This is a genomic window from Stenotrophomonas sp. GSD10, assembly GCF_056172695.1.
Window position 1 is genome coordinate 2229090 of the sequence record NZ_JAOCMC010000002.1, and the last position, 57671, is coordinate 2286760.

At 68.3% G+C, this 57671-nt stretch carries 42 protein-coding genes and 10 pseudogenes (2 of these 52 cut by a window edge); 20 read left to right on the plus strand and 32 right to left on the minus strand.

Going from position 1 to position 57671, the window contains the following annotated elements:
• Positions 1–2883, minus strand: a pseudogene (locus tag N4G47_RS10560) (ESPR-type extended signal peptide-containing protein); it reaches 3083 nt to the left of the window's first position.
• A gap of 235 nt (positions 2884–3118) precedes the next feature.
• A complete protein-coding gene (locus N4G47_RS10565) occupies positions 3119–4099 on the minus strand; it encodes a helix-turn-helix domain-containing protein (protein WP_107230805.1) in 981 nt (326 codons plus the stop codon).
• 690 nt (positions 4100–4789) lie between these two features.
• Here N4G47_RS10565 and N4G47_RS10570 point away from each other — a divergent pair.
• The 13 genes and pseudogenes from N4G47_RS10570 (at position 4790) to N4G47_RS10630 (ending at position 17390) form a co-directional block, all read left to right on the plus strand.
• Positions 4790–4981 carry a Flp family type IVb pilin gene (locus N4G47_RS10570; protein ID WP_107230806.1) on the plus strand — a complete coding sequence of 64 codons (192 nt, stop codon included), beginning with the start codon at positions 4790–4792 and terminating at the stop codon, positions 4979–4981.
• Between the two features lie 89 nt (positions 4982–5070).
• On the plus strand, positions 5071–5616 hold the full coding sequence (locus N4G47_RS10575) for an A24 family peptidase (protein ID WP_475286985.1): 546 nt from the start codon (positions 5071–5073) through the stop codon (positions 5614–5616).
• Positions 5613–6089, plus strand: a complete 477-nt coding sequence (locus N4G47_RS10580; protein ID WP_107230808.1) for a TadE/TadG family type IV pilus assembly protein — start codon at positions 5613–5615, stop codon at positions 6087–6089. The genes N4G47_RS10575 and N4G47_RS10580 overlap by 4 nt, the downstream gene beginning before the upstream one ends.
• 23 nt (positions 6090–6112) lie before the next feature.
• Positions 6113–7153: a Flp pilus assembly protein CpaB gene (gene cpaB, locus N4G47_RS10585; RefSeq protein WP_475286987.1), complete on the plus strand. Its 1041-nt coding sequence runs from the start codon at positions 6113–6115 to the stop codon at positions 7151–7153.
• An 18-nt stretch (positions 7154–7171) separates the two neighbouring features.
• A complete protein-coding gene (locus N4G47_RS10590; RefSeq protein WP_107230810.1) occupies positions 7172–8530 on the plus strand; it encodes a type II and III secretion system protein family protein in 1359 nt (452 codons plus the stop codon).
• Between the two features lie 27 nt (positions 8531–8557).
• The gene (locus N4G47_RS10595; protein WP_107230811.1) at positions 8558–9814 is read left to right on the plus strand and encodes a CpaE/TadZ family protein; all 1257 of its coding nucleotides are present in this window, start codon (positions 8558–8560) and stop codon (positions 9812–9814) included.
• On the plus strand, positions 9799–11148 hold the full coding sequence (locus tag N4G47_RS10600; protein ID WP_475286990.1) for a CpaF family protein: 1350 nt from the start codon (positions 9799–9801) through the stop codon (positions 11146–11148). Before N4G47_RS10595 ends, N4G47_RS10600 begins: the two co-directional genes overlap by 16 nt.
• A gap of 2 nt (positions 11149–11150) precedes the next feature.
• Complete coding sequence (locus tag N4G47_RS10605) at positions 11151–12107, plus strand: type II secretion system F family protein (RefSeq protein WP_475286992.1); 957 nt, start codon at positions 11151–11153, stop codon at positions 12105–12107.
• 28 nt (positions 12108–12135) lie between these two features.
• Positions 12136–13071 (plus strand): type II secretion system F family protein, encoded by a 936-nt coding sequence (locus N4G47_RS10610; RefSeq protein WP_475286994.1) that lies wholly within the window; start codon positions 12136–12138, stop codon positions 13069–13071.
• A pseudogene (locus N4G47_RS10615) lies at positions 13071–13957 on the plus strand (tetratricopeptide repeat protein). Before N4G47_RS10610 ends, N4G47_RS10615 begins: the two are co-directional and overlap by 1 nt.
• Positions 13954–14412, plus strand: a complete 459-nt coding sequence (locus N4G47_RS10620; RefSeq protein WP_475286996.1) for a DUF3613 domain-containing protein — start codon at positions 13954–13956, stop codon at positions 14410–14412. Before N4G47_RS10615 ends, N4G47_RS10620 begins: the two are co-directional and overlap by 4 nt.
• Positions 14413–14420: 8 nt before the next feature.
• Positions 14421–16573, plus strand: a pseudogene (locus N4G47_RS10625) (TadG family pilus assembly protein).
• A gap of 100 nt (positions 16574–16673) precedes the next feature.
• On the plus strand, positions 16674–17390 hold the full coding sequence (locus N4G47_RS10630) for a DUF2968 domain-containing protein (RefSeq protein ID WP_475286998.1): 717 nt from the start codon (positions 16674–16676) through the stop codon (positions 17388–17390).
• A 73-nt stretch (positions 17391–17463) separates the two neighbouring features.
• On the opposite strand, the gene N4G47_RS10635 is transcribed toward N4G47_RS10630, so the two are convergent.
• Positions 17464–17850, minus strand: coding sequence for a hypothetical protein (locus N4G47_RS10635; protein ID WP_475287000.1), 387 nt, complete (start codon positions 17848–17850; stop codon positions 17464–17466).
• Positions 17851–18036: 186 nt separating this feature from the next.
• Between N4G47_RS10635 and N4G47_RS10640 the strand changes: the two genes are divergently transcribed.
• Positions 18037–18861, plus strand: coding sequence for an alpha/beta fold hydrolase (locus N4G47_RS10640; RefSeq protein ID WP_475287001.1), 825 nt, complete (start codon positions 18037–18039; stop codon positions 18859–18861).
• 65 nt (positions 18862–18926) lie between these two features.
• Here the strand turns inward: N4G47_RS10640 and N4G47_RS10645 are convergent.
• The 7 genes and pseudogenes from N4G47_RS10645 to N4G47_RS10675 all read right to left on the minus strand — a co-directional run.
• A pseudogene (locus N4G47_RS10645) lies at positions 18927–20571 on the minus strand (MFS transporter).
• Positions 20565–21848, minus strand: a complete 1284-nt coding sequence (locus N4G47_RS10650) for an alginate export family protein (protein ID WP_475287003.1) — start codon at positions 21846–21848, stop codon at positions 20565–20567. Before N4G47_RS10650 ends, N4G47_RS10645 begins: the two are co-directional and overlap by 7 nt.
• Positions 21827–23673, minus strand: a pseudogene (locus tag N4G47_RS10655) (amidohydrolase). The gene N4G47_RS10650 and the pseudogene N4G47_RS10655 overlap by 22 nt, the downstream one beginning before the upstream one ends.
• Positions 23674–23792: 119 nt before the next feature.
• Positions 23793–24218: a DoxX family protein gene (locus N4G47_RS10660; RefSeq protein ID WP_475287005.1), complete on the minus strand. Its 426-nt coding sequence runs from the start codon at positions 24216–24218 to the stop codon at positions 23793–23795.
• 2 nt (positions 24219–24220) lie between these two features.
• Positions 24221–24877 carry a hydrolase gene (locus N4G47_RS10665; RefSeq protein ID WP_475287006.1) on the minus strand — a complete coding sequence of 219 codons (657 nt, stop codon included), beginning with the start codon at positions 24875–24877 and terminating at the stop codon, positions 24221–24223.
• Positions 24874–25289, minus strand: a pseudogene (locus N4G47_RS10670) (helix-turn-helix transcriptional regulator). The gene N4G47_RS10665 and the pseudogene N4G47_RS10670 overlap by 4 nt, the downstream one beginning before the upstream one ends.
• 78 nt (positions 25290–25367) lie before the next feature.
• Positions 25368–25697 (minus strand): annotated as a pseudogene (locus N4G47_RS10675) (hypothetical protein); the annotation flags it as partial.
• Between the two features lie 96 nt (positions 25698–25793).
• Here N4G47_RS10675 and N4G47_RS10680 point away from each other — a divergent pair.
• Positions 25794–28822: pseudogene (locus N4G47_RS10680) on the plus strand (sensor histidine kinase).
• Positions 28815–29468, plus strand: a complete 654-nt coding sequence (locus N4G47_RS10685; RefSeq protein ID WP_107230829.1) for a response regulator — start codon at positions 28815–28817, stop codon at positions 29466–29468. Before N4G47_RS10680 ends, N4G47_RS10685 begins: the two are co-directional and overlap by 8 nt.
• Positions 29469–29662: 194 nt before the next feature.
• On the opposite strand, the pseudogene N4G47_RS10690 reads toward N4G47_RS10685, so the two are convergent.
• Positions 29663–30855 (minus strand): annotated as a pseudogene (locus N4G47_RS10690) (MFS transporter).
• Between the two features lie 93 nt (positions 30856–30948).
• On the opposite strand from N4G47_RS10690, the gene N4G47_RS10695 reads away from it, so the two are divergent.
• Positions 30949–31878, plus strand: a complete 930-nt coding sequence (locus N4G47_RS10695) for a LysR family transcriptional regulator (protein ID WP_475287009.1) — start codon at positions 30949–30951, stop codon at positions 31876–31878.
• A 7-nt stretch (positions 31879–31885) separates the two neighbouring features.
• On the opposite strand, the gene N4G47_RS10700 is transcribed toward N4G47_RS10695, so the two are convergent.
• From N4G47_RS10700 to N4G47_RS10725, 6 genes and pseudogenes are all read right to left on the minus strand, one after another.
• A complete protein-coding gene (locus N4G47_RS10700; RefSeq protein WP_475287010.1) occupies positions 31886–33208 on the minus strand; it encodes an acyl-CoA thioesterase/BAAT N-terminal domain-containing protein in 1323 nt (440 codons plus the stop codon).
• A 98-nt stretch (positions 33209–33306) separates the two neighbouring features.
• The gene (locus N4G47_RS10705; RefSeq protein WP_475287012.1) at positions 33307–33600 is read right to left on the minus strand and encodes a LytTR family DNA-binding domain-containing protein; all 294 of its coding nucleotides are present in this window, start codon (positions 33598–33600) and stop codon (positions 33307–33309) included.
• 155 nt (positions 33601–33755) lie between these two features.
• A pseudogene (locus N4G47_RS10710) lies at positions 33756–34037 on the minus strand (response regulator); the annotation flags it as partial.
• Entirely contained in the window at positions 34034–35089 is a 1056-nt protein-coding gene (locus N4G47_RS10715) for a sensor histidine kinase (protein ID WP_475287014.1), read from the minus strand. The gene N4G47_RS10715 and the pseudogene N4G47_RS10710, both read right to left, overlap by 4 nt.
• Positions 35090–35221: 132 nt before the next feature.
• The gene (locus N4G47_RS10720; RefSeq protein ID WP_475287016.1) at positions 35222–36679 is read right to left on the minus strand and encodes an amidohydrolase family protein; all 1458 of its coding nucleotides are present in this window, start codon (positions 36677–36679) and stop codon (positions 35222–35224) included.
• A gap of 52 nt (positions 36680–36731) precedes the next feature.
• On the minus strand, positions 36732–37433 hold the full coding sequence (locus N4G47_RS10725; RefSeq protein ID WP_475287018.1) for an ankyrin repeat domain-containing protein: 702 nt from the start codon (positions 37431–37433) through the stop codon (positions 36732–36734).
• Between the two features lie 112 nt (positions 37434–37545).
• Here N4G47_RS10725 and N4G47_RS10730 point away from each other — a divergent pair, with 112 nt between their 5' ends.
• Complete coding sequence (locus N4G47_RS10730; RefSeq protein ID WP_475287020.1) at positions 37546–38427, plus strand: LysR substrate-binding domain-containing protein; 882 nt, start codon at positions 37546–37548, stop codon at positions 38425–38427.
• Between the two features lie 35 nt (positions 38428–38462).
• Here the strand turns inward: N4G47_RS10730 and N4G47_RS10735 are convergent, their stop codons facing one another.
• Positions 38463–39623, minus strand: coding sequence for an amidohydrolase family protein (locus tag N4G47_RS10735; RefSeq protein ID WP_475287021.1), 1161 nt, complete (start codon positions 39621–39623; stop codon positions 38463–38465).
• A 187-nt stretch (positions 39624–39810) separates the two neighbouring features.
• On the opposite strand from N4G47_RS10735, the gene N4G47_RS10740 reads away from it, so the two are divergent.
• Entirely contained in the window at positions 39811–40455 is a 645-nt protein-coding gene (locus tag N4G47_RS10740; RefSeq protein ID WP_475287023.1) for a hypothetical protein, read from the plus strand.
• 7 nt (positions 40456–40462) lie between these two features.
• Here N4G47_RS10740 and N4G47_RS10745 read toward each other — a convergent pair whose 3' ends face one another.
• Together N4G47_RS10745 and N4G47_RS10750 are read right to left on the minus strand one after the other, a co-directional pair.
• On the minus strand, positions 40463–41101 hold the full coding sequence (locus N4G47_RS10745; protein ID WP_475287025.1) for a hypothetical protein: 639 nt from the start codon (positions 41099–41101) through the stop codon (positions 40463–40465).
• A 109-nt stretch (positions 41102–41210) separates the two neighbouring features.
• Positions 41211–43937, minus strand: coding sequence for a TonB-dependent receptor plug domain-containing protein (locus tag N4G47_RS10750; RefSeq protein ID WP_475287027.1), 2727 nt, complete (start codon positions 43935–43937; stop codon positions 41211–41213).
• A 216-nt stretch (positions 43938–44153) separates the two neighbouring features.
• Between N4G47_RS10750 and N4G47_RS10755 the strand changes: the two genes are divergently transcribed.
• Positions 44154–44753 (plus strand): GNAT family N-acetyltransferase, encoded by a 600-nt coding sequence (locus N4G47_RS10755; protein WP_475287029.1) that lies wholly within the window; start codon positions 44154–44156, stop codon positions 44751–44753.
• Here the strand turns inward: N4G47_RS10755 and N4G47_RS10760 are convergent.
• The 12 genes from N4G47_RS10760 to N4G47_RS10815 all read right to left on the minus strand — a co-directional run.
• Positions 44750–45529, minus strand: a complete 780-nt coding sequence (locus N4G47_RS10760) for a CDP-diacylglycerol diphosphatase (protein ID WP_475289927.1) — start codon at positions 45527–45529, stop codon at positions 44750–44752. The genes N4G47_RS10755 and N4G47_RS10760 overlap by 4 nt on opposite strands.
• A 56-nt stretch (positions 45530–45585) precedes the next feature.
• Positions 45586–46878 (minus strand): T6SS phospholipase effector Tle1-like catalytic domain-containing protein, encoded by a 1293-nt coding sequence (locus N4G47_RS10765; protein WP_475287031.1) that lies wholly within the window; start codon positions 46876–46878, stop codon positions 45586–45588.
• Entirely contained in the window at positions 46806–47282 is a 477-nt protein-coding gene (locus N4G47_RS10770; RefSeq protein ID WP_475287033.1) for a hypothetical protein, read from the minus strand. The genes N4G47_RS10765 and N4G47_RS10770 overlap by 73 nt, the downstream gene beginning before the upstream one ends.
• Positions 47269–47769, minus strand: a complete 501-nt coding sequence (locus N4G47_RS10775; RefSeq protein ID WP_475287035.1) for a DUF3304 domain-containing protein — start codon at positions 47767–47769, stop codon at positions 47269–47271. Before N4G47_RS10775 ends, N4G47_RS10770 begins: the two co-directional genes overlap by 14 nt.
• A 16-nt stretch (positions 47770–47785) precedes the next feature.
• Entirely contained in the window at positions 47786–48649 is an 864-nt protein-coding gene (locus N4G47_RS10780) for a DUF4123 domain-containing protein (RefSeq protein ID WP_475289928.1), read from the minus strand.
• A gap of 2 nt (positions 48650–48651) precedes the next feature.
• Positions 48652–51426 (minus strand): type VI secretion system Vgr family protein, encoded by a 2775-nt coding sequence (locus tag N4G47_RS10785; protein WP_475287037.1) that lies wholly within the window; start codon positions 51424–51426, stop codon positions 48652–48654.
• Positions 51427–51548: 122 nt separating this feature from the next.
• A complete protein-coding gene (locus N4G47_RS10790; protein ID WP_475287038.1) occupies positions 51549–52166 on the minus strand; it encodes a decarboxylase in 618 nt (205 codons plus the stop codon).
• Between the two features lie 122 nt (positions 52167–52288).
• Positions 52289–52906: a hypothetical protein gene (locus N4G47_RS10795; protein WP_475287040.1), complete on the minus strand. Its 618-nt coding sequence runs from the start codon at positions 52904–52906 to the stop codon at positions 52289–52291.
• Between the two features lie 2 nt (positions 52907–52908).
• On the minus strand, positions 52909–54741 hold the full coding sequence (locus N4G47_RS10800) for a T6SS phospholipase effector Tle1-like catalytic domain-containing protein (RefSeq protein ID WP_475287041.1): 1833 nt from the start codon (positions 54739–54741) through the stop codon (positions 52909–52911).
• Between the two features lie 72 nt (positions 54742–54813).
• A complete protein-coding gene (locus N4G47_RS10805) occupies positions 54814–55299 on the minus strand; it encodes a DUF3304 domain-containing protein (RefSeq protein ID WP_475287043.1) in 486 nt (161 codons plus the stop codon).
• Positions 55300–55303: 4 nt separating this feature from the next.
• Positions 55304–56188 carry a DUF4123 domain-containing protein gene (locus tag N4G47_RS10810; RefSeq protein WP_475287045.1) on the minus strand — a complete coding sequence of 295 codons (885 nt, stop codon included), beginning with the start codon at positions 56186–56188 and terminating at the stop codon, positions 55304–55306.
• Positions 56185–57671 carry the 3' portion of a type VI secretion system Vgr family protein gene (locus N4G47_RS10815; protein WP_475287047.1) on the minus strand. Its footprint extends 1297 nt past the window's final position, so only the last 1487 of its 2784 coding nucleotides appear in the window; the start codon falls outside the window, past its right edge; it ends in the stop codon at positions 56185–56187. The genes N4G47_RS10810 and N4G47_RS10815 overlap by 4 nt, the downstream gene beginning before the upstream one ends.

Here is a 57671-nt window from a genome sequence, read left to right on the forward strand (position 1 = left end):
CCTTCGGCAGCAGCAGGCCCAGCAGGCCACCCGGATTGCCGTTGTTGATGTTGTAGATGTAGCTGTCGGAGGTGACACCACCGATCAGCGTCAGGTGCGAGCTGCCACCGGTAACGGCGCCGCCCAGCCCATTGAGCGTGCTGCCGACCGGCGACAGGTTGACCACGGGCAGGCCCAGCACGTTGACCGTCGAGTAGGTCTGCATCACGTTGGCATTGCTGAGCTTGAGGTTGCCGTTGCTCAGATAGCCGTTGCCGCCGAACAGGCTGGTGGTGGTCGGCCCGATCAGCTGGCCGACATTGCCGACCAGGCCACCGGTGCCGATGATCAGGCCCGCGTTCGGGTCGGCCGCAGCCGGGGCTTTCGGGCTGGTGGGCGGAATCGCGGAGGGCTTGGTCAGGCCAAGACCGCTCAGCGTGCCACCGACCAGGCCACCCACGGCACTGCCGAGATTGCCGACGGTGCCGGTGAGGTTGCCGTTGAGCAGATTGCCCACGGCGCCGCCGACATTGCCGAGGGTGTTGCCTAGCAGACCGCCCAGACCGCTGGCCGTCGTGCCATTGAGCAGGCCACCGACGGTCGTGCCGACCGTACCGACCGCGTTGTTCAAGGTGCCGCCAACGGCCCCACCCACCGCACCGACCGTGTTGTTGAGCGTGCCACCCACCGCACCGCCCACGGTGCCGACGGTACCGTTCAATGCGCCGCCCACTGTGCCGCCGACTGCGCCGACGGTGCTGCCCACTGCACCCACTGTGTTATTAAGCGTGCCGCCCACGGCACCACCTACGGTGCCAACGGTGCCGTTCAAGGCGCCGCCCACTGCGCCGCCCACTGCACCGACGGTGCTGCCAACAGCACCTACCGTGTTGTTGAGCGCACCGCCCAGGCCGCCACCCACGGTGCCAACCGTGCCGTTCAAGGCGCCGCCCACTGCGCCACCCACAGCACCTACCGTGTTGTTGAGCGCACCGCCCACGGCACCACCCACGGTGCCAACGGTGCCGTTCAAGGCGCCACCCACTGCGCTGCCCACAGCACCAACCGTGTTGTTGAGCGTGCCGCCCACGGCACCCCCTACGGTGCCAACCGTGCCGTTCAAGGCGCCGCCCACTGCGCCACCTGCAGCACCGACGGTGCTGCCAACAGCACCTACTGTGGTGTTGAGGGCTCCGCCGACTGCACCGCCAAGAGTACCGACAGTGCTGCCAACAGCGCCCACCGTGTTATTGAGCGTGCCGCCCAGGGCACCACCCAGGCTACCCGCCGTGCCATTCAAGGCGCCGCCCACTGCGCCACCTGCAGCACCGACGGTGCTGCCAACAGCACCTACTGTGGTGTTGAGGGTTCCGCCGACTGCACCGCCAACAGCGCCGACAGTGCTGCCAACAGCGCCGACCGTGTTATTGAGCGTGCCGCCCAGGGCACCACCCAGGCTACCCGCCGTGCCATTCAAGGCGCCGCCCACTGCGCCCACGGTGTTGTTGAGGGTTCCCCGACTACACCGCCGACAGCACCCACAGTGCTACCAACAGCGCCGACCGTATTGTTGAGCGCACCGCCCACGGCACCACCCACGGTGCCGACGGTGCCATTCAAGGTGCTGCCCACTGCGCCCACGGTGTTGTTGAGCGTGCCGCCCACGGCACCCCCTACGGTGCCAACGGTGCCGTTCAAGGCGCCACCCACTGCACCGCCGACGCTGCCGACTGCACCGTTCAGGGCACCGCCCACCGCGCCCACTGTGTTGTTGAGCGTGCCGCCCACGGCACCCCCTACGGTGCCAACGGTGCCGTTCAAGGCACCGCCCACTGCACCGCCGACCGTGCCGACTGCACCGTTCAAGGTGCCACCCAGCGCACCACCGACCGTGCCGACAGTGCCATTCAAGGCACCGCCCACTGCGCCGACTGCGTGGCCGACGGCCGCTACGCCGCCGTTGACCAACCCACCCACGCCCAGCGCGCTGTTCTGCGCGGCAACGGTGGCCTGCCCGGCCAGCTTGAGATTGCGATCGGCCACCACTTCCTGCCCGTCCGGCGCCTGCACACGCACCTTCCCGGCAACGCCGGTATCGAAGGCGGCGCGGATCGCGCGATCGTGCGTTTCACCCGGCAGTTCTTCCTTGGCCGGCAGCGCAGCGGCCACCACCGCCTTGGCCTGGCCCTGTCCGCTGATCGTGTGCCCGGCCAATGCCAGGCGCGCATCGGCGTCGCCGCCGACCGCCGCCTTCAGCCCTGACAGCGAACCGTCGGCAGGCCGGCCGACATCGGCCCGAAGCTGGGCCCCAGTGTCGATCGCGGCGATGGGATTGCCGGCAATCTTCACCTTGCCGCCAGCACGTGCGGCCGCGCCCGCCTTCGCGCTCAGCGAGGCGTCGATGCCGGCCGACGCAGCCACCGTGCGTCCCACGCCGACAGTGGCCCGCACGTCGGCGGCCAGGCCCGGTACGGGCACCTGGCGCGGTGCCGGGTTCGCCGACAGCTTCACTTCCACGCTGGCCGGCAGGACGTCGCGCACCACCGGCAACGAAGCGGTGTTCAGCTGCAGGCCGACACGGGCATCGGCGCTGATCGCCGGGCTGCGCTGCGCCTGCCGGGCTGCGGCAGCCAAGGCCACCTCCGCGTCGATCTTGACCGGCATCGGCTGTGCGTACTTGGCGGCCAGCGCCTGTAGATCGCGCAACGATTGATTGGTTTCCGATGCGCCTGCGTGCCCACTGGCCAGCGCGCACAGCAGTGCCAGCGCCAGGGTGGTGGGCATCAGCAGGAAGGCGCGCGGATCACGCGCGGCGCTGCCGCCGCTATCGCCGGTGGCCAGTTCCGAGGCCACAACCAGAGCATTGAGCTGGCGGTTCCATACACGCCGGTAGATGCGGTTCATGAGCATTTCCCCCGTAGACGAACAGCTGGAATGACAGTGGACTTGCCGCTAGGCAGGTGACTGACATTTCAGCGGTTGTCACGGCGGGCGCGCACTTCAATCCGGCACGGCAATCGCGCATTCCGGCAAATCCACGGCCGGAATCGGCAGCCGGTTATGCAGAAGCGGCAACGCTATCGGCAAGCACATGGGCATTTCCGGCAGAAACCCGCCGGGAACCCTTGATACACCTGGCTCAGGCAGGCTGGCCGATCTGCGCGGGCGCGCGCATCAGGGTATCGCGTGGCAGCTCGCCGAATACCTTTCGATAATTGTCGGCGAAGCGTGAGAGATCCCACAGGCCGCAGCTGAGTGCGATGGCCTTGACCGAACGGCGGCTGGAATCGGCCATCGACAGGCTGCGGCAGGCCGCGCACAGCCGCAGCATCGACAGGTAGCGGTTGGGCGAAGTTCCGAACAGATCTTCAAATGCATAGCGCAGGCCGCGCTCGCTGACACCAGCGGCATCGCAGATCTCGTTCATGTAGATATTGCGGCGCAGGTTCAGCCGCATGAAGTTCTCCGCCCGCTGCGCAATCAGATAATGCGTGCGTCGGGCACGGCTGCAACCCGGGCGATCAGCGCTGCCGGCCGCCAGCAGTGCCTGCACGTGCTCATGCAGCAGGCGCTCGGTTTCCTCGGGCTGCAGGCCGGCACCCTGCCCCAGCTCCAGGTGCAGCTGCTGGTAATGGCGTGCCAGCGGCGCCGTTTCGCTGGGCAGATTGAACAGGGAAAGTGCCTGGCCGGCCGGCGGTGTGTTGCGCAGGCTCAGCTCGGTCAGTTTGCGCTGCACGCGCGCCACCGGCACCAGCATCAGGGTCATGTGCGTGCCCGGGCTCAGGGTGAACTCGCTGATGCCCTCCGGCATCACGGTCAGCGCCATGCCGGTGGTCAGCGGCACGCCGTGGCACCAGCTCAGCGTCTCGTCGGTGGCGTGCAGGTAGCCCAGCATTGCCCAGTCCGGCGGCAGCATGAAGCGGCCGCGGCAATGGAACCCGCAGCTGATGCTGCAGAACAGGGCTTCCTCGTGTACGCGCGAAACGAATGCCGCCCGCGGCCCGTTGCCATCGAGCAGCAGGAGCTCGACATCACATACGCGAAGCACGCCGCTCAACGTCGCCAGGTCTATCGACCGCAGGTCGCCGTCGCCGCTGTCTCCCACCCCACCATCGACCATGACAGTGTTGTCCCCCGTTGATCCGCATTGCGTTGCGGCCCCCACTGCCTGACAGGGCGCGCAGCGTTCCTGGAACCGCCACTGCTGCCGGGCTGGCTGCCGCCGATGCGGCAAACACCATCCGGGTAACTACTGCACCTTGAATACGAGTATGCCCGATAATCCACGCCGGTAAACCCATGGGCCGCACTGAACAAAATCGACACACAGGTGAAGAAAATGTATTCACCATTGGCATGATTTTCGCATGCGGAAACCACGCGGCACATTATCTACACATCGATGAATCGTTTTGGAGGAAAACGGATTTGCGTCACACAAACAGTATGAAGACTTAAGAGTCGGGCATTTTCTGCCGAATTTGCATATAGGTTCCGGTTGCAGCGGACCGCCATTCAGGCAAAGTCGATATCACGGTGATCGGGCCGCGCGGAAGCGGCCACACCCAGGGGGACAGCATGACCATGCACCGATCGCACGACCTTCCAACCCGCGGCCCGGCGCCGCGCGGCAGGGTGCGCGCGAAGGGCGTCCCACCTGGAGCCGATCACCCTGCTTGAGCACAGCGGGTCATTGCCCGCGGTGCCTCCTCCGCCAGGATGTGCGGAGGTCCACGGACGATCCCGGCGGAGCCGGGCCACCGCCCAACGCAGGTGTCCTGTCGAAGACAGGTAGAGGGAGACAACCGTCATGAACGCTTCCATCCGCAGGTTCCTGAAAGAAGAAGACGGCGTGACCGCGCTCGAATACGGGCTGCTGGCCGCGGTGATCGCCGGCGTCCTGATCGCGGTCGGCAACGACAAGATCAAGGGCTTCTTTGAAACCCTGTTCGACAACCTGTCCGCGCTCGCCACCAAGGCCTCCGGTTCCGCACCCAAGTAGTGTGTCGGCGCACAGGTCGCGGGCCTTGGCCCGCACGCGAAGACTTGGGCCTTGGACAGACCGTCCAGTGACGGACGATGGGGTGTGCGATGACACTGCTGGGATTGTTGGCCATCGGCGTAAGCCTGCGGATCGCCATCAGCGATCTGTATGCCCGTCGGGTGCCCAACGTCTGGCTGCTGGCGGCGTGCGCGATCTCCATTGCACTGATCATCGCCGGCCAGTTCAGCGCACCGCGCCTGCCGTGGGGTTCCCACGTCGCCGGCGCGGTGCTCGGCCTTGTCGCTCTGCTGCCGTTCTACGCCATGCGCTGGATGGGGGCAGGTGACGTCAAGTTCTTCTCGGTGCTCGGGCTGATGCTGGGCTGGCAGGCATTGCTGCCGGTCTGGATCGCCGCAAGCCTGGCCGCGGGCCTGCATGCGGTGCTCATTCTGGTGTCGCGGCAGCTCGGCGCTGTCCTGCCGCTGGGCCTGCAGGGCCAGGTCGACCGCGCCAGCGCGCAGTGGCAATCGCATCCGGCGCTGCGCGACATGCTGGCCGCCCGCGAGGGACGGCGCGGCATTCCCTATGCCGCGTACCTCGCACTGTCGGCCATCGGCTGGGTCCTGATACGCACCTACGGAGACGTGTCATGAGCAGACGCAGTCCTCGTCGGCAACGTGGCGTGGTCAGCATCGAATTCGCATTGATGCTGATGCTCGGCCTGCTTCCGTTGCTGCTGTTCACCTTTTCCGGCGTGATGATCATGGCCGCGCAGCAGACCCTGGCCACCGCCTCGGCGGAAGGGGCCCGGGCGTCGTTGCGCTACGGCACTGCGGGCGAGCGCCGCACTGCGGCCTGCGTGGCGGCGCGCACCTCGATGCAATGGCTGTTGCAGTTCTCCAGGCAGGCCGTTGACTGCAGCAACGGCGGCAGCAACGCCATCGTGGTTTCGGCGCAGGCCCCCTGCGAAGGCCTCGCTACGGCGCAGTGCATGACAGTGACCGTCAGCTACGACTATGCCGCATCCCCTTTTCTGCCCGGCACCGCCACGCTCTACAAGTGGGTGATGCGGGCGCCCATCCGTAGCGTTGCGGTCGCCCAGCTCGACCTCGGCAGCGGCAACTGACGATCGGTACAGGAGACGCATCCATGCTCAAATTGACCCGCATCGCTGCCATCGGCCTGATTGGTCTGGCTGTGCTGCTGGCGCTGATCGCCTTCATGATCGGGCGCAAGCCGGATGCGCCTGCCACGGTCACGCCGACCGCGCACGGCCCGGCCGAGACGATCACCGTGGTGGAGGCCGTGGCCCGCCTGCCCGCCGGTGAACCGATCACCGCCAACGGACTGCGCCTGGCGCAACGCACCACACCGGTGGCCGGTGCGGCCACCTCTCTGGCCGCCGTGGTCGGCAAGGTTCCCGTGCAGGACATCGCCGAAGGCACCGCCATCAGCGGCAGCGCACTGGCGCAGGGCTTCTCGCTGCAGCTGCGGCCCGGCGAGCGCGCACTTGCGGTGCCGGTGGACGAGCTGGTCGGCGCGGGCAACCGCATCCTGCCGGGCGATTTCGTCGATGTCTTCCTGAACCTGCGCAATGCCCAGCCCAACGTCAGCAGCCCTGGCGAGGCCGCGCAGACCCGTCTGCTGCTGTCGCGCCTGCGCGTACTGAGCTACGGCCAGCAGGACATCGCACCGGTCGCCGCCGAGGTCGGCGACAGCAACAGTACCGACGCCCGCAATGACCCGCGCGCGGCCGATATCACCAGCGGCAGCACCAGCAGCCACGGTAGTGCCAGCGAAGCCACCCAACCGGCACGCAGCGCGGTGCTGGCGGTGCCGGTGGCCGATGCCAACCGGCTGCTGCTGGGCGCCCAGCAGGGCAAGCTGTTCCTGGCGCTGCGCAATCCCGCCGATACCGGCCTGCCCGATCTCGCCCTGTTTCCGCAGTCGCGCGGCGTGATTGATCCGATGCGCGGGCTGGATGCGGAGCAGCAGCTGGCGCTGCAACGCCCGGAAAACCACGCGTTTGCGGGCCTGGACAGCGATGCGCTGGCCGGTCGCGGCGCCGCGCCGGCGCGCACCGCCAACGATGGCCCCGCCCGCGCTCCGGCCCCGCGTCGCAGCGCCCCGCGCGCGTCGGGCATCGAAATCATCCGCGGCGACAGCTCTACGCCCCGCGGCTCCCTCTGACCTGCATCGAGCGCCTCCATGACCGAACGTCGCCGCAGTCCACGCCCCTCCACCCGCCAGCGCTGGCTGGCCCTGCTGCTGGTGCTGCTGGCACCGGCGACGAGCGTGGCCGCCGACGATCTGGTGCTGCAGGCGCGCGAGCAGCGCCCCTGGACCCTGCCGGCGGATCTGGAGCGGGTCGCCATTGCCGATCCCGGCGTGGCCGACCTGGTGATGCTGCGTGGCCAGCGCCAAGCGCTGCTGGTGGGCAAGATGCCCGGCACCACCACCCTGCTGCTGTGGCACCGCAAGCAGGCCGAGCCGCAGCGCGTGCAGGTGCGCGTGCAAAGTGCGGTACAGGGTGCGGCCGGCAGCGGCGGCAACGATCTGCTGTTTACCCAGCAGGACCAGCAGGGCCTGTTGCAGGGAAGCACCGACAGCATGCTTTCGCACATGCAGGAACAGCGGACCGCGGCGATGGCGCTGGGCAAGGATGGCGCACTGGTGGATGCCTCCACCATCAGCAGCGGCGGGGTCGTGCAGGTTGAAGTGAAGGTGGTGGAATTCAACAAGACCGCCATGAAGCAGATCGGCATCAACTTCCAGAACCGCAATGGCGGCTTCGCCTACGGCTTCGCGCGCCCCGGCTCCACGCTGCCGGGCAATACCGGTCTGCTGCCCGGCATGACCGAGGGCGAAAGCAGCAATGAAGCCAGCTCGCCGATCTCCTCCGCCTTCCGTCTGGTGTTCGGCTCCACCAAGGGCCTGTGGAACGCCGATGTCGAACTGCTGCAGAGCAATGGCATGGCACGCGTACTGGCCGAGCCGACGCTGGTTGCGCTGTCCGGGCAGAGCGCCAGCTTCCTGGCCGGCGGCGAACTGCCGATCCTGGAGCCGCAGGGCCTGGGCACCACCACCATCACCTACAAGCCGTTCGGCATCGGCCTGACCGTCACGCCCACGGTACTGGCGCCGAACCGCATCGCACTGAAGGTGGCACCGGAGGCGAGCGACCTGGACTACAGCAACGCCATCGTGCTCAACAACGTGCAGATTCCTTCGATCACCACCCGTCGCGCCGACACTACCGTCGAGCTGGGTGATGGCGAGAGTTTCGTGATCGGTGGGCTGGTCAGCTCCAACATCGTCTCCAACGTCAACAAGATTCCGTTGCTGGGCGATCTGCCGATCATCGGCTCGTTCTTCCGCAATTTCGACTACAAGCGCCAGGACAAGGAACTGGTGATCATCGTCACCCCGCGCCTGGTGCAGCCGCTGGCACGCAACACCGAACTGCCGCTGCCCGGCGAGCGCGAAGCCAAGCCGAACCTGCCCGAGTGGGGCGCCTGGCTGCTGGGCCCGGTGAGCCGGGACCCGGTGCCGGGCTTCTCGCGCTGATTCCCCAATGCCTGCGACCCCACGCCCATGCCCTACGCCACCGCCCAGACGCTGCATCCGCAAGGCCCGCCGATGAATCTGGTCCTGTACGGGATGGATCGCGAGCTGCTGCCCCGGCTGGCGGCCAAGCTGCCGCCGACCACCACCCTGCATTGGCAGGACAGCGGCGCACCGACCTCCGCACAGGACCTGCAGCGTGGTCCGCAAAGCCTGGTACTGCTGGACTTCAGGCCCGAACATGCGGCGGCGTCCAGCGTGCTGGCGCAGCAGTTGCAGCAGACGCAGCCGGAGCTGACCCTGGTGGCGGTCGGGGCCACCGGTGCCGGCCAGGTCGAAGGCGTGGTCATCGCCCTGCGCGCCGGCCTGCGCGATGTGCTGGATCTGGACAGTGACAATGCCGGCATCGAGGCGGCGCTGCGCCGTGCCCTTTCGCCGCGCCCGGCGGCGGTGGCACAGCACGCGCACAAGGCACGCCTGATCGTGCTGTTGGGAGTGCGCGCCGGAGTCGGCACCAGCACCCTGGCCGCGCATCTTTCGGTGCTGGCACAGCAGACCCGTGCGTTGGCCCAGGGCGACGGCGCGCAGCAGGATGGCCTGCTGGTGGAGCTGGCGCAGCCCTCCGGCGACCTGGCCCTGTATCTCAACCTGGACAGCCGCTTCCACTATGAAGATGCGCTGCGCAATGCCAGCCGCATCGACGCCACCCTGGCGCGCACGGCGATGGCCCGCCACGACTCGGGGCTGGTGCTGCTCGACCGCGCCAGCGGCAGCGATGCGTTGCCGCCGTCCGACCCCGGCGCGCTGCTGCAGCGCCTGCGCGCGGTGTTTTCCAGCGTTCTGTGCGACGCCGGCGGCTGCCCGCTGCGGCAGCTGCCGCCGCTGCTGCTGGACCAGGCCGATGAAATCTGGCTCATCACCGACGCATCGATTGCCACCCTGGTTTCGCTGGACCAGGCGCTGAAGCATCTGGCCGGACAACGTGAGCGTGAGAAGCGCCTGCAGCTGGTGATCAACCGCCATGACGACAGCAGCGGCATGAGCCCGGAACAGATCGCGCGACGCTTCGAGGTTCCGTTGCTGGCCACCCTGCCCGAACGTCCGCGTGTACGCCTGGCCGCCAGCCAGGGCCATCTGCTGCTGCAGGATGCACCGCGCGACCCCTATCTGCGTGCCCTCGCCCCGCTCGTCTCGCGCCTGGATCCGGCAGCCTGCCCGGTCCAGGCACAGGGTCTGCGGGAAAGACTCTCCCTTGCTCTGGGTGGATCGCAATGGAAGACAAGGTAACTCCGTTCCCGCACGCCGTGGCCCGCCCGATGCAGCCTGACAGCGTGCCGGGCCACCTGCCGTTCGCGCAGACCGAGCAGTACCAGAAGGTGCTGTCGGCCGCGCACGAGCACCTGCTCAACAGCATCGAAGACGAGCGCATCGACATCGACTCGTGGGCCCCGGACACCATCGCCCGTTGGGTGCAGGTGCAGACCGTGGGCTTCATCCAGGAATGGCGCATCCCGATCAACGAAGAGGAGATGCAGGTGGTTGCCGAGGGCCTGGTCAAGGAATTGACCGGTTTCGGGCCGCTGGACGATCTGCTGCACGATCCGTCGATCGAAGACATCCTGATCAACGGCTTCAAGGATGTGCATGTTTCCCAGGGCGGCCAGCTCAAGCGAGCCACCCAGCGCTTCACCGATGACACGCATCTGCTGCGCATCCTGCGCCGCATTCTTGCCCCGCTCGGCCGTCGTCTTGACGATTCCAACCCGATGGTCGACGCGCGCCTGCCCAACGGCGGACGACTCAACGCGATCATCTCGCCATTGGCCGTGGATGGACCGATGGTGTCCATCCGCAAGTTCCGCAAGGATCCGTTCACGCCCGACGAACTGCTCGCCAAGGGCACCTTCGATGCCCCGATGCAGGCGCTGCTGAAGGCCATGGTGCTGGGCCGCTGCAACATCCTGGTGTCAGGCGGCACCAGCTCGGGCAAGACCTCGCTGCTCAACGCACTGGCCAGCTATGTGCCGGCCAACGAGCGGGTGATCACCGTGGAAGACACCGCCGAGCTGTCGCTCAACCATCCACACGTGGTGCGCCTGGAAAGCCGTATCGGCGGTGCCGAAGGCCAGGGCGCGGTGAGCATCCGCGATCTGGTGCGCAACAGCCTGCGCATGCGCCCCGACCGCATCGTGGTGGGCGAGGTGCGCGGGGCCGAGGTGCTGGAGATGCTGCAGGCGATGAACACCGGCCACGATGGCTCGATGGCCACCATCCATGCCAATTCGCCACGCGACTGCCTGTACCGCATCGAGATGCTGGCCGGGTTTGCCGGCTTCCAGGGCAGCGAGGACAGCCTGCGCCGCCAGATTGCCAGCGCCATCGACTTCATCGTGCAGATCTCGCGCCTGGGCAGCGGCCGCCGCGTGCTGGTGTCGATCACCGAGATCACCGGCGTCAGTGACAACCTGATCACCACCCAGGAGATGTTCCGTCACGAAGTCCAGATCGACGGCACTGGCCGCGAAACCGATCGCTGGATCGGCCTTGGCTTCCATCCACATTCGCACAAGCTGGAGCCGTTCCGGCAGCAGCTGCGCGAATCGCTGTACGGAGACTTCTGAGCATGGGTGCCGGCCTGCTGCTGGGCGTACTGAGCATCATCTCGGTGCTGCTGGCGCTGGCGGCATGGCTGTGGGGTACGGCCAGCAGCCGCGAGCAGCGCCAGGCCTCGTTGCAGCACACCGAGCAGCAGTTGGCGCGCGGCAGTGGCGCCGGCACGGTGCCGGCCGGTGCGTCCATCGGCGCCGCCAACGATCCGGCCCGCCCGGCGTCCAGCAGCCGCCGCGGGCTGCCCTGGGATGGGCTGCTGCAACGGGCGGGGCTGGCCCCGGGCTGGAAACTGCCGTTGCTGCTGGTGGTGCCCGGGGTGGTGCTGTCGCTGGTCGCGGCGATGCGGCTGGGAACAGCGTGGATGTTCCCATTGACCCTGCTGCTGTATCTGCTTGGCTGCTGGCTGTGGGTGATGCGGCGGATCACCAAGCTGCGCGCGCAGCTGCTGCACCAGATGCCCGACTTCCTCGACAACCTGGTACGCCTCACTGCGCTGGGCAACAGCCTGCAGGCGGCGTTCCAGGTTGCCTCGATGCAGACCAGCGCACCGCTGCGCGGCCTGCTCGACACCACGGTGCGCTATGCCCGCAGCGGCATGGATCTGGACCGTGCGCTGGGCCTGGCGGCGCAGCCCTACCGCATGGACGTGCTGAAGGTGCTGGCGGTGGTGATCGGTGTGAGCGTGCGCATCGGTGGCCGCGCCGACCAGATCCTGCAGCGCATGGGCGACTTCATGCGCGACCTTGAACAGGCCCAGCAGGAACTGGCCGCCACCACCTCCGAAACGCGCATGTCGGCCTGGGTGCTTGGCCTGCTGCCGCCGGCCAGCGCGGTACTGATGGCCATTTCCAGCCCCGAGTTCTTCCAGCCGGTGCTGCACGATCCGCTCGGCCATAAAGTGCTGCTGATCGCCCTGGGACTGGAGCTGGTCGGCGGCTTCCTGCTGTACCGACTGGCCAAATCGCTATGACTGCCTGCTGCCGCCCGGAGGGTGCCCGATGAGTGCCAGCGCCTGGTTCATGCTCTCGCTGCTGGTGCTTGCCGCCGGCGTGGCCCTGCTGGGCATCGCCGGCTGGATCCGCAGCGACCGCGAACAACGCACGTCTTCCACCCTGAAGACCGCACTGCAGCCGCGCGACGAAACCCGCGAGGCCGAGGCCACGCGGCGCGATTCGCTGGGCTGGCTGGAACGTTTTGGCCGTGCGCTCAGTGGTGGCCGCCTGGAGGCCGCGCTGCTGGCCAACGAGGACCGCCTGCTGCTGGACCTGGCCGGCTGGAACACCCGCCGCGGCACGGCCATCTACCTGGGCCTGCGCCTGCTGCTGGCGCTGCTGGTACTGGCACTGGCGCTGGCGTTCAGCGATGCGCAGGGCCTGGGCAAGGTGATGGTGGTGATCGGCGCACTTGCCGCCGGCCTGCTGCTGCCCAAGTTCGTGCTGTCTTCGTGGGTCAAGCGGCGCCGGCGCGCGGTCGACAACGAACTGCCGCTGCTGATCGATCTGCTGCGCCTGCTGCAGGGTGTGGGGTTCAGCATGGACCAGAGCCTGCAGACGCTGGGCGACAAGCTGCGCGATGCACTGCCGGTGCTGGGCGGTGAACTGCAGGACGCCAATGTGGCCTACACCCACGGGCGCACCCGCGCGCAGTCGCTGCGGCGGCTGAGCGAAGTCTATGGTGATGACGACCTGGCCAGCCTGATGCAGCTGATCCTGCAGGTGCACGCGCACGGCGGCGCGGTGCAGGAGCCGCTGCGGCAGTTCAGCATCCGCCTGCGCGAGCAGCGCCGGAACACCTTGAAGGAGAAGGTCGGCAAGCTGTCGGTGAAGATGACCGTGGTGATGATGCTGACCCTGTTGCCAGCACTGATGCTGGTGCTCGCCGGTCCGGCGCTGGTTGCGCTGGCCACCACCATGTCCAAGATGGGATCTGCCTGATGCCTGCCCTGCGCACCACCTGCCTGCTTGCCTTCAGCCTGGCCACCCTGGCCAGCGGCTGCGCCTCGACCACGCCCAAGTACCTGCGTGCGCCTACCCTGGCCGCCCCCGAACCCGCCCCGCAGGACAGCCGCAACGCCTACCTGGAGCTGATCGGGCGCATGCAGCTGCAGGGCGCCTGGTATGCCTCGCTGGCCCACGTCGATGCGTTCCGCCAACGCTATGGAGATCCGCCGGCGCTGCGCCTGCTGCAGGCCGACGCGCTGCGCGAGACCGGCCAGGCCGACGCTGCCATCGCCCTGTATCGCGAACTCTCCAGCGGTCCGCAGGCGGCGGCGGCCGCGCACGGGCTGGGCCTGATCGCCGCCCGTCGCGACGATGATGCCGGCAGCGAACAGGCGCTCGAACGCGCCACCCAGCTGCAACCGTTGAACACCGACTATCTCGGCGATCTCGGCTATGCCCGCCTGCGTGCGGGCCAGTTCGAGCAGGCCCGCGAGCCGTTGGCCAAGGCGCTGGAACTATCGCCCGGCAACGCCAAGGCCACCGCCAACCTGGCGCTCTGGGCAGTACTGCGCGGCGACAGCGCCACCGCCGAGCGCCTGGTTGCGCAGGGCAATCTCAACGAGGACACCCGCCGCAGCATCCAGCAGCAGGCCCAGCAGATCCGCCTGCGCCTGCAACAGCGAAGCGCATCTGTGGCGGTAGAGACAACGGCCCCCGCCCGCGCCGTCGCCGTCGCCGTACCCGACCGTGCCGGCAGCAGCAACCGGGTCGCCGCCGAACCGCGCCGTGAGCAGCGCGACATGCGCGATCCGCAGCGCCTGCCCCCTCGATGCTGGAACGCTTCAGCACCGCCACCCCCACAACCGGGAATACGCCATGACCGCGACGACTCTTATTCGACGCCTGCTGCCTGCGCTGGCGTGTGCGCTGGTCGCCAGCGTCGTGCACGCCCAGCAGCCGCCGCTGACCGGGCAGATGCTGGGTGGCCCGGCTCCGGCGCCGACTCCGCAGCCGATGCAGGCCGAAACAGTGGCAACGGTGGATCTGACCGCACCGGCCGCGCCGCCGCCGGCCGTTGCGTCGGCGCCGCTGGCCGAGGCCGCAGGCAGCCCCCTGCCCGCGCCTCGCCACGAGCCGCTGCGCGACGGCGACACCACGCGCAACCTGTTCCGCCTGCAGGCATCCGGGCAGCGCGCCGGGCAGCGGCTGCCGATCCTCGGCGACCAGGCCACGCTGAGCTACGCCCGTTACCTGAAGAGCTTCGAACACGAGATTCCCGACTTCTTCGAAACCGATGTCGCCAGGTCCAAGGACGCATCCTCATCCGGACGCTGAGGTAGGCCATGAGACGCCCCCGCCAGTTCAGCTTCAACCGCCCACGCGGCGGCATGTCGATCACCATGATGCTGGTCATGCTGGCAATGCTGGCCATGCTCGGCCTGATCGAGATCGGCTACCTTTTCTGGGCCAAGCGTGATGCACAGAAGGTGGCCGACCTGGCCGCGCTGGCCGGCGCGCAACGCCTGGAACTGTGCAGCGCGGACAACAGCGACAACAGCGCCGCACGGCAGAGCGCGGTAACCCAGAACGGCTTCGCCGGCACGCTGCAGATCCGCTGCGGCAACTGGAGCGCCAGCCGCGGCACCGGCAATCGTTTTGCCGCCACCGTGGACGCCAGCAACCCGCGCAATGCAGTGCAGGTTGTCGCCGAGCGCAGCGTGCTGCCGTTCTTCGGCCAGAACACGAGCCTGCCCACGGTCAGCGTGGAGGCGGTGGCCCGCCGCTCCGAACCCACCGCAGTGTTCGCGGTCGGCTCGCAGCTGCTGCGTACCAAGGGCGACTCGTTGCTGCTGTCCACCCTGCGCATGGTCGGCCTGGATGTGACCAACGCCACTGTGCTGTCCTACGACGGCCTGGCCCAGGCCAACGTCACCCCGTCGGGTCTGTTGAAGGCATTGAACATCCCGGTCACCGCCAACCTCAGCGTGGCCGACTTCAATCGACTGCTGTCGGTGAACAAGATCTCGCTGGCGCAGCTGGTCGACGCCACCGCCACCGTGGTCGGCCGCGATACCACGGTCGGCCTGCAGCTGCGGGCGCTGTCGGACCTGGTCGCCACCCAGCTGGACATCAACAAGCTCAACATCGTGCTCGGCAGCCAATCCGGCGGCGGCGGTCTGTTCGCCGAGGTCGTCTCGCCCGACGGTACGGTCGGCAGCGCGCTGGAATCACAGATCAACGTTCTCAATCTGGTCACCACCGCCATCTCCATCGCCAACGCCGGCAACGCCGTCACCGTGCAGGGCCTGAACCTGCTCGGCATCAACGTGCAGGCAGGCGTGGTCGAACCCCCGTCGATCGCGATGGGTGGCGTCGGCACCCGCGCCTACAACGCCCAGGTGCGGCTGATGGTGGATGTGGACAGCAACAATCTGTTCGCGCTCGGCCCGCTGCTGAATCTGCTGGGCACGCGGCTGCACCTGCCATTGCACGTCGACGTCGCCAACGCGATGGGCACGCTGACCGGCATCCAGTGCGGCGCCAGCCCGCAGAAGGCAACCATCCAGGTGGACTCTTCGGTGCTGCGCGCCTGCGTGGGCAATGTTGCGCCCGCGCAGCGCTTCTCCAAGAGCAATGTCTGCGACGCCACGCTGCAGAACGAGCAGCTGCTGAAGCTGCTCGGCCAGCCATTGATCACCGACAAGATCACCCTGCCGGCGCTGACCAGCTCGCAGAGTCTGACCCTGGCTGCCGGGGAGACCGGCTCGACCCAGATCAATCCGTTGGCCCTGGGCAGCGCGGTCTCCGACCTGGTCAACGAACTGCTGCGCGTGCTGTCGGGCATGCTCAGTTCACCCAAGCAGGGCATGAGTGCCAACGACACCGCCAAGGCGCTTGCTGATCGCTATCTGCAGGCCACCTTCCCCCCAACACCCGCTACGACGTGGACAAGCTGATTCCCCTGCTGCGCGACGGAGACCCCAGCCGGCAACTGGCGCCGCTCAACAGCTGGAACGTACCCGGTGGGCTGCCCTTTGCGTGCGGACTGCTGAACCTGGCCACCTGTCACAAGGACGGCCCGGTCTGGGATGCGTTCAAGGTGACGGTGACCGGCCAGGGGCTGGGCGTCCTCGACGGCCTGCTCGGTTCCCTGGTGGGTGGCCTGCTGATCAACCGCTGCGACAGCCTGCTCGGCAACCTGATCGACTACAACGGCTGCGTGCGCAACAACCTGGCCTCCTACATCCAGACCGCGCCGGCCGGCTTCCTCGACGGCACCGGCGGCAGCGGCGTCACCAATCCCGACGGCACCGTCAGCTGCAGCGGCCTGCTGTGCACGCTGCTCAAGCCGGTGCTGGCCGCACTCAAGCCGGTCCTCAACAGCATCGGCACGCTGCTGACCAACCTGCTGGCCAATGTGCTGGGGCTGGAGCTGGGCCGCACCGACGTCAACGTGCAATCGATCCAGTGCAGCGCCGCGCAACTGGTGTATTGAGCCGTGACGGGCGCCCTTGGCGGCGCCCGTACCCATGCTAGACTCCCGGCGGGGAACCACCTTCATCTCAACCCACACTTCACCCGTGGATGGTCTAGACATGCGAGAAACTTCAGGGGGCGCGGTCTTCGCCCGGCACGCGCGCAGCGCGGCAGTGCTGGCCGTGGCCATGATGCTGGTGGCACCGGCGGCCATGGCGGCCCGTGGCGACCGCGCCGCTGCGACGGAAGAACCGGCGGCCCGCAATGCACCGGTCGTGCGCAACACCGTGGATGAGCTCAAGCAGTTGATGGATGCGCGCCAGCTGACCGAGCTGCGCACCACCTACAACGGCAACTACGGCGCCAGCCTGCTGTTCAACGCCAGCACGCTGACCTACTACGTCGCGCTGTTCCAGGAAAAGAACTTCTGGCGCGTGATCAAGACCGACGCCGTGGACAATGCCGAGCGCGTCTACCGCACGTTCGCGCAGCAGTCCGAGCAGCTCGCGCAGGTCTATATCGACACCACCCGCCTTGAAGCAGGCAAGCGCTACACCGAGCGCCTGGTGGCCTACAACGAGGCACGCCTGCGCACCCTGCAGCAGGAAATGGAACAGCAGCAGGCGCAGTCGGCACAGGTCAGCGCCGCGCTGCAGCAGGCCCAGCAGCAGGCGGTCAGCCTCAGCACCGACGTGCAGAGCACCAACAGCCAGCTGGACGCCCTGCAGCGCCGCATCCAGATCCTGCAGGCCGAACAGGGCAACCCGGAGTTGAGCCTGCCCAAGCCGGACAGCGTGCCCTCGCCGGCACCGGCTGCGGCCAGCGACGGTCGCTGAGCGACTGCCTTCGCATCCCCGCACAACGGCGCCCCAGGGCGCCGTTGTCGTTTCTGGCCCCAACGCGCCCTTGTCAGCGGCAGGCGTCGTACACCGCATCGTCCAGCTGGCGCCGTTGCACCAGATCCAACCGGGCGCGCCTGGCCAGCGCCGCCTGCCGCTGCCGGCGAGCGCGATCACAGGCGCCGGGATCGGCACTGATCGTGATCAGCGCCGCCTGTGCACGCCGTGGCGGCATCGCAGCCGGTTTCGGCCGGCTTTCCCGGCTCTCCGTCACCGCCGCACCCGAGGATCGCCCGGGTTCGGCCGCAACCTCCCAACGCCACTCGGCCCGGCCCTGGCAGGGCGTCTGCTGGTAGACCGGATGCGGTCCGTCCACGCACTTGTAGACGTTGGTCTGCGCCTGCACGCTGGTGACCAGCAACAGGCCTGGCAGCAGCAATGCGCAGGCTTTCAGCATCCGATCCGCCCCCCGATGACCCGGTCGCCATCGTCGGTGCCCGACCGCCTGTGCGCCAGAGCGAGAGGCGTCAAGCCGGCAGCAATCGGGCACACCGGTGCAAGCCGCCCGTGCGGTGCTGCGCTGTACTGCCCAGGGCCCGGCATTCCGCCCGGCGCCCTCCTCCCTTCCGCCAAGGAACCTGCAATGAGCAATTACGTCACCGTCGCCGATGGCGCCCGTATCTTCTACAAGGACTGGGGAACCGGCCAGCCGATCGTGTTCGCCCATGGTTGGCCGCTGTCTTCCGATGCCTGGGACCCGCAGATGCTGTTCATGGGCCAGAACGGCTACCGCGTGATCGCCCACGACCGTCGCAGCCACGGCCGCTCCAGCCAGACCTGGGACGGCAACAACATGGACACCTACGCCGACGACCTGGCCGCAGTGATCGAAGCGCTGGACCTGAAGGACGCCATCCTGGTCGGCCATTCCACCGGTGGCGGTGAAGTGGCGCACTACATCGGCCGCCATGGCAGCAAGCGCGTGGCCAAGGTGGTGCTGGTCGGCGCCGTTCCGCCGCTGATGCTCAAGACCGCCGGCAATCCGGCCGGCACCCCGCTGGAAGTGTTCGACGGCATCCGCAAGGGCACCGGCGGCGATCGCTCGCAGTTCTTCAAGGACCTGACCACGCCGTTCTTTGGTGCCAACCGCGATGGCAACAGCGTCACCCAGGGCATGCGCGATGCGTTCTGGCTGCAGGGCATGCTGGGTGGCGTCAAGGGCCAGTACGACTGCGTGCACGAATTTTCGGAAGTGGACTACACCGATGATCTGAAGAAGATCGACGTGCCGGCGCTGGTGGTACACGGTGACGATGACCAGATCGTGCCGTTCGATGCCTCGGCCAAGCTGTCCTCGCAGATCATCGCCAATGCCGAACTGAAGGTCTACGCCGGCGCCCCGCACGGCCTGACCGTGACCCACGCTGACCAGTTCAACGCCGACCTGCTGGCGTTCGCACGCAGTTGATGTACTGCGGCGGCGCCTCACCGCGCCGCCGCCCTATCGGTAGTGCCGGCTCTACCAGGGGCTGCTCAGATGTCGTTGTGGTGGTGAGGTACGGCTGCGGGCAGCGGGTCGTGGCCGCCGACGAAATGGCGCACCACCGGTGCGCGTTCACCGCGATGCAGCCCGCGCAGCGCTTCCTGGATCGCCTTGTCATCGGCGGTGATGCGTTCGTGCTGGCGCAGATGCTCCAGCCATGACGGGGTCACGAAATACTCCAGGTGAATGCCGGGGCTGGCTACATCCTCGACCACGCCCCAGACCACCGCGCCATCGCGGCGGCGAATGGTTCCCAGCGCGCGCATCTGCGCCTGGAATGCAGCGCGATCACCCTGCTCGATGCGGTACTCGATGGTCACCAGCACCGGGCCACGATCGTTCGACACCGGCACCGACAGCTCCGGCGCGGGCCAGTGCCCGGCCGGGCGCAGGTTCAGATCCTCGGTACCGGCAATGCGTACGCGCCACACCAGCAGCCCGCCGATCACGGCGCCGGCCGCCGCCACCAGCAAGGCCAGTTCCGGTGAGGTGCGCTGCGCCAGCGCGCCCCAGCTCAGGCCACCGGCGGCCATTCCTGCGGAGAACACCATGATGTACAGCGCCAACGCACGTGCGCGCACCCATGCCGGCACCGCGGTCTGCGCTGCGATCTGCAGCGACGACAACACGGTGATCCAGGCGAAGCCGTTGACCAGCATCACCAGCGGCAGCACATACCAGCTGCGGGTCAGCGCCAGGCCGACCAGGCTCAGCGCCAGCGACAGCGTCGCCAGCAGCACCAGCAGGTCGCGATCCAGCTGTGCACGCAGTTTCGGCAGCAGCAGCGCCCCCCACCGCGCCGATCCCGATGCAACCCAGCAGCATGCCGTACTGCCCCGCCCCACCGTGCATCTGCCCACGCACCACCACCGGCAACAGCGCGTTCATCGCGGCGGCGAAGAAGAAGAACCCGACCGACTTGATCAGCACCGCCTGCAACCGCCCGGCGCGGCTGGCGTAGCGCAGGCCCGCCTTGAGGCCGGCGCCAAAGCCTTCCGGCGGCAGGCTCGACTGCTTCGGATCGCGCTTCCAGCCCCACACCACGAACAGCATCGCCGCGAAGGTGATCGCGTTGAATCCGAATGCCCACACCGCACCGAGCTGGGCGACGATCACGCCACCGATGGCCGGGCCGATCGAGCGCGCGATGTTGATGCCGATCGAGTTCAATGCCACTGCCGAGGCCAGCATCGGCTGCGGCACCAGCTCGGACACGATCGCCGCCTGCGCCGGCATCGCCATCGCCGCGCCGCAGCCCATGCAGAAGGTCAGCAGCACCAGCAGTTGCGGGGTCAGCAGATCCATCGCGGTCAAACCGGCCATCACCGCCGCCACCAGCAACATCCAGCCCTGGGTCGCCAGCAGGTACCTGCGGCGATCGACGATGTCGGCCAGCGTGCCGGCCGCCAGCGCCAGCAGCACGATCGGTACCGTGGTGGCCGACTGCACCAGCGCCACCATCAACGGTGAACCGGTACGTTCGGCCATCACCCAGGCGGCGGCGACGTCGTTGACCCAGGTGCCGATGTTGCTGGCCAGGATCGCCAGCCAGATCGAGCGGAACATCCCGATCTTCAACGGGGACCAGGCACCTGCGGCCGGTGCGGGAGGTTGCGACGCGCTTGCGTTCACCATTGCCATGCTCCAACGATCGAGGCGAACAGCGTGTCCTGGCCGCCGGCCTGCGTCAGTGCAGGACCGGCATCGACCCAGGCCAGCTGCAGCTGCCATTGCCAGTGTTCGCTGGCCTGCCAGCGGGTTTCGGATTTGTATTGGGTGCCGATCCGGCGTGCACCTCCGGCAGTGCCGGGCAAGGCCACCAGCGGTGCCGGCGTGGTGTACACCGCGTCGGCGCGACGATGCTTCCAGGCCATCTGTACGCCCAGCTCCGTCGTCACCGTGTCGTGCAGGCGCAGCGACAGGGTCGGCTGCACGTCCATCAGGTTGGCCGGAGCCAGCAGGCTGGCCTCGCTGAAATAGGCCGACTTCGGGAACAGCGCGTTGAACGTGCCCAGCCGCCCATCGCGCAGGTTGCCATCGCCGCTGGCGATGTCGGCCTTCAAACCCAGCCGTGGTTGCAGCGGCAGGCGGCTCCAGCGCCAACCGGTATCGGTGGCCAGCGTCCACGCGCGGACGTCGAGGTCGCCGGTGGCGGTACGCAGTTCACCGCCCTGCCCGACCAGCTCGCTGTTCCAGTCCAGTGCGCCGGTCTGGCCGAACCAGCGCGCACCCACGGTCTGTCGACGCTCGATGCCGGCACCGGCGGCGAAGCGCGCACCTTCGCGACGGTAGTCCAGCAGGTAAAGGTCCCATTGACCAGGCCAACGGCCGCGCGCCGTGGTGGCATAGGCGCCCCACAGGTGCGCCCCCGGCTCACTGCGATCATCGAACGCACCCGGACGGTTCTGCACCGGTCGCAGCGCCATCAGATCGAGCGCACCCAGCCGTCCCGTCCAACCTGCGCGGGCGCCGTCGAAGGCCAGCCGGATGTTCGGCCCATCGCGCACCGACAGCAGACGCGAGCTGCCATAGCCCGCTTCCTGCCGACCCAGCTGCAGGTGGAAGCTGCCACGCTGCCAGCGCCAGTACGCCTGCTGAACATCCAGCGCACTGCGGTCAGTCCGGCCCGGGCCGCCCGCCTTGCCATTCTCGCCGTGCACGCCCAGCTGCAGCTTCGCCTGCCAGGTGTCCTCCACATAGCTGGCCGAAGCCAGCGCGCGCAGCAGGCCATAGCCATCTTCCGCGCCGCCGATGCCGAACCGGGTCGGGTCGTAGTACAGGCCGCGCACGCGCAGTGACGCGTCCCATTGCAGCTGGCCGTCGCCAGCTTCGATGCAACGGCCACCTTCGCAGGCCAGCGCCAGTGTCGGCGCAACCAGCAGCGCCAGGCTCAGAACGCGAAGCACGAACATCCCATCGCACCCCAGAACGCGGTCAGATCGTCGGTCGGTGCGGCATGGTGCACCGCATGCCCGTGCGCGCCGTGGGTGCTGCAGGCAGCTCCGTGGTGGTGATGATGGGCCGCCGCCAGACCGGTGGCCGCGCCGCCAACGTGGTAACCACCGAAGCGGTTCACCGGTGACCAGTCCGGCATTGCCGGCGGCAGCTGCGGGGCCAGGCCTGCATAGTCAGCGTCGGCGTGCACGATGCGACCACCGACCACCGTCAGCACGCTGGTGATGTCGGCGATCTGCGCGTCATCGACCCGGAAGAAGTCGGCCGAGAGCACGATGAAGTCGGCCAGCTGGCCAGCCTTCAATGTGCCCTTCACTGCCTCATCGCCGGAGAACCAGGCACTGCCCTGGGTCCACAGGCGCAGCGCCTGTTCGCGCTCCAGCAGATTCTCATCGCCATACAGCGCCAGACCACCCACGGTACGCCCGGTCACCAGCCACGACAGCGCCACCCACGGGTTGTAGCTGGCCACACGGGTGGCATCGGTGCCCGCGCCGACCGGCACGCCTTCGGCCAGCATCCGCTTCACCGGTGGCGTGTGCCGCGCCGCCTGCACGCCATAGCGCTCGACGAAGGCTTCCCCTGGTAGGCCATGCGATGCTGCACGGCGATGCCACCACCGAGTGCACGGATGCGCTCGATGTTGCGCGGGGTGATGGTCTCGGCGTGATCGATGAACCAGTGCAGCCCGTCGAACGGCACTTCACGGTTGACCTGCTCGTAGACGTCGAGGATGCGGCTGATGCTCTCGTCGTAGGTGGCGTGGATACGGAACGGCCAGCGCTTCTCGACCAGCAGCCTGACCACATCGTGCAGCTGCGGCTCCAGCTCCGGCGGCAGCTCCGGACGCGGCTCATTGAACAGCTCGAAATCCGCGGCCGAGAACACCAGCATTTCCCCGGCACCATTGTGGCGCAGCAGGTCATCGCCCTGTCGCGGCTGCAGGATCTCGCTCCAGCCCCGGAAGTCGTCCACTTCCTTACCCTTGTTCTGGGTGAACAGGTTATAGGCGATGCGCACGGTCAGCTGGTCATCGCGATGCAGCTGCTCGATGACCTGGTAGTCCTCGGGATAGTTCTGGAAACCACCGCCGGCATCGATCACCGAGGTGATGCCCAGCCGGTTCAGTTCGCGCATGAAGTGGCGGGTGGAGTTGGCCTGGTACTCGATCGGCAAGCGTGGGCCCTTGGCCAGCGTGGCGTACAGGATCAGTGCATTGGGCTTGGCCAGCAGCAGGCCGGTCGGGTTGCCCAGCGAATCACGCACGATCTGCCCACCCGGCGGGTCGGGGGTATCCTTGGTGTAACCACAGGCACGCAGTGCGGCGCGGTTGAGCAGCGCGCGATCGTACAGATGCAGCAGGAACACCGGTGTATCCGGCGCGATGTCGTTGAGCTCCTGCAGGGTCGGCAGGCGCTTCTCGTTGAACTGCGCGGCGGTGAAACCTCCCACCACGCGCACCCATTGCGGCGCCGGGGTGCGATCGACCTGCGCCTTCAGCATCGCCATCGCGTCGGCCAACGAACGCAGGCCATCCCAGCGCAGCTCCAGGTTGTAGTTCAGGCCGCCACGGATCAGGTGGGTGTGGCTGTCGTTGAGCCCCGGCAGCAGACGCCGGCCCTGCGCATCGATCAGGGTCGCTTCGTTGCCCCACTCGCGCATGATCTCCGCGTCGCTGCCAACGGCGACGATGCGCCCTTCCTGCACGGCCAACGCCTGTGCATGCGGCTGCTGCGGATCAAGCGTGGTGATGCGGGCATTGCGGATGACCAGCGTGCTCATGCGACGCTCCTTGGAAGTGGAATCGAGTGCGGCACCGGCGCGGCCGGCCAGGCCCAGCGCCACGGCAGCGCCGCTGGCCAGCACCACGTTGCGGCGGCCGTGGTCGAGTGGATCGTGACTCATGCGGAATCTCCCGGAAGGCGTTGGCCGTCCAGCGCCCAGGCGCCGGGGCCGGTCAGCGCGAGGGCCAGCAGTACCACCGTCCACATCAACGGGTACTCCGTGCCGCCGCGCATCCAGAACCAGCCCTTGGGCAGGGCCAGCAATACGGTGAAGCCGATGAAGGCGGCGGCAACCAGAGCGGCGATGCGGGTCTGCCAGCCCAGCAGCACCGCCAGGCCGGACACCACCTGCAGCAGCGCCAGCAGCAGCGGCAAGGGCGCGGCCGCCGGCAGCCCGAAGCCGCGCAGCTCGGCGGCGAAGCCGGACAGGCCCGGGCCGCCCAACCAGCCGAACAGCTTGCCCAGTGCGTGCGGCAGCAGGAAGCCTCCCGCCGCCACGCGCAGCATCAGCAGGGCCAGGTCGAGGCCATGGCCGGCCATCATGCTCAGTGCCCGCCTTCCTGCGCGCCGAACATGCGCTTGGCATACTGGATGCCGATGCCATAGCCGCCGGCGTGGTCACCGGCGATGCCGGTGGTCAGCGCGTAGGTTTCACCCCGTGCCCAGTCGCGCTGCAGCTCCAGCAGGTACTGCACGCTGGTCATCGGCACCGCACCGGCCTGCACCATGCGGGTGATCGCGCGCTCGTGCGCTTCCTCGCTGACGTCGCCGCAGGCATCGGTGATCACGTAGACCTCGAAGCCCTGCGCCAGTGCCGACAGGGCCGGGCCCACGATGCAGACACTGGTCCACAGCCCGGCCATCACCAGCCGACGCTTGCCGATGCGGTTGATCTCATCGATCACCGGCTGGTCTTCCCAGGTGTTCATCGAGGTGCGGTCGAACACCGGCTGCTCAGGGAAGATCGCCGGCAGCTCCGGGAACATCGGGCCGGAGAACGAGGCTTCGGCCACGGTGGTCAACACCACCGGAACATTGAAGCCCTTGGCGCCCTTGCCGATCAGCGAGACGTTGTTGCGCAGCGCGGAGATGTCGATGGTGTGGGTGGCAAAGGCCATCTGCGACTGGAAGTCGATCAGCACCAGGGCATGGTCGGTCGGCGACAACAGGGACGGGGCGGGCGTGGCGGTGGCAGGGTTCATGGGTGGACTCCGTTGGAAACATGGTCGGTGGGAAGACGCAATCCGGCATCGCCGGCCAGGTACTGACCGGGGCTGCAGCCGGTCTCGGCGCGGAAACTGCGTACGAAATGGCTCTGGTCGAAGAAGCCCAGCTGCTGCGCCAGGCTGCACATCGGCAGCTGCGCGGAGGAAGCAGCTGACGGGCGCGCTCGATGCGCCGCCGCCGCACGTAGCGCAGCGGACTGGCGCCGGTGCCGCTGCGGAACAGCCGTACCAGATGGAAACGGCTGACGCAGGCCGCTTCGGCCAGCTCGGTCACCCGCAGGGGCTGCGACAGATGCTCATCGACATAGCGCAGCGCTCGCTGCAACGCCGCCATCTGGTGTGGAGCCAAGGCAACGGCGGGCGAAACCGGTGGAGAAACGATAGCCATCGGGGATGCCGCGAGGGGTGGCTCATGGTGCGCGGCGATGGCCCGACACCCTACCCCCGTCGGTCGGGGCCCGCACCTACCCGAATGGGGAGGCCGACGGCCGAGCACACGGCGCCCGAACCATCGCGCGTCCAGCGAATAGGCACCGGGCCCGAGCAGCAGCAGGGCCAGCGGCAGCAGCGCCACCGGCCAGGGCAGCGTCTGCGCCTGCAGGCCGAGGACAGCCAGCGCAGCCGCCAACGGTGTCAACACGCCCAGCACCAGCATCGCCGCCGCCAGCAGGCACAGCAGCACCAGCCATCCGCCCTGCGTTCCAGGCAGGCACAGGGCGGCGGCCACGCACAACCGCAACCACAGCAGGCCGACGCCCGGACCGCGGTCGGGAAACATCACGAACAGGCGCTGCATTGCCGCGCTCCATGGGGCATGCCGGCGTGATAGCCGATGCAGACGCGCCACGCCTACCCCGTTAGGGTCACCCCGGCCTGCCCCGCACCTGCCAGAATGCGCCTCATGCGTGGCCGCCCCTTCCCGTTCCTGCGTCGCCTGCCGGCGCTGCTGACGTGCCTGCTGCTGTTGACCGCCCTGCCCGCGCTCGCCGTGCAGCATCCGCTGTCGGGCAGCGGCCTGCCCGGCTACGAGCACACGGCGTGGCGGGTCGGCCAGGGCGCGCCCGGTGATATCTGGGACATCGCCCAGGACCGCGATGGGCTGCTGTGGCTGGCCACCGGTTCGGGCCTGTACCGCTTCGACGGGCGCCGCTTCGAGCGGCAGTCGCCCCCGTGGGCAGCCGCTTCCCGTCCACCAACATGGTCACCCTGGCCGTCGGCCGCGATGACACGATGTGGATCGGCTACTTCCAGGCCGGCATCAGCCGGCTCGCCGGCGGCCAGCTGCACAACTACGGCCGGGCACAGGGCGTGCCGGTCGGGGTGGTGCCGCATTTCAGCCAGGATCGCGATGGCCGGCTGTGGGCCGCGATCAACGGCGGACTGCGCTGGTTCGATGGCCGACGCTGGCAGCCTCTGCCGAGCAGTGCCGGCCTGCCGGAACGCCGCGTGCAATGGGTGCTGCACGACAGTCGCGGCACCTTCTGGGTCCTGGCCGACCTCAGGATCTGGATGCGCCGGCCACAGCAGGCGGCCTTCGTCGACACCGGCATCGCGGTCTCGCAGATGGCGACGCTGGTGGAAAGCCCGAGCGGTGAGGTGTGGCTGGCCGACCGCGTCCGCGGCACCTCGCCGCTGGCCAACGCGCAGGGCGTGCTGCCCGAGCGCGAGCGCGAGGCGCGACGCCTGCCGGAACTGGTCGCGGCCCGTCTCCAGTTCACCGCCGACGGCGCCCTGTGGGCCACGATGAGCCCGCATGGCGGTGTGGCCCGGGTCACCTTCGAAGGCACCCAGGCCGTACGCATGGAGCGTTTCGATTCGCCGCACGGGCTCACTGCCACCTCGGCCGTACCGATCATCGCCGACCGCGAGGGCAACCTCTGGGTCGGCACCAATCTGGGCCTCAACCGCTTCCGCGCGCGCAGCGTGCACACCCTCACGGTCGGCCCCAGCGATCCCTACCGCTCGCTGGTGCGCGCCAGTGACGGCCGGGTGTATGGCTATGGCGAAGACCTCAAACCGTACGACCTGCGCCGCAGTCTGCTGCAAGGCAGTGCCGCGCAGCTGCAGGCCGCCGCGCGGCAGGCGCCCACACCGATCTGGCAGTTCGACTGGATCAATCTCGCCCGCACCCAGGGCGGCCGTACCGCACTGATTCCGCTGCCTGCACCGTTCACCGGACAGCCCCTGCATGCGCTGCTGTTTCCCGATGATGCGCAGGCCTGGGTGTGCACCGGCGAGCGCGGCGTGCTGCACTACCAGGGCGACCAGTGGCAGCGCGAGCGGCGCCTGCCCGAGCAGGCCTGTTCCTCGCTGGGCCTGGATGCCCACGGGCAACTGCTGCTGGGCTATGCCGATGGTGGCCTGCGTCGGATGGGCCCGACGGCCATCGAGACCTTCGGCAGCGCACAGGGTCTTTCGGTAGGGCCAGTGACCGCCGTGCTGCAGCACCAGGACCTGCTGCTGGTGGCCGGCGAAGCCGGACTGGCCGCGCGCGTCGACGAGAGCCGATTCGTTGCCGTGCGCACCGACATGGCCGGCGTGCTCGAAGGCATCACCGGCATGGTCGCCGATGCGCGCGGGCATCTGTGGCTCAACGGCAGCCGCGGTCTGGTGCGGCTGGAGAGCGCGCAGCTGCGCCGCGCACTGCGTGCCGGGCTGCCGGTGACGCCGCGCCTGTTCGATGCCGTGGACGGCATGCCCGGCATCGCGCTGCAGAGCGGGCCGATCTCCACCGCGGCGCTGGCGGCGGACGGCCTGCTCTGGCTGGCCACCAACCAGGGGCTGGCGTGGCTGGACACCACCCGTTCGCATGTCAACACCATGGCGCCCAGCGTGCGCATCGGTGACGTGCTGTACGGCAGCGAACAGCAGCCCTTGCGTGACGGCCTGCGCCTGCCGGCCGGCACCAGCCAGCTGCAGATTGATTATGTGGCCCTGTCCCTGGCCCGTCCGGAGCGCAACCGCTACCGCTATCGCCTGTCCGGCGTCGATGATGGCTGGCAGGACGCCGGCAGCAGCACGCGTGCGTATTACACCAACCTGGCGCCGGGCAGTTACCGCTTTGAAGTGGAAGCGGCCAATGAAGACGGCATCTGGAGTACGGCGCCGGCCAGCCGCAGCTTCCGCATCGCGCCCACCTTCATGCAGACCGTGTGGTTCAAGCTGTTGTGCGCGGCCATCGTGCTGGCGCTGCTGGTGATGGCCGTACGCATCCGCAGCGGCCAGTTGGCGGCACTGTTCCGCGCGCGGCTGCAGGAGCGCCACGGCGAACGCGAGCGCATCGCCCGCGACCTGCACGACACCCTGCTGCAGGGCAGCCAGGGCCTGATCCTGCGCCTGCACGCGATCAGCCAGTCAGCACAGACACCCGAGCCGGTGCGCAGCCAGCTGGAATCGGCGATGCAGCTGGCCGAACGCAATCTGGCCGAGGGCCGCGAGCGGGTCAATGCACTGCGCGACGGCCCCTTTGCCGGTCGCGACCTGGCCTCGGCACTGGCCGATGTGCATGCCGAGTACGCCGGGCACGGTACCAATCCGTTGCGCCTGACCGTGGAAGGTGCGCTGCCGTCGCTGCAGGCCGATGCCGCCGAGGAAGTGTTCCTGATCGGCCGCGAGGCCATCCGCAATGCCTTGCGTCATGCCCATGCCAGCGCGATCGAAGTGGAGCTGTCCTACGGCACGCGCTGCTTCCTGCTGCATGTGCGCGATGATGGCGTCGGTATTGCCGATGAGAACGCCGCGCATGGCCACTGGGGCCTGCAGGGCATGCGCGAGCGCGCGCAGCGGCTCGGCGCCGAGCTGCAGTTGTGGACCCGCCCCGGGCTGGGCACTGAAGTGGCGCTGGCGGTTCCGGCGCGACGCTTGTATCACCGCCGCGCGCCACGTTGGCGCTGGCCCTGGAGCAGACCTGAGCATGACTGAGACCCCTTCCCCGATCGGCGTACTGGTGGTGGATGACCATCCGTTGCTGCGTGACGGCCTGGCGGCCCTGTTGGGCGCGCACGCCGACCTGCGCCTGCTGGGCGAAGCCGCCGATGGCGAAGAGGCCATCGCACGCTACCAGCAGCTGCAGCCGGATGTGGTGTTGATGGACCTGCAGATGCCGCGCCTGGATGGCGTGGAAGCCATCGTGCGGATCCGTGCGATGGATCCACGCGCGCGCATCATCGTGCTGACCACCTACCGCGGTGACGTGCGCGCGGTGCGCGCCCTGCAGGCCGGCGCCAGCGCCTATCTACTGAAGGACATGCTGCGCCACGAGCTGGTCGATACGATCCGCATGGTGGCGGGCGGTCGCCGCGCGCCGATTCCGCCGGCCGTGGCGGCCAGCATCGCCGCGCATGTGGTCGAAGACCGGTTATCCCCGCGCGAGACCGAAGTGCTGCGGCACGTGGCTGGCGGGTTGTCGAACAAGCGTATCGGCGAGCGCATGCAGATTTCCGAGCAGACCGTGAAGGCGCACATGAAGAGCCTGATGGACAAGCTCGGCGTCGGCGACCGCACGCATGCGGTCACCCAGGCACTGCGGCGCGGCATCATCAGCCTGGACGACAGCGGTCACGATTAGGGCGGCGTCGGATTCCCTCGCCCTGGTAGATCCACGCCATGCGTGGATGCTCTTCGTTCCATCGTCGAAATATTCGATTTCGATCCAGATTCATCCACGCATGGCGTGGATCTACTGCAGGTCGCGGGAAGCTGTTGCCGGCCTGCGGCCGGCACTACCGCAGGTGCAGGGCTGCAAGCCCTGCCAAACACTCCCTACTTCAAACGCAGCAGCAGGCTGCCGCCGGCACACACCACCGCCAGCCAGGCCACGCCGTGCCAACCCCACTGCGCCAGCGCCAGGCTGCCCAGCGCGCCACCGGCCGCCATGCCGATGAACATGCCCGTGAACAGCAGCGCATTGAGGCGACTGCGTGCCGGCGGCACCAGGCCGTAGACCAGCGTCTGGTGCGCCACCAGCGCCGACTGGAACCCGAAGTCGAACAGCAGCGCGCTCACCACCAGCAGCGGCAACAGTGCAGCGGCTGGCAGCCAGGTCTCGGCCAGCAGCAGGCCAAAGCCCAGCAGCGCCACCGCAATCGCCAGCCGTGCCACTGCATGGCACCCCAGTCGATCGGCGAATCGGCCGGCGAACGGCGCGGCCAGTGCGCCGGCCGCACCGGCAATGCCGAATGCACCTGCCGCCGCGCTGCCCAGCCCCAGGCGGGCGTGCAACATCAGCGCCAGGGTCGACCAGAACGCGCTGAAGCCCACGGCCAGCAACGACTGGCTGGCCACCGCGCGGCGCAGCTGCGGCTGCTCGCGCCACAACGCCAGCAACGAACCCAGCAGCGCCGGGTAGCGCAACGTAGTGGTCGGTGCGAAACGCGGCAGTGCGCGTGCCATCACCGCCCCCATCGCCGCCACCGACAGCGCAGCCAGCACGAACTGGCTACGCCAGCCCCACGCCTCGGCCACCACGCCACTGACCACCCGTGACAGCAGGATGCCAAGCAACAGGCCGGTCATCACCCGGCCGACGATCTGTCCGCGCTGCGCATCCGGCGCCAGCACCGCAGCGGCCGGCACGATGTCCTGCGCCAGCGTGGCCATCAGCCCCACCAGCAGGCTGGCCATCAGCAGTCCCGGCAGGTGCCCGGCCATCGCTGCCGCGCCCAATGCCAGTGCCAGCAGCGCGGACTTCAACAGAATCAGAGTGCGGCGGTCGAAACGGTCACCCAGCGGTGCCAGCAGCAGGATGCCCAGCGCATACCCCAGCTGGGTCAGGGTCGGCACCAGGCCGGCCGCGCGCTCCCCGCGCCGAGATCCTGGGCCATCAGGCCCAGCATCGGCTGGCTGTAGTAGAGCGAGGCCACCGAGAAACCGGCGCCGGCCGCCATCGCCAACACCAGCGGGGTGGACGGTGCGGCCGCGGGCACGGCGGCGACGGACAGTGAGGGGGTAGACATGGGGCAGTCCCGTGGGAGAAGTGGGCGTATCGTGCCGATATTCATCCAACGTCTGTAGTAGGATGATTCGCATACCTTTCATACGCTCCGCGCATGACCGACCTCGCCACCGGCGCCGATCGCCTGGACCTGCTACGTACCTTCCTGCGCATCGTCGATGCCGGCAGCCTGTCGGCCGCGGCCGTGCAGTTGGGTACCACCCAGCCCACCGTCAGCCGCCGCCTGCAGGCGCTGGAGCGGCAGCTGGGCCTGCGCCTGCTGCAGCGCTCCACCCACGGCCTGCAGCTGACCGAAGATGGCCTGCGCTGCCAGCGCCATGCGCAACGCGTGGTTGACGAATGGGAGTCGCTGCAGGCCGAACTCCAGGGCGAACCAGAAACGCTGCGCGGACGCCTGCGGGTGATGGTGCCGCACGCCTTCGGCCAGGCGCAGCTGCTGCCGACCATGCTGGCCTTCCTCGCCCGGCATCCACAGCTGAGCCTGGAGTGGATCCTGGAAGACCGGCGCCCAGACTTCATCGCAGAAGGCATCGACTGCGCGGTGCGGGTGGGCCCGGTGGACGAACCGCGCATGGTGGCGTTGCCACTGGCCGAGGTGCCGCGCATCGTCGTAGCGGCGCCGTCGCTGGTGCAGGACACTGCGGTGAGTACGCCGGAACAGGCGCAGTCCCTGCCGTGGATCTCGCTGGTCACCTACTACCGCGAACGCCTGCTGCTGCACGACGCGCAGGGGCGTGCGCACACACTTTCGATCAGCCCACGGCTGCTCAGCGACAACCTGTTCGTGGTGCAGCAGGCCGCGCGCGCCGGGCTGGGCGCGGCCGTGGTGTCGGCCTGGCTGGTCGCCGAGGACCTGGCACAAGGACGCCTGGTGCAGCTGCTGCCGGACTGGCAGGCGCCGGCACTGCCGGTCCATGTCGTGTTTCCTGCCGCGCGCCAGCAACCGCCACGGCTGCGCGCCTTCATCGATGCGATGAAGGCCGCACTGCCACAGCTGCACGGAATGCGGCCAGCACCGCGTTAGCGCCCGCTCACAATGCCTCGGCCAGGAACGCCAGCACGGCCGGGCCCACTTCACGGTCGGCGCGCGCATGGCCTTCGGCGGTGCCCCCGACTTCAAGGAACGGGCCCACGTCATGGCGATGGGAGCTCGGCTGCAGAATCGGCGTGATCAGATGTCCCGCATCGGGGTAGTAGAGGAACCGGTCGCGATCACCTCGCCCTGCTTCGGCCAACCGACGCTGGGCAACGGCCATCATCACGCCGGAGTCGCCCAGGCGGTCATCGCCGCCGCCCACCCACAGCGTCCGTGCGGCGATCGTTTCGATCGGCAGCATCGCCGCCTGCAATGCCGGCGCCCACTGCGGCCCCGGCCGTCCCCAGTCCACATCCTCCCGATACGGCAGCCACGCCAGCGGTTTGCCCTGCCAACTCAGGGGTGAGCGATCCACGGCCCTGAAATCGGCGGGGGCAACGTCCCGCGCAATGCCACGGAACGGGGCCGGACTGCCAACCCAGGACACCGCCGCGCGCAGCGTGGGCAGATGGACGGCGGTGGCCATGGTTGCAATCCCGCCCCAGGAACCGCCCAGCAGACCGACCCGCTGCGGATCCACGCCAGGCTGCCGCTGAAGCCAGTGCACCGCATCACTGATGGTCTCCAGCGGCACGTCAATCAGATCCTTGGGCACACCGGGCCCGCGATACCACGCAATCGACACGGCAATGTAGCCGTTGCTGGCCAACCAGGCGGCGTACTGGTCGCCGCCCTCGAAGCCACCTTCCGCGCCACCCAGCGTCACCAGCGCCGGCGCTCGTGTCCGGGCGGGCCTGTCCGCGGGCAGGTACAGATGCGCCTCACGCCCGCCGATATCGACCCGTTGCACCCGCACCCCAGGCAGCATCAGGTGACGTTGCAAGGTCTGCCGTGCCACGACCGAACCGGCCCGCTCCACTTCCAGTTCGAACGTCTGCGGCAGGAAGCCCATGCCATCGGCCGCGCGTTGCCAATGCAGCGGCAATGCACTGGCGCGCCCCTGCTGCGGCTGCATCGACCAGATCAGCCCGCCCGCATCGATGCCCCGGTAGCTGCCCTGCTCCGATCCGCTGCCGGTGGTATCAACCTGGCCACGCAGATCGGCACGCAGCAGGGCCTCTGACTGCCAGCGCTGGCCCCGGCTGTCCTGCATCGACAGGCGCAGGCGCACCGTCTCGGCAACCGCAAGGCCCTCGACCTTGATCACCGGAATACGATCAGCACGCCCGTGCTGGTCATCAACCTCAACGCGGACATCGGCCATCGCCGGGATCGCCAGCGCGCACAGCAACCATCCCCACCCCGCCCGTTTCCGCATGTCCTGCCCTCGTCCGCAAAAAGGGAGAGGGTGCCCGGAAGGAGCGGCATGTACCGCAGGAACCAGCGTCGATGGTGCCAACCGTGCCGCGGCTGGCCTCAACCGTGTTTCAGCCGCGCGTCCAGAGCTGCGGCCAAGGCGGTGCGATAGCTGCGACTGACCGGTACCTGCGCGCCCCCGGCCAGCTCAAGCAGCGCATCCCCGTTGTGGCGCTCGACCACGCCCTGCACGCGCAACGGATTGACCAGCACCGAGCGATGCACGCGCAGCAGGCCGCCCGGCGCCAGGCGCTCGGCCAACCGCGCGATCGTCTCGCGCAGCAGATGCAGGCGCTGCCCGACGTGAACGCACGCATAGTGCCCGGCCATGTCGATGTAGTCGATCTGCGCCAACGGTACGTACTGCGTTCCCCCACGGCCGGCACGGCCAGCACCTGCGTATTGGCCTGCCCATCGTCGAGCAGCCCGGTCAGGCGACGCACCCGCGTGATCGCTTCCTGTAGTCGTGGCAGCGCGACCGGCTTGAGCAGATAGTCGGCCACCCCCAGTTCAAAGGCCTGCAGCGCATGCTGTGGCAGCGCCGTCACGAAGATGGTGTGCGCGGCCAGCGCAGGCTGCTGCGCCGGCAGTTCCCAGCCACGGCCATCGGGCAGTACCAGATCCAGCAGCAACAGATCGAAGCGTCGCCCCAGCAGCCGCTGTCGCGCCTGGTCCAGGCTGGCCGCTTCAGCATCGACCCTGACCTGCGGAATGTGCGCCAGCAACTCACGCAGGCGGTGACGTGCCAATGCCACGTCATCCACCAGCAGCACGCTCAACGGGCGCATCATGCCGCTTGTTCCGGCAGGAACAGGCAGACCCGGTAGCCGCTGCCGCTGTGGCCGGCCTGCAGATGGCCACCGATCATCGCCAACCGGCGCTGCAGCGTGGCCAGGCCACTGCCGAGGCCTTCGTTGCGCGCAGCACGCAGGCAGGGATTGAACACGGCCACCTCCAGCACGCTGCCCTGCACCCCCGCTGTCAGCTCGATCTGCAGCTGCCGGTCTCCCGCCTGCCAGCCACTGTGCAGCACTGCGTTCTCGATCAGCGGCTGCAGCAGCAGCCCCGGTACGGGCCAGTGCAGGGCCTCGGCGCTGGCCTGCAGGTGCAGATGCAACGCCTCGTCATGCAACAGCGACTGCAGGGCCACGTAATCCTGTGCAGCACCCAGCTCATCCGCCAACGGACGTTGCGCCGGGCATTGCAGTGTGTCGCGCAGCAACGAGGACAGTTGCACCAGGGCCGCGTCTGCCGCCAGTGGACGCAGCAGCGCCAGGCCACCGATGGCATTGAGTGCGTTGAACAGGAAATGGTGCTGGAGGTGCTGTCGCAGTGCGACTTCGCGGGCCAGCCGCAGGGCCTGCGATTGCGCGTTCAGCCGCTGCAACCAGGCCAGGCCGTGACCGGTACCGGCCACGGCGATGAAGGTGGGAAAGGCGAACAACGTGGTAATGCCGATCGCTCGCGCCACCTGGCGCGACGACGGCTGCGGCTGCGCCTGCCACAGCTGCAGCAGCAGATGGCCCAGCCCCCAGCCCAGCGCAGTCAATGCCGGTGTCAGCAGCAGGCCCAGCAACAACCAGCCGATCAGAGGGCGCCGCCCCGGCAAGGGCCAGCGCCGGCAGGCCGCCCACAGCGCTGGCGTCGCCAGCATCCAGGGCAGCTCGGCACCGAAGATGAACAACGCCGCTGGCACCAGGCCACCCGGTTGCTGGCTCAGGTGCACCGCCGGCACTGCGGTGGCGATCAGCAGCGCCCACAACCCCAGCATGACCACGCATGGGCGCGGCAACGACAACGGTGCTTCGGGGGCAGGCAACACACAGGCGGGGGCAACGGACATGCACGGCGTCGAACGGGAACCGGCCACCATGCTAGGCGCCCGTGCCCGATCCTTCCCGTGCCGGAAGCAAGGGCGTCAATCGATGAGGGGGCGGATCCCTTTCCGAACGAAAGGGATCCGACCCCGGGGCCATCAGTTGGCCTTGGCAGCCTCGGCATTCCACGCGGCCACCTTGGCCTTGGTCTCGGCCAGCATCTTGTCCAGCGCCGCACGGTCATACACGTTGCCGCGCAGGATCACGCTGTCGATCTTCTCGGTGGCGGCGATGTCCTGCAGCGGATTGGCGGCCAGCAGCACCAGGTCGGCCGCCTTGCCCTGCGCGATGCCGCCGTAGCGATCCATCTGGCCGAACCAGGCCGGGCCGGAACGGGTTGCCGCCGACAGTGCCTGCGGTGCGCTCAGGCCCTCCTTCACGAACAGCTGCAGTTCCTGGTGCAGGGCGATGCCCGGAAAATTGTACGAGTTGAGGAAGCCGGCATCGGTGCCGGCGATGATCGTCACACCGGCCTCCTGCAGCAGCGGCAGCACCGCCGCCACCTGGTGGTACTGCGCGTGCCGGGCTTCGATCTGTGCCGGCGTGGCCTTGGCCGCGCGGTCCACGCGCCATTGGTAGGTCGCGCGCAGGCCCGGGCCGATGTAGGCCAGGTACGGATCGTCGGCATGGTCATCCTGGTCGAGGAAGTCGAGGATGCGGCCACCGTTGAGCGTGGGCGTGACGAACACACCACGCTTGGCGAAATCACGATAGGCATGCATCGCGGTGTCGCGGTCGAAACTGGCGTCGAGCCGGCGGTTGGCTTCAGCACGGTCGATGCGGCCGGCACCGAAGTCGGCGGCGATCTGCGCCTCGTCCTTGCTGCCGGCCTTGAACGCATAATCCAGGTGTTCGATCGAGGCCAGACCGGCGTCGACGGCCTGCTCCACGGTCAGTGCCATCGGAATATGGCCGGAGGCCTTGAAGCCCGCCTTGCGCGCAGCGCTGGCCGAGTACAGGAAAAGTTCCGGCTTCAGCGTGCTGTCGGTGATCTTCACGAAATCGACCTTGTCGTGCTGCAGGCGGGTGATGGCCTGGTCGACGTCGGCCTCGCTGCCCACCTCGATGGTGCCCTTCCAGACCGGCTTGATGCCTTCGATCTTCGCGCCCGAGCTGAGCAGGCGCGGGCCGAACAGCGTGCCCCTGGCGATCTCGCCACGCCATTGCAGCACCTGCTCGGGCAGGTCGCCGGAGCAGTCACGCACCGTGGTGATGCCATGGGCGATATACAGCGGCAGCAGCGCCTTGTTCTCTTCGATCAATGCCGGGCCACCGCCGAAGTGCACGTGCATGTCCCACAGGCCGGGAATCAGGTACTTGCCCTGCGCATCGATCTGGCGTGTGGCCTTCCATTGGCTGCGCAGCTGCGCGTCCGGGCCGACCGCGATGATGTCCTCGCCACGGATCACCACGCTTTGCCCCGCCAGGCTGCGGGCGTGCTCGACATCGACCACGGTGGCATTGCGGATCAGCAGGTCGGCGCGCTCGGCCGCTGCAGCCGACAGCGGTGCAACAGCAAGAAGAATGGCGAAGGACAGCGGACGGGAACGGAACATGGACAGCATCCTGGTGGGCACGCCCAGCGTGCGGGGTGGAAGGGGTCGGACTTCAGCGTGCCGCGCCGTGCTGGCGCAGCAGGGTTTCAATCTGCGGGTAGCCACGCTGACGCGCGTGGGCCAATGGGGTCACGCCATCGCCATCGGCCAGCTCGGGGTCGGCGCCGGCATCCAGCAGCAGCTGCACGATCTGCACATGACGCGGCCCGCCATCGCCGAGCAGGATCGCTTCCAGCAGTGCGGTCCAGTGCAGGCGGTTGACATGATCTACCGCCACGCCTGCGCGCAGCAGCGTGCGCACGGTGGCGACGTGGCCGCGCTCGGCCGCCGGAATCAGCGCGGTGCCGCCGTAGCGGTTGGTGCTGCGCAGGTCGGCGCCGTGCGCCAGGGTCATCACCAGGATCTCATCGAGGCCACGCGCGCCGGCATACAGGTAGGCGCTGTCCTGCAACGCATCCTTGGCATTGACGTCGGCCCCGGCCTCGATCAGTTCGCGCGCGGCATCCACGTTGTTGCCATGGGTGGCCAGCAGCAGTGCGGTGCGCCCCTGCCCGTCGCGGGCCTCCAGATCAGCACCCTGTGCGATCGCCTCGCGCACGGCCTCGGCATCGCCACGGCTGGCCGCATCTCGCAGATGGCCATCGGCCTCGGCCCTGGAGGTGGCGGTGCAGGCGGGAGTCACCAGAGCCAGCAGGCACAACAGCAGCACACGCGGCAATGGCGCCAGCCAGGCAGGGCAACGATGAAAGCGCATGTCGGTGTCTCCTTCTGTCCGTCACCGCGCGCGGCGCGCGATGGCCAGGCATTGCCGGTCGTTGTCCCGCATGGTAGAAGTCGGCCCGGGTATCCAGAAGTGAAATGTTCAAATGCCAGACAGTGCCAAATCGAATAGAACCCTGTTCGAGCTGGACCTGCTGCGGGCGCTGGTGATGGTGGCCGACTGCGGCAGCTTCACCACAGCCGCCACGCGCCTGCATTCGACCCAGTCCACGGTCAGCCAGAAGGTGCGGCGGTTGGAGGAACTGGCCGGGCATCGCCTGCTCGAACGCGGCCACCGCGACGTGCACCCGACCGACGCCGGCCACACCCTGCTCGGCTACGCGCGACGCATGCTCGACCTGAACGAGGAAATGGCCCAGGCCCTGGCCGGCGCCACCGTGGAGACCGCCGTCCGTATCGGCGTGCCGGAGGACTTCGTCAACGCGCAGACCACGCGGATGCTGGCGGCCTTCAGCCGCCGCCACCCGCAGGTCAAGCTGGAAATCAGCAGCGGCCTCAGCCGCGACCTGGCCCACGGCTTCGACCATGGCGAACTGGACCTGGTGCTGGTCAAGCAACGCCGCAACAGCCGCCAGGCCGTGCATTGCCGGCGCGAACCGATGCACTGGATCGACAGCCTGCGCAGCAGCTGCCTGCAGCAGGACCCGCTGCCGCTGGTCACCTTCCCACCGCGCGGGCTGTACCGCGACGAGATGATCCACGCGGTGGAAGCGCTGGGCCTGCGCTGGCGCATCGCCTTCACCAGCTCCTCGCTCAGCGGCATCCAGGGCGCGGTGGCCGATGGCATCGGCATCAGCCTGTTGCCGCGCCGCGCGGTCAGCCGCGAGCACCGCATCATCGATGGAGAACGCGACCTGCCGGTGATCGACAACTACGAGATCGGCCTGCTGCATCGCGCCGACGCCGATGACGCGGTGCGTGCGCTGGCCAGCGAGCTGTGGCGCCAGGTGCAGCGCGAACCGGACTGATCGCGCTGTGCGGTGCATCCACGCATGGCGTGGTTCTACAGCCAGCGACCATCAACGACCACCCGGCGCTCCGTCGGCACTGCGGCCACGGCAGCCGGGCCATGATCGGCACGCACCGCGACGAACGTCGCCGGCAGGCCTTCGGCCACGCCATGCTGCGGCAGGCCGATCACCTGCGCGGCATGGGTGCTGACCATGTCCAGCGCCAGCATCAGGTCGGTGTCGGTGTAGAACCCGGAGCGGTAACCGAGCAGCATCGCCCGCTGCAGCAGATCGCCATTGCCATACGGCCACCAGCAGTCGCGGATGTTGTCGTTGCCGGCGAACACGCGCACGCCGGCGTCATGCAGCGCGCGCAGCGGAGGGAACGGATGGTCACCCGGTGCATTGCTCATGATCGCAACGCCGGCCATGGCCAGTGCCTCGCCCACCTGCAGCGCGCGCGCCAACGGCACCTCGCCCAGCGCGTACGCATGGCTGACCGCCACCCGCCCCTGCAGGCCTGCGGCAAGGGTACGCGCGGCGATGCGCAGCAGCTGGGCCAGTCCGGTCTCACCTGGCTCATGCAGATGGATGTCCAGCTGCACCCCATAGCGCTCGGCCAGCCCGAACAGCAGCGCCAGCTGGCCTTCGGCGTCGCCGTCCAGCGTGGTCGGGTCGATGCCACCGAGCACTTCCACGCCCGCCGCCAGGGCCTGTTCCAGTACCGCCGCCGTACCCGCACGGGACATCACCCCGGCCTGCGGGAACGCCACCAGCTGGATGCGCATGATGTCGGCGCAGCGCAGTGCCGCCTCGCGCACCGCCTGCAGATGGTCCAGGCCGGTGCTGCCATCGACATCGACGTGGCAGCGCATGGCCACCGTGCCGAAACCGCTGCACTGGCGGATCAGGGCTTCGGCGCGATCGGCCATCGGTGCGGCGGTGGCCAGTGCAGCCTTTTCCACCGCCAGCCGCTCGCGCAGCGTGTTGACCGGTTGATGCGAATGCCAACGATTACCGACAAAGCTCTTGTCCAGGTGGATATGGCCATCGACCAGGCCAGGCAGGACGCTGAAGCCGGTCAGATCGACGCATTCCGCACCATCGGAGGCCTGCGCGGTACCATTGAGATCGCGGATGCGGCCATCACGGATATGGAAATGCAGCGGTGCGCCATCGCGGTCGACGCCACCGTGGACGAACTGCAGAGTCATCGGGAACTCCCGGGAAAGCCAAGGCAATGGCCGCTATCGTGCGCGCCACGGCGGCCATCGGCCAACGAAATATATGGATGCCACGCATTCGAAGGAACAATGAATGCTTCCGCCGCCGCCGATCGCAGCTACGCCCCGGACACCGCTGAACGGGTACCATAGGCGCCTGTTTCCGCTGTGATGTCGCATGGGCCCGTCCGACCGCCACGATCGTCTCCGCCGCTGGCAGGCCGCGTCGCTGCTCGCTGCCGCCCCGATCGCCAGCCTGTCCGCCACCGATGCTGCGGCCGCGGCGCCGCTGCAGACGCCGCCGGGCCAGCAACGCATCGCGCCGGCCGCGCTGGTCGAGCGGCTGCACCAGCGCGTGCTGTCCGGGCAGAGTGCAACGGCCACCCTGGAGCACTGGTGCGCCGAGCACGGCCTGGCCGAGCAGGCACGGGTGCGCGCGGTGCGGGTGCACGGCCAGGACAAGCCGGCCCCGGCCGACGTCCTGCGGGCACTGGGCGCAACCCAGCCGGATACGCCCCTGCGCTACCGCCGCGTGCAGCTGGTCTGCGGCAGCCGCGTGCTGTCCGAGGCCGACAACTGGTACCTCCCCGGTCACCTCAGCCCGGCCATGAACCAGGTGCTGGACAGCACCGACGAACCGTTCGGCCGCGTGGTCGGCCCGCTGGGCTTCCAGCGCCAGACCCTGGCCGACCAGACCTTCTGGCCGCCGCGCGGTGAGGGCGACCACGGCGTCATCCTGGAAGTGCGCGCCCTGTTGCGCGACCGCCAGCAGCAGCCCTTCAGTTACGTCATCGAGTCGTACCTGGTGCAGGCGCTGCCATAACGCGCCGCTACTGGCCCGTGATTGCGTTGGCGGCCGGGTCCACCGAAAACACGAAACGCCCGCCGTGCTGGTCCCTGCCCCACGTCATCGGTGCGGTGGTCAGGCTGTAGACCGGGCTCGCCTTGTCCACGCCGAACGCCTCGGACCAGGCGCTGAAATCCTCCTCGGTACGGCTGCGGATCTCGCCGACGCACAGGCTGTAGCCGCAGGCAAAGGACACCAGCGTGCCATCCCTGCCGATGAGCCGGGTCGCAGCGTCCTTGTAGAGACCCGTCAGGTCCTGCACCTCCGGGCGGCTGGACGCATCGCGCTCGAACTGGCCGATCGCCTGCGCGAATGCCTTGTCGGACCCCAACACCGCCTCGCTCTTCTGCGCAGACACCCCGCCGTCAGCCATCAGCAGACGCTCACCCTCGAGGAAGTGACCCTCCGCGTTCGCGGGCCCGTGGGCAGCCGTTGCGCCCGCCGTTGCCGTTGCCGTCGCTGTTGCCGCACGCGGTGATCCAGCATCGCTGGCTGCGACCGACTGGGATCGCACCGCCGCCGCACCGGGCACTTCCGCCGCCTCGTCCACGCTGCCCGCCTGGCTGCCGCTGCAGCCGGCCAGGACCACCACTGCCATCACACTCCACACCCTGACATCCATGCGCCTGCTCCTCCGTGTAGCGCAACAGCATGCCACGCTCGTTTCCGCCAGGCCGGTGCAACGCACAAAGAAAAGCCCGGCAATGCCGGGCCTTTCGCTTGCCACCGGATCAGCGGAACCGGTAGTCCAGCTGCACCCAGTACTGGCGGCCGTACGGGTCGTAATTGCCGACCGGATAGAACGGCCAACCACCGCCATTCCTGTCCGCCGGCGGGCGGCTATCGCGCAGGTTGTTGACGATCACGCCCAGCGACAGGTTCTCGCCAAACTGGCGGAACACGCTGGCGTTGTAGGTCATGTACGGCGCGATGCGGCCACTGCCATCACTCTTGGGCAACGAGCCGAAGCGGTTGCCGTACAGGGTGGTGGCCCAGTCACCCTGGCTCCAGGTGATGCTGCCATTGGCCTTGCTGCGCCACTGCCAGTTGTCGAGCGAGTTGCGGATGTCACGCTCGGGGTCATCGGCGAACTGCCTGTAGGTGTGGTCCAGCACCACGGTATAGGCCAGGCGCGTGGTGAAGCGCCCATAGCGACCGGCGTCGAAACGCCAGTTGCCCTTCAGGTCCAGGCCGCGCACCGTTTCGGACGCCGCGTTGATCGGGTTGATCAGCACGCGGGTCACCTGGTCCGGCTGCACCGTCGCGTTGGACGGATTGCGGATCACCCGTGACAGCGCGTCCTGGCACAGCGGCGAGCCGAGGTCACGCGTCTCGCCGCCCAGCGTGCGGCCGAGGCGGCAGTCGGCCTCGTCACGCAGGATGCGGCTGGTATCGAGGCTGGTGACCTCGTTGTCGATGCGGATGTCATAGTAGTCAGCACTGAAATCCAGCCCGGCCAACGGCGACCAGACTACACCGAACCCATAGGACTTGGCGGTCTCCGGCTGCAACTGCGGATTGGCGCGGTTGCTGTAATCGATCGACAGGCCGTTGTAGTCGCAGTTGTCATACGACTGGCCGGCGGTACGGCAGCGCCAGTAGTCGGTCATGCCCGGGTTGTAGCCGCGGGTCTCGGTGGCGAACACGTAGTTCATGTCCGGCGCACGGAAACTGGTGGCGGCCGAACCGCGGATCAGCAGGCTCTCCACCGGGCGGAACTCGACGCCGACGCTCCAGGTCGCCTTGCCGATGTGCTCGCCGCCTGCCCGGTACTGGTCATAGCGACCGGCCAGGGTGGTGGTCAGCGACTGCAGCAACGGCAGTTGCAGTTCAACGCCCGCCGCGTAGCGATCGCGCTCACCGCCGGCACCGATGCCGGCACTGGTGTTCCAGAACTCCCCGGTGCCCAGGCGCGGGTCCGGGCGGTTGCGGTAGCCCTGGCTGCCGGCCTCGACCACCGCCGCCAGCGCGGCGTCACCGCCGGGCAGCGCGAACAGGCGGCCGTTGATGCTGGCACTGAAGGTCTGCAGCCACGCCGCATTGCGGCTCTCCTGATAACCGGACAAGCCCTGGTATTCGTCCGGGGTCAAGGGTTGGAACAGGCGCGCCGGATCCGGCGCATAGACCTCCACGCCGTTGCGCACGCCCAGCCTGGGGCCGAGCAGGTACTCGTTGATGCCGGCCAGCAGCACCGGGCGACGGGTACGGTTCTCGTAGCGCGAGCGGCTGTAGACCGCCTCGTAATCCCAGCCACTGTCGCCGAACTGGCCGCGTGCGCCGACGTTGAACGACCACGAATTTTCCAGGAAGCGATTGGCATTGCGCGGCAGGCCGCCAATCTCTTCCGGTGCGAAGCGGCGGTACCAGCTTTCCAGGTTGCCGGTGGTCTGGTTGTAGAAGTAACTGCGTGCCGAGGTCCAGGTGGGCGCGCGCGTATTGTTGTAGATCTGCGCACTGCCCACGGCCAGATCGGCGAACAGATCGGTGCGCTCATCCAGGTGGAAGGTCAGCAGGCCGTAGCCATTGAGATTGCGCTTCTGGGTCTGCACGGTCCAATAGCTGGCGGCCGCTTCATTGCTGCCGCAGTACGCGCCCTGGCGTGGGTTGTTGGCGCGGAACACGCTGCCGCCATAGATGGCCGAGGCGGCGTCGCACCCATTCACGCCCGGATCGATGTTGCGCCCGGTGGCGGCATTGCGGCGATAGGCGATCGCAGTGGCCTGCGGCGCTTTGCCGCTGGGGTCATCGTCGAGCGAGTCCATGAAGTCGCGCTGATGCGCATGGATCGCCTTGCGCACATCGAACTCGAAGCCGAACACGCCTTCCCAGCGCTCGCCGGAACCGCCGCCAACCACCTGCACACGCTGGTTGTCGCCGCCGCCGCGCTGGGTACCGCCGGCACGCACGTTGACTTCCACACCGTCGAAGCGGTCCTTGAGGATGATGTTGACCACGCCGGCGATGGCGTCAGAGCCGTACACCGCCGACGCACCGGCGGCCAGCACCTCGATGCGCTCGATCAGCGCGCTGGGAATGTTGGCCAGGTTGACCACGTTCACCGAGCCTTCGTAGGCCAGCGGGTAGTCGGACTGGCGACGACCGTTGACCAGCACCAGTGTGCGGTTGGGCCCCAGGCCGCGAAGGTTGATGGTATTGGCCGCCGGCGTGAAGGTATTGCCGAAGTCCTCGCCCTGCACGTTGCCGGTGTTCTCGGTCAACGCACTGAGCGCGTCGAAGGCATTGCGGTAGCCCTGCGCGTCAATCTGCTCGCGGCTGATCACCGTTACCGGCGACGGCCCTTCGACGCTGGCACGCGGAATGCGCGAGCCGGTGACCTTTACTTCCTGCAATGAGGTGGGTGCGCTTTCCTGCGCGAGGGCCGGCAGCGAGACCAGCATCAGGGACGACAGCGCGAGCACCAGCGGACGCGGGCGCAGCGCCTTGGGAGAGGCGGACATGGGCTTCCTGGGGACGATGGGGTGGTACGGGAGGACAGCCGCCGGTGCGGCGCATAACGATCCCGTAACGAAAGTGTCCTGAATGGGCAGTTTCAGTGGAAATGATCAGCCCTGATGGGCTTATGCCTGAACCGAATCAGACCTGGCGCCCCTGCCAAGCGGCTTTTGCAACGAATTGAATGGTGCCGTGGCAGGCGTCCTCGCATCGTGCGGAGCATGAACAACAGTGCCCAACCTTCCTGCCTCCCGCCCCTGCACCCGGTCCGGCGCCGCCACCTGCTGCACCTGCAGGCCGCACCGGTGACCCTGCGTTCCTTCCTGCGCACCGACCTGCCCCGTTGGCGCATCTTCGATGACAGCCGGCGGCGTGGCCACGCGCATGTGCCTGGCATCGATGAAGAAGCCCGCTTCCTCGCGGGCATGCACCGCTCAAGCCTGGAGTACGACCACGATCAGCTGCAGCTGGGTGTGTTCGACGACGTGCACGGCACCCTGCTGGACCAGGTGCACGTGCGCCTGCAGTCCGCGTATGCGCGTTGCGCGGAAATCCAGTCACTGCAGCATCGGCACGCCCATCCGCAGGCGGCACTGCAGGCGCTGTGCACGTTCCTGTTCGAGAACGTCGGCCTGCATCGCATCTACGTGCTGCTGCCGCCGTCATGCACCTCGCCGTTCGCCGACGCCCTGCGTGCCACCGGGTTCGAATGCGAAGGCGTGCTGCGCGACCAGCACCTGGACGCCGCGGGCTGGCAGGATCGCCAGCTGCTGGCATTGACCGCGCCCGGGTGGCGCAATCGCCAGCAGGCACTACGTTAGCGCACCCGCTCCAGCGCCTGCCCTGCGCCGGTCACGGCGGCGCAGGCGTGATCCTGCAGTTCCTCGCCACTGGCGTCATTACCGCTGGCGGCGTCCACCCGCGTGGCCAGCAGGATGAAGCCCGGCCCGCCCTGTACGTCATCACGTCCAGCCACGACCAGACTCCATTGGCCAACATCGGTCACGCCACTGAGATCGTAGGCCAGCAGATTCAGCGGGTTGGCGGTCAGCGCGTCACCCGGCAGCAGCCGGACCTGGTAGCGGTGGCCGCGCAACGGCGTGGCCAAGGGCGCCCAGCTCTGGCCCAGGGTGCCGGCCTGCGCATCCAGGGCCTGCAGCACGTCGGCGCGCAGGCAGTCGACATGGATGTGCAGCTGGTGCTGCGAACGGCCATGTGGCGAGTTCAGCGCCAGGCTGGCCACCGCACGCGGCAGCGGCTGGCCCAGCGCCTGTTCGGTATGGCGGCGCGCCTGCCAGGCCGCAGCGAAGTAGTTCGGCGCGCCACGCTGGTACAGGCTGCGGTTCTCGATACCGCTGACCTTGTCCAGCGGCATCAGCAGGAACTGGTAGTCGCCGTGCGCATCCTTGACCAGCACGTCACGACGGTCGGCCGCGCTTTCCACCCGCAGGCAGTCACCGCGTGGGCCCCCGGCGCCCCGGCAATCCCGTTCGATCAGCCGCCACAGCGCATCGGAATGGGCCGGCGGCGGCGGCGCACTGGCGCAGCCCGCCAGCACTGCAAGGGACAAGGACAACAGCAACGGCAGACGGGGCACGGCACTCACATCGATGGCTCGGCACACGGCCGCGGCGCGTAGTGTAGCCCGCCCTCTCAGCCCGGCACCGCCTCGGCGGCTTCGGCCTTCTCCTCCACCTTGCCCGGCGTGTACTTGGTGGCACCGAAGTACAGCACCCGCCACTGGCTCAGGTTGCCGATGAACCAGTGCGCCACCGAATCGTGGCCGTAGCCGTCGAAGAAGGCCTCCACCTCCGGCGGCAACAGCGTGGTGTTGTCCCACGACTCCAGGGTCACCCGCTCGGCCATCGTCAGCGTTGCGCCACGCTCGCGGCGGCGGCGCAGGCTGACGATCTTGCCCAGCATCGTGTCGTTTTCCTTCTCCAGGCCTCGGCGCTGCTTGGTCACAGCGGAAAGCTCATCGTCGCGGGCCTTCAGTTCGTCGGACACCCGGTTCCATTCGGCCGTCTTGTCCGCGTTGCCCTGGTCGGCCAGATGAAGGTTGTCGTTGCCCCACGGCGACGGCAGCTGCGACTGGCGCCGGCGCAGGGTCCGCACCTGCTCACGCAGCGCCTCCTCCCGCGCCGCCAGCCGCTGCATCGACGGCAGTTTGTCACCGCGCGCCACGCGTACCCGCAGCCAGCGGTACAGCAGCTCCATGTGCGAGGCCTGCACGTCCTCCATGCGCCCGCGCTTGACCCGCACCGCCTGCAGATAGGCGTTGAACACCGCCTGCAGCTCCGGATCCTGCTTGTCGAACTCGGCCTTCAGGAACGGCTCCAGTTCACTCACCGGATGGAGCAGCACGCCACCGGCCTGCGCCATGTCGTACATCTCGTTGAGGGCAAAGCGCGCGATGCTGTTCTGGCGCCCCTGGTGTTGCGGGTCATAGCCGCCGCCCACATCCGAGTGCACGCCGGGGAACCAGATTTCCACCGTGTTGGCCGGGTAAAGCGCGTGCTCCCGTGTTGAATCCAGCGGAAACTGGCCACGCAGCTCATGGGCAGCGGTCATGTGCACCGACTGCTCCACGATTTCCGGAACCGCCATGCCTTCGGCCCAGCCGGTATGTCCATTGCGGTAGTTCACCGCGGCGGCCGCCAGGCTGGGCCACACCGAGCACACCGTATCGAACACGCCCATGAAGCCGATCCGCAGCGGAATGCGCTCGCGGTACAGCCAGGTACCATCGGCCTGGCGCCGGCAGCGCGCGGCCAGGTCGCGGGCGAACGCGCGTGCCGATGCCGCTCCGCGCGAAAAACCCAGTACCGACACGCTGACCACCAGGATACGCATCGGCTCGGGCTGGCTGTCGATCAGTTCATCCAGTGCCTGCAGCGCGAAGTCGATGCGCTCGCGCCCACCCTTGCCGATCGACAGCCCGAGCAATCCGCCGCTGTCACCGACTTCCGGGCAGGGCGTACCGACGCCGGCCAGATACTGGCGCTTGATGTTCCGCGTATCGTCCTTGTGCGAAATGAACAGCCGGGCGATGTTCGACAGAGCACGCTCGTCCTCCCCTTGGCCAGCTCTTCATCGCGATTGTTGCCGGTACCGTCGAAGAACACGCTCAGGTGCAGGCTCTGGGTACAGCCGGTGGTGGCTGCTTCCTTGTCGGGCACCGTGCCGCACATCGCTTCCTGGCGACGGCGACGCTCGGCATCGCTCAACGGACGCGAGCCACGGGCCAGCCGCGCGGTGCGCGCCGTGCCCTCGGCCTGCGCGATCGGATCAGGGGTACCGGGTTCGAGATCCACCTGGCCCGGAATCGCGGTCGGATCAGTACTGGTCATGGTCCTTGTGCTCCTTCGGCACGGGCATGCGTCGCACGTCCCATTTGTTCACGCCCTTGTCCAGCAGCTCGGCCTCGACATGGCCGTCGGCATAGAAATGCAGCAGCAGCGTGGCCGGGTTGGGCGGATACGGCGTCTTCAGCGGCACCACCGCTTCGCGCGGCACGCGGTGCCCTTCGCTCAGGTAGCGGTTGGTGGCCAGATCGTAGCGGTTGGCCTCGATCCAGCGCACCCGCACGCTGTCCGGCCCCTTGCCGCGCGGCGCGCGCGGCCCCATCCCGGAGCCACCGTTGGTGTAACCGCTCACCCCTCCCAGAAACTGCCCATCGACCCGCACATCGGCCAGGTAGTACGGGCTGTAGTTGAACGCGAACAACGACATGATCGGCGTCTTGCCGCGCGCCATCGCCCGACTGCAGCCGACGCCCACCACCAGCAGCGCGATCACTGCCAGTGCGCTCCACCACAGGTACTTGTTGCTCATCATCGCGATCTCGCTCCGTTCAATCCCAGCTTTCTTCCAAGGGCCAGACTTCGTCACCGATGTCGGCCGCACTGCGCCGCCCACTGGCGAAGTCCTGCAGGCGCTGCCGCCAGGCCGGGTCCTCGCCAAGATCGACACCGGCCAGCAGCGTCCAGGTCGCTACCATCACCACGCGGCGGCTGTCTTCGATGCCGGCCGCGGCGGCCGTCGCCACCGCACGCCGCAACACGGTGTACCAGCGCTCGCGTGGCAGCCGTGCCAACAGCTCCGGGTCGGTCAGCTGGAAGTGGTCGATCAACGTGTAGGGATAGCTGGCGTCGACCAGCGCGCGGCGCTGCGCGGCCTCCAGCACCCAGGGCGCATCATGCGGATCCTGCACGATGTCCTGCAGTTCCAGCTGGGCCCAGCGCAGATCGTGGCGCAGGTACCACCAACGCTCTCCCAGCGACAGGAAATCGCGGCACTGGGTCTCGTCCAGTACCTGCACCCACCATGGCAACACGCGTGCATCGAAGAAGCGCGCCAGGAACTCCTTGCCATTGGGGAAGCGGGCGTCCAACCGCCGCTGCAGGCGCTGCAGCAGCGCTTCGGCGCCCAGCGTCGTCTCGATCACGCTGAGCAGCCCCGGCGAACGTGCCTGCGCGGCGGCGCGTTGCAGGAAGCGGTCGATGTCAATGCCTGCCGGCAGCCGCGCCAGGAACACGCTGGCATCATCGGTGCCGTCGGCCAGCAGGCCGTCAAACAACCGTAGCGGCGCCCACGGCAGCGCACGCAGCAGCTGCAACGGCTGATCGCACTGCGCGCCATCGAGCAGCACGAAACGCTGCGCGTCCGCGTCCAGTGGCGGCAGCGCAAGTGGAGGAAACTGCCAGTCCTGGCGCACGCTCAACCTCCCTTCGGGGTCAGCGGTGAGGCCCGCTGCGCCGCCAGCAGCAGGCACTCCTTGCATACCGACTGCGGGAACATCGGCAGCGGGTAGCGACCGCCGCCGCCGGGCAGGAACGACTTGCGCCCGGCGTGCACGGTGATGCGCCCCGGCGCATTGAAGACGATGTTGCCTGCACTGAGGGTGACGCTGGCGCCGCCCGCGGTGGAGATCTGCAGCGTACGCCCGGCGCCAAGTTCCACAGCCGCCTGTGCACTGGCGGCATGCAGCGACTGCCGGGCCTGCACCGTCACCCGGTCCTGCTGCGCCAGGATGTCCAGCTGCTGCGTGGCGCTGGCAAGGGTCAACGTCGGCGTCCGGGTATCGGCACCGGTCATGGCGGCCGCCAGCACACCGATCGCCTGCCGCCCGTGCCAGCGCGCCTGTCCCATCACCGTCGCATCGCTGTGCTGGCCGCTGCCCAGCACCAGTGTTTCACCCTGGGCCCAATGCAGCCCTTGGCCCGCCACCATCACCACGCCCTCCGGCGCGGCCAGGCCCATCAGCGGGTCGCCGGTATGCGGCACGCGACCGTCGCCTGCATCGCCGCTGCGCTGCGCGGCGGCGCCAGTGGCCTCCTGCAGATCCGCCCCCGGCACCGTGCTGCGCACACTGGCCAGCAGCACCGGCACCGGCGCACGCGTACTGTCGAGCCTGGAGCGCTGCGGCGACTGCGCGCCCAGATGCGAGGCCGGTTGTACGGTCAGGTGGGTGCGCGCCGCGTCGGCCTGCTGTTGCACCAGCGTCGCCACCTGCTGAAGCAGTGCCGCCGGCTGTGCCGCGGCCCCTGCCGGCTGCGGGTCAGGATGCGCGTAGGCATCCAGCCACAACCCGCGCTGCCCGCGCACGCTGCCCCATGCATCGCTGCGCAGTTCAAAGCCGCTGCCACGCAGGCTGCCGCGATGATTGTCGGCCTGATGCCGCAGGTGGCCCAGGCTCAGTGCCGAGTGCTGCTGGCTGCTGGCCAGCTGGGTGCGCAGCTGCTGGTCGCTGTCGTCGAACAGCAGCCGGTTCCAGCCCTGCCCCTGCCACTCGCGCGACTGCACGCCCCACAGCGCACCAGGATGCCGGTGCGCCTGCTCGCCGTCAGCGGCCGCATGCCAGGCCGGTGCCTGGCCACCACCGAGGTTGGCCTGCGCACTGCCCGCACCATCGCGTGCCTGGGCAAACGGCGTGGTATCGGCTTCGGCGCTGGCGCCTGCCGGCGTCGGCGCCACCCCGGCCTCGCCACGCCCGTTGTAGAGCGCACCCAGTACCAGTGGCCGATCGATGTCTCCTTCGAGGAAGCCGACCAGCACTTCCTGGCCGATCCGCGGCAGGAACTGGCTGCCGACCCCGGGCCCGGCATAGCGCTGCGCCACCCGCAACCAGGCGCTGTCGGCGCCCTCTGCGCCGTCCTGGAAATGAAACCGCACACGTACCCGTCCCAGCGCGTCGGCATGCACTTCGTCGCTGGCACTGCCCTGCCCGGCCACCACCATCGCCGTCTGGTAGCCGGGAGCCAAGGGGCGTGGATTGCGCCGCGCACCGGTGCCATCGCGCAGCATCGGTCGCCAGTGGCGGTCACGCGCAAGCGCGGTGAATGCCTGGCTGTAACCATGGGCACGCGCCTGGGCTGCGAGCGTGTCGCGCTCTGTGCTGACGGCTTCGGGTGCCGTCAATGCCTGGCGCAGATCAACCGGCAGATTGTTGACACCGGCATGCTCCACGCTCACCAGCATCAGCTCCGCCGGCAGCTCGCCCGGCAGGCCGGTCAGCACCCACACCTGCCCGGCATCGGCGCTGCGCACGCTGCCCCGGCCCTGCCACTGCAACGCCTGCGCCTCCATCGCCTCGGCGACCAGGTGGGCGTGATGCTGCAACGCGTCGGCATCGGCGAAGGCATACGCGCCGATGGCATCGTAGTCCTCGCGCGGCGCCCCGCTGTCGCCCTGCAGCGGCAGCTGCCCTGCCAGCGAGCGGACGCTGCGGTAATCGCTGCTGTGCAGCTGCACCCGCGTACTGTGCAGTCGTCGGTGTTGCCCAAGCCGCTGCACGCCATCGCTGCGCTCGCTGGCATCGGCGCGGTGGAAGCGGATCCCGCCGCCACTGCGTGACTCCCGCGATTCAGGCAGCACCGTCGAATCGGCGAACAGCAGCATGCCATGCCCCGCAGCGGCATCCTGCGCTTCCTGCACGCACCAGCCCAGCCCTTCCTCGGCCAACAGGCGCTGCACGAAGGCCAGGTCCGATTCGCGGTACTGCACGCAGAAGCTGCGAGGCCGCGACGCCGCCAGGAACGCATCGACCTCCTCTGTCCAGCGCCAGTGCGCCAACGGCGCATGCCCCTGCAGCACGGCATCGACGATTTCGCGCACGCTCTGCTCCTGGAACACACGGCTGCGCCGCGCCTGGTCCATCCACCAGGTCCAGTCGCGCAGGGTGATCCGGTAGCGTGCCAGGCCTCCATCACTGCCCGTGCAGCGCGCATCGGCAATGACGCCGTGGCGCGGCCACGGCTGGCCGTCGGCCAACCGCACATGCAGGCACGCGGGCTGCCCCAGCCAGTCGGCCAGCGGCAGCGAAGCGTCCAGTGCCAGTACATCAATCGTCAGATGCCGCCCCTGCGAGAGGGCGTCATGGCCATGCCAGTGATCGACAACGACCGTTGGCAGGCCGGGTAGCTCCAACCGATACAGGCGGCTGTCGGCATCAAGGCCGGCTGCCTGCACCATGAGGTTGCGAATCGCTTCCATGGCGTCCCCACCGTTGCTGCCCGCGCGGCGGCGACGGGCAGGTCCTTCCCCTGTAGGGCGACGGTAGCAGATGAACTACGGCGCTGCACGCGCACGCCGTCACACCCGAATGACGCGCTGGATCAATAGGTTCCGTAGGAGACTTCGACCACCACCGGCTTGCCGGCGCCCTGCGCCGGCTGCAGGGTGAAGCGGTCCAGCGCGCTGCTGTCATCGCCCAGCGGCGTGCTGCGGAACTGCAGGCGATAGGTTGCACCCGCCTTCACGCTGCCATCGGACAGCAGGCGCGCGTCGGCGGGCAGCAGCAGCCCGCCCAGGTCGCTGTAGGCCTCGGGCGCATCGCTGAAACCGTAGTCGACCAGCTCGCCGATACGGCGCATTTCATAGACCCGCGTCGGCCAGGGCCGCGCCGCACTGCGGCCATTGCGCAGGTCGGTCACCCACTGCTCGGGCAGCTGATAGACCTTGCGCAGCGCGGTGTCGTCCAGTTCGGCGCTGGCCACCTGCAGGCAGCACACCAGCCGCTTGCTCTCGCGGTCGTAGATCGAGAAGCGCGCATCGCTGGCCACGGCGGCCGGCAGCACGGCGAACGGGATGTCACGCAACGCCGGCTCGGCGCCGTCGCGGGAGTCCAGGTTGCGCCAGCCGCCGAAGACCGGCTCGCCCGCCTGTGCCAGCGGCGCCGCCAGGCACAGCGCCAGCACAAGCCCGCCGGCCGAGCGTCCGATCCAGTTCTGCATGTCGTTCATCCGTCGATGGCACCTGGCCAATCAGTTTCGTGAGGATGCCATGAAGATGGCGCCGTTGCCATGCCATCCCGCGGGCGGTAGCCAGGCCAGCGCAAGGCCGCACCGACCTCGGCCTACGCCCAGTCCGGCGTGCACAGCAACTGCGATTTCTGTGGATTGTCACCCTGCGGACCCAGCTGCGGCCGCTCACCGCGCGCGCTCCGCGCATCGCGCGGGAACCCGGTGCCCAGCGCCTTCCGTGCACGCCTGCGCGCCTGCTCCACGGGCAGATCGATCAGCAGACCGATGGGTGTGGGCGCGGTGCCGAGGTGGGTCACCACCCTGTAGACCGGCAGACCGTGAAAATCGGCATTGACGCAGAAGTAGGCGATCCCGAAGGCCTCATCGCGCTCACAGGGCTGCGGCGCGTGGCGGGCCAGATAGGGATTGGCCGGCCGCCCGGACTCTGCACTCAGATACCAGCCCTTGGGCTGGCAGGTGAGCAATCCGTCAAAGAGCGTTTCGGTGCGGTCCGGATCGCCCGGCAACGGCGGCGCTGCCTGCGCGGCATGCGCGTCGGCGGCCATCTGCGCCTCGATGGCGGCCTGCGCGGAGCGTGCTGCCTCGGCCTGTTCGACCGTCTGCGCCGGTGCCTGCCTGCACGCCGCCAATGGCAGCAGCAGGCAGGCCAGCAGCAGCGGGCACACGGCGCGTCTCCCCGGGGTGACGCGCGTGCTCGCGCGACTGCGCATGCTCAGCCTCCCATTGCCGTTCCAAGCTGCTGGAACGCGCCACCGATGGACGGGACATTCGCCGGTGGCAGGGTCGCCGGATCGCGGCATTCCTGGGCCCGCCTGCCGGCCACACTGAACACTTCGCGATAGCGCAGATAGCCATAGGTGTTGAGACGCGGGATGTTCAGCTCCGTCCACTTCATCATGTAGAAGCCGGCCAGCGAATCGTGCATGTAATTGTCGAACAGCGTGGTGCTGACATCCGGCACCGGCGTCGCGTTGAGCACGAGGTCCAGCAGCGCACTGGTCTCGGCGGGAATGCCGGCGTAGGTGTAGGCCGCGGCGGACGCTCGCGGCGTCGGCTCGAACACCGGACGCCCGGCCTTGCGCCCGGCGTCGATGCGCTTCTGGCTTTCATTGAGCTGACCGCGGTAGGCCGCCATGTCGCTCTTGCCCTGGGCCAGCTCGGTGACCAGATTGGCAAAGTCGCGCTGCGCGTTGGCCAGATCCACCTGGTCCTCCGCATCGGACTGCTTGAAGAACGGCTGCTGCAGCAGGCTCTGTGGGCCGTTGGGCAGGCGCTTGCCCTTCCAGGCCACGTACTGCCGGCAATGACCGGTGATCTGCTGGGTGTGCGCGCCTGCGGGCACCCCATGGCCGGTCAGCCAGGCGTTGTAGTCGCGGATCAACTGCGGATGGCAGCCGAAATGCGTGGCATAGGCCGGGTCCTGGTTGAGCTCGGTGATCGTCTCCATCATGACGCCCGCCTTGATGGCTTCGTGATGCATGTCGATCAGCGGAATCTGTGACAATTTGGCCTTGCCGTTCGCTGCGCCGGACACGAAGTCCTTGCCCTGGCCGCCGGGCGAATAGCCACCACCGACATCGGAATGCATGCCGGGGTAAAGCACTTCGCGCCCGCTGGTAGCCAGATCCAGCGGGAAGTTGATGCGCTGCTCATGCAAGGCAGCGAAATGCACGCATTGCCGGGCCTCGGGGTGAATGCTCATCATGTCACCGGCGGCCCAGTCCCATTTGCCCTTTGATACCCGGCTCATGGCAGCAACGCCTACCGAAGCCACGGTGTCGAAGATGCCCATGAAATTGAGGTAGAGCGGAACACCGGCGATGTTGTAGCCACAGCCGCTGCCCCAGGCCTCGGCGGTTTCATACAACCGATGCACGAACGCCCGCGCCTGCGCGGCACCGCGCGAGAAGCCGAACACCGACACGTGAACGGAGGTGACGCGACGCTGGTGGCTTTTCACCACCCGCTCCAGGCGTTGCGCAATTCCGGTCAGCATGGCGCGGCGCGTCATCCCTTCCAGCAGGCGCGTTTCGCTCATCGAACCGACCAGTATCTTGGCTTCAGCCGGCGTGATCAGATCACTGGATTTGAGGTACTGGTGCACTGAGTTGATGACCTGCAGGATGGCCCAATGGATGCGATCGGCACCGTAGCGTGCGGCACCGCCGCCCAGCGTGTCGCCATCCTGGTTGGTATCGCCCACCTCGGAAAACGGCGTCCCCACCCCAGGCACATAGACGCTGAAGAAGCCATTCTCCGGTTCGGCCAGGCTGGCGTCGTACAGGCGTGCCACATTGCTGTGGCCGTTGCGCGCAAGCTGGGTGCGGGTGGCCCGTGTCTTGCCGGTCACGAAGGTACCTGCCCACTCACGGTTGTTGCCGGTGCCATCGAAGTAGATGCTCACATGCACCTGGCCCTGGCACTGCGACCCCTTCTCGCGCAGGCACGCCATCGCTTGCGCCCGTCGTTGTGCCTCAGCGCCGCTCAATGCGCGCTGTCCATTGGCGGGCATGGGCTGCGCGCCAGTCGCCGTGCGTTCATTCATGTCCTTGCCTCCTGGTTCCGATATCCGTCCCTGCCCGGTTCCTTGTCCTTGTCGATCCCACCCGACCTCCACTCAACGGGTGGGCGGCCGCCGAAGGTGCTCCCACACGGGATTCTCACCCTCACGCAGCGGCGCCTCCGGTCCCGTCAACGGATAGTCCGGGTGCCCCAATATCAGATTGGTCACGAATACCTTGACCTGCCCATTGCGCAGGAAGTGAACCGCGAGACTGCCAACCTCGTTGTACCTGGGGATGGATACCGTCGCCTTCTGGTAGGTTTCCTGGTCGGTTGTCCATTCGATCTCCACCTTCAGATCTGGAGTCCATCGGTCAGGAACGACAGCGCAGCAGACCGTGCCGCCTGCCGAGTGACGTCGAGCCGACCCTCCGCTTCCACCATTCACCTGGAACTGCGCAATGGAATGGTCGGTGTGGTTGTAGCCCCGCACTCCCACCGGAGTGGACGCAGGCTGGCCCTTGCAGGCGGCCAGTACCGGCAGCAGAAGCAGTACAACCAGCGCGGACAGCAGCGGAATACGCATCTTGTGCAGAATCATTTCTTCAGGTCCTGGAGGGTGCCGCAACGGCCTGCGACGCAACGCGGGTGGCGTCCCACAGCGGAACGCCGGTCAACCAGATGTCTTCCGGCAGGGCCGATGCCCAGTCCGCGAAAGCCACCTCGCAGGTTCCTGCGTGCTGCGCCAACCGTGCCTGCACGGCAGGATGCGCGCGGCAGGCGCCGGAGGTATACAGCGCCAGCAGCAGGTATTGCACGTGATCGTCCACCTGGTCCACGCCGTGGGCAATCGTGTCCTGCAGGTGGTCGACGATGAACGGATACAGCGAACGGTACGGCACCTTTTTCATCTCGTCGGGAATCACCCGGCGAAGCTGCGCGATCGCCACATCCGGCTCGCACGCATCCAGCAGACGTGCGTACTGATGCTCGTCCAGGCGCAAAGGTGGCAGTGCCGGCAGACCCGCATCGCTCATTGCGTCCAGTGGCCATTGCTGCAGTTGGCCGAAGCGATCGAAGTACTGCAGGCGCTGCACGTTTTCCAGCAGTGCGGCACGCTGATCAGGCCGCAACAGGTCAAGCAGGGCCGGCAGAATGCGCGTGTCATACCAGCGCAGCAGCATTTCGCGGCCGCCCTTCTCGGGCACTCTGGCCAGATGGAAAGCGCGCAGCTGCTGCGCCAGTTCATCCAGTTCCAGCGCGCTCCACAGCAGGCTGACACCCGGCTTCTGCGCACCCATCTGCCCGATCTCCGTGTCCAGCGCCTTGTGCGCCGCCTCCGGCCAGGCAACCAGCAACGGCGCGATATCCAGCAGGCCCGCTTCGGCCGTGCCCTCGAACAACGACCGGTAGCGCGCGCCCAGGCGCTCCAGCCGCGCATGGAAATGCGGTCTCTGTGCGCTGTCGATCACGGCATAGCGATGGATCACACCAGCACTCCGGGCGTTCCCTGGCGCATCGCGTCGAGAATGCAGCTCTTGCAGCTGCTGCGCGGGAACTGCGGCAGCGGATACCCCTGCTGCGCCGGCCCGACGAACGACTTGCTGGCCGCATGCACGGTGATGGTTCCGGGGCAGTCGATGGTGATGTTGCCGCCTGCGATGGTCAGGCTGGCACCGCCGGACGTCGCCACACGCAGCACCGTGGCAGCGGCCAGCTCGACAGGCGCCTGCGCGCTGGCACCCCGCAGCGCAGCGCGCGACTGGATCCGGATCTGATCTGCGTGCGCCTGCATGTCGAGCATTTCACTGCCGGCCACCACATCCAGCGCGGTTGATTCGGCGCCGGCCCCTTCGACGACGCAGGCGAGCACGCCGATGGCCTGCCCCGCATGAAGCCGCGCCTGCCCCATCACCACCGCTTCGCTTTCAGCACCGCTGGCCAGCAGCAAGCCCTCACCACTGCTCCAATGCAGGGTTTGTCCCGCCACCTGCGCCAGTCCCTGGGGTGCCGCCAGGCCCAGAAGCGGGTCGCCTGGATGCGGCACCCTGCCCTGGCCCGGGTCAGGGCTGCGCTCGGTCGCGCCGCTTTTCCCGGCCTCGAACTCATCGCCGCCAGTGGTGGTACGCACGCTGGCCAGCATTGCCGGAACCGGCGACTGGTCGGCCACCAGCCGGGATTGCCCGGCCGCCTTTGCACCCTCCTGCATTGCCAGCGGGCTGGTCACATGCGTGCGTGCGGCGCGGGTGAAACGCTCGCCCAGCGTCTGCAGCTGGGCAAGCAGCGCAGAGGGTTGCACCGCTTCACCCGCCGGTGCGTTCGGGCGCCGGCCATAGGCGCTGAACCACGCGCCCGCCGGCGCCCGCACCGCGCCCCATGCGTCACTGCGCAGTTCGAAGCCGGTGCCACGCACACTGCCAACGTAGTTGTCGGCCTGGTGGCGCAGGTGGCCCAGCGTCAGTTGCGAAACCTGCTGGCTGCTGGCCAGCTGCGTACGCAGCTGCTGGTTGGAATCGTCGAACAGCAGATGGTTGCTGCCTTCACCACCGTCCCATTCGCGCGAGCGGATGCCCCATAGCGCGCCGCCCTGGCGATGCGCCTGGTCACCGGCACCGCCGGCATGCCAGGCCGGCGCCTGGCCGCCACTGAGATTGGCCTGCGCGCTGTTGCGTGCATCGGCGGCCTGGCCGTAGGCCGACACGTCGCCTTCGGCGCTGGCACCGGCAGGCGTAGGCGCCACACCCGCTTCGCCGCGGCCGTTGTAGAGCGCGCCCAGCACCAGGGGCCGATCGATATCACCGTCGAGGAAGCCCACCAGCACCTCCTGGCCGATGCGCGGCAGGAACTGACTGCCCACCCCCGGGCCCGCATAGCGCTGCGCTACACGCAGCCAGGCGCTGTCATGGGCGCCATCGCCCTGCCCCTGCTGGAAATGGAAGCGCACGCGCACGCGGCCGTGGCTGTCGGCATGCA

Bases quoted from the DNA above. Each gene is read 5' to 3' on its own strand.
- N4G47_RS10565 (WP_107230805.1), bottom strand. From the start codon at position 4,099: ATGGTCGATGGTGGGGTGGGAGACAGCGGCGACGGCGACCTGCGGTCG.
- N4G47_RS10570 (WP_107230806.1), top strand. From the start codon at position 4,790: ATGAACGCTTCCATCCGCAGGTTCCTGAAAGAAGAAGACGGCGTGACC.
- N4G47_RS10575 (WP_475286985.1), top strand. From the start codon at position 5,071: ATGACACTGCTGGGATTGTTGGCCATCGGCGTAAGCCTGCGGATCGCC.
- N4G47_RS10580 (WP_107230808.1), top strand. From the start codon at position 5,613: ATGAGCAGACGCAGTCCTCGTCGGCAACGTGGCGTGGTCAGCATCGAA.
- cpaB (WP_475286987.1), top strand. From the start codon at position 6,113: ATGCTCAAATTGACCCGCATCGCTGCCATCGGCCTGATTGGTCTGGCT.
- N4G47_RS10590 (WP_107230810.1), top strand. From the start codon at position 7,172: ATGACCGAACGTCGCCGCAGTCCACGCCCCTCCACCCGCCAGCGCTGG.
- N4G47_RS10595 (WP_107230811.1), top strand. From the start codon at position 8,558: ATGCCCTACGCCACCGCCCAGACGCTGCATCCGCAAGGCCCGCCGATG.
- N4G47_RS10600 (WP_475286990.1), top strand. From the start codon at position 9,799: ATGGAAGACAAGGTAACTCCGTTCCCGCACGCCGTGGCCCGCCCGATG.
- N4G47_RS10605 (WP_475286992.1), top strand. From the start codon at position 11,151: ATGGGTGCCGGCCTGCTGCTGGGCGTACTGAGCATCATCTCGGTGCTG.
- N4G47_RS10610 (WP_475286994.1), top strand. From the start codon at position 12,136: ATGAGTGCCAGCGCCTGGTTCATGCTCTCGCTGCTGGTGCTTGCCGCC.
- N4G47_RS10620 (WP_475286996.1), top strand. From the start codon at position 13,954: ATGACCGCGACGACTCTTATTCGACGCCTGCTGCCTGCGCTGGCGTGT.
- N4G47_RS10630 (WP_475286998.1), top strand. From the start codon at position 16,674: ATGCGAGAAACTTCAGGGGGCGCGGTCTTCGCCCGGCACGCGCGCAGC.
- N4G47_RS10635 (WP_475287000.1), bottom strand. From the start codon at position 17,850: ATGCTGAAAGCCTGCGCATTGCTGCTGCCAGGCCTGTTGCTGGTCACC.
- N4G47_RS10640 (WP_475287001.1), top strand. From the start codon at position 18,037: ATGAGCAATTACGTCACCGTCGCCGATGGCGCCCGTATCTTCTACAAG.
- N4G47_RS10650 (WP_475287003.1), bottom strand. From the start codon at position 21,848: ATGTTCGTGCTTCGCGTTCTGAGCCTGGCGCTGCTGGTTGCGCCGACA.
- N4G47_RS10660 (WP_475287005.1), bottom strand. From the start codon at position 24,218: ATGATGGCCGGCCATGGCCTCGACCTGGCCCTGCTGATGCTGCGCGTG.
- N4G47_RS10665 (WP_475287006.1), bottom strand. From the start codon at position 24,877: ATGAACCCTGCCACCGCCACGCCCGCCCCGTCCCTGTTGTCGCCGACC.
- N4G47_RS10685 (WP_107230829.1), top strand. From the start codon at position 28,815: ATGACTGAGACCCCTTCCCCGATCGGCGTACTGGTGGTGGATGACCAT.
- N4G47_RS10695 (WP_475287009.1), top strand. From the start codon at position 30,949: ATGACCGACCTCGCCACCGGCGCCGATCGCCTGGACCTGCTACGTACC.
- N4G47_RS10700 (WP_475287010.1), bottom strand. From the start codon at position 33,208: ATGCGGAAACGGGCGGGGTGGGGATGGTTGCTGTGCGCGCTGGCGATC.
- N4G47_RS10715 (WP_475287014.1), bottom strand. From the start codon at position 35,089: ATGTCCGTTGCCCCCGCCTGTGTGTTGCCTGCCCCCGAAGCACCGTTG.
- N4G47_RS10720 (WP_475287016.1), bottom strand. From the start codon at position 36,679: ATGTTCCGTTCCCGTCCGCTGTCCTTCGCCATTCTTCTTGCTGTTGCA.
- N4G47_RS10725 (WP_475287018.1), bottom strand. From the start codon at position 37,433: ATGCGCTTTCATCGTTGCCCTGCCTGGCTGGCGCCATTGCCGCGTGTG.
- N4G47_RS10730 (WP_475287020.1), top strand. From the start codon at position 37,546: ATGCCAGACAGTGCCAAATCGAATAGAACCCTGTTCGAGCTGGACCTG.
- N4G47_RS10735 (WP_475287021.1), bottom strand. From the start codon at position 39,623: ATGACTCTGCAGTTCGTCCACGGTGGCGTCGACCGCGATGGCGCACCG.
- N4G47_RS10740 (WP_475287023.1), top strand. From the start codon at position 39,811: ATGGGCCCGTCCGACCGCCACGATCGTCTCCGCCGCTGGCAGGCCGCG.
- N4G47_RS10745 (WP_475287025.1), bottom strand. From the start codon at position 41,101: ATGGATGTCAGGGTGTGGAGTGTGATGGCAGTGGTGGTCCTGGCCGGC.
- N4G47_RS10750 (WP_475287027.1), bottom strand. From the start codon at position 43,937: ATGTCCGCCTCTCCCAAGGCGCTGCGCCCGCGTCCGCTGGTGCTCGCG.
- N4G47_RS10755 (WP_475287029.1), top strand. From the start codon at position 44,154: ATGAACAACAGTGCCCAACCTTCCTGCCTCCCGCCCCTGCACCCGGTC.
- N4G47_RS10770 (WP_475287033.1), bottom strand. From the start codon at position 47,282: ATGACCAGTACTGATCCGACCGCGATTCCGGGCCAGGTGGATCTCGAA.
- N4G47_RS10775 (WP_475287035.1), bottom strand. From the start codon at position 47,769: ATGATGAGCAACAAGTACCTGTGGTGGAGCGCACTGGCAGTGATCGCG.
- N4G47_RS10785 (WP_475287037.1), bottom strand. From the start codon at position 51,426: ATGGAAGCGATTCGCAACCTCATGGTGCAGGCAGCCGGCCTTGATGCC.
- N4G47_RS10790 (WP_475287038.1), bottom strand. From the start codon at position 52,166: ATGCAGAACTGGATCGGACGCTCGGCCGGCGGGCTTGTGCTGGCGCTG.
- N4G47_RS10795 (WP_475287040.1), bottom strand. From the start codon at position 52,906: ATGCGCAGTCGCGCGAGCACGCGCGTCACCCCGGGGAGACGCGCCGTG.
- N4G47_RS10800 (WP_475287041.1), bottom strand. From the start codon at position 54,741: ATGAATGAACGCACGGCGACTGGCGCGCAGCCCATGCCCGCCAATGGA.
- N4G47_RS10805 (WP_475287043.1), bottom strand. From the start codon at position 55,299: ATGATTCTGCACAAGATGCGTATTCCGCTGCTGTCCGCGCTGGTTGTA.